The organism is Sinobaca sp. TMA16-18, from assembly GCF_059510535.1.
Window position 1 is genome coordinate 1 of sequence record NZ_JCAKFM010000013.1, and the last position, 56,342, is coordinate 56,342.

The 56,342-nt window shown below is 44.5% G+C and carries 71 protein-coding genes, 1 rRNA gene and 2 other annotated features (1 of these 74 running past the window's edge); all 72 genes read right to left on the reverse strand.

From position 1 onward, the window contains the following. Positions 1-112, reverse strand: a 16S ribosomal RNA gene (locus AC5W14_RS16030); the annotation flags it as partial. A gap of 523 nt (positions 113-635) precedes the next feature. Beyond that, positions 636-1,265, reverse strand: coding sequence for a KinB-signaling pathway activation protein (locus AC5W14_RS16035; protein WP_496194996.1), 630 nt, complete (start codon positions 1,263-1,265; stop codon positions 636-638). 152 nt (positions 1,266-1,417) lie between these two features. Next, on the reverse strand, positions 1,418-2,464 hold the full coding sequence (locus AC5W14_RS16040; RefSeq protein ID WP_496195002.1) for an Mrp/NBP35 family ATP-binding protein: 1,047 nt from the start codon (positions 2,462-2,464) through the stop codon (positions 1,418-1,420). Between the two features lie 101 nt (positions 2,465-2,565). After that, positions 2,566-2,955, reverse strand: coding sequence for a PilZ domain-containing protein (locus tag AC5W14_RS16045; protein ID WP_496060574.1), 390 nt, complete (start codon positions 2,953-2,955; stop codon positions 2,566-2,568). Between the two features lie 201 nt (positions 2,956-3,156). After that, positions 3,157-3,471, reverse strand: a complete 315-nt coding sequence (locus AC5W14_RS16050) for a hypothetical protein (RefSeq protein ID WP_496194997.1) — start codon at positions 3,469-3,471, stop codon at positions 3,157-3,159. Between the two features lie 124 nt (positions 3,472-3,595). Further along, a complete protein-coding gene (rpsI, locus tag AC5W14_RS16055; RefSeq protein WP_120194620.1) occupies positions 3,596-3,988 on the reverse strand; it encodes a 30S ribosomal protein S9 in 393 nt (130 codons plus the stop codon). A gap of 23 nt (positions 3,989-4,011) precedes the next feature. After that, entirely contained in the window at positions 4,012-4,449 is a 438-nt protein-coding gene (gene rplM / locus AC5W14_RS16060; RefSeq protein WP_496060576.1) for a 50S ribosomal protein L13, read from the reverse strand. A 197-nt stretch (positions 4,450-4,646) separates the two neighbouring features. Then, positions 4,647-5,402, reverse strand: a complete 756-nt coding sequence (gene truA / locus AC5W14_RS16065; RefSeq protein ID WP_496060577.1) for a tRNA pseudouridine(38-40) synthase TruA — start codon at positions 5,400-5,402, stop codon at positions 4,647-4,649. A 7-nt stretch (positions 5,403-5,409) separates the two neighbouring features. Beyond that, positions 5,410-6,207: an energy-coupling factor transporter transmembrane component T family protein gene (locus AC5W14_RS16070; protein ID WP_496060578.1), complete on the reverse strand. Its 798-nt coding sequence runs from the start codon at positions 6,205-6,207 to the stop codon at positions 5,410-5,412. After that, entirely contained in the window at positions 6,200-7,078 is an 879-nt protein-coding gene (locus tag AC5W14_RS16075; RefSeq protein WP_496060579.1) for an energy-coupling factor transporter ATPase, read from the reverse strand. Before AC5W14_RS16075 ends, AC5W14_RS16070 begins: the two co-directional genes overlap by 8 nt. Further along, the gene (locus AC5W14_RS16080) at positions 7,075-7,887 is read right to left on the reverse strand and encodes an energy-coupling factor transporter ATPase (protein WP_496060580.1); all 813 of its coding nucleotides are present in this window, start codon (positions 7,885-7,887) and stop codon (positions 7,075-7,077) included. The genes AC5W14_RS16075 and AC5W14_RS16080 overlap by 4 nt, the downstream gene beginning before the upstream one ends. Positions 7,888-8,116: 229 nt before the next feature. Beyond that, positions 8,117-8,482, reverse strand: coding sequence for a 50S ribosomal protein L17 (gene rplQ / locus AC5W14_RS16085; protein ID WP_496060581.1), 366 nt, complete (start codon positions 8,480-8,482; stop codon positions 8,117-8,119). Between the two features lie 36 nt (positions 8,483-8,518). After that, the gene (locus tag AC5W14_RS16090; protein WP_496060582.1) at positions 8,519-9,463 is read right to left on the reverse strand and encodes a DNA-directed RNA polymerase subunit alpha; all 945 of its coding nucleotides are present in this window, start codon (positions 9,461-9,463) and stop codon (positions 8,519-8,521) included. A 185-nt stretch (positions 9,464-9,648) separates the two neighbouring features. Then, the gene (rpsK, locus tag AC5W14_RS16095) at positions 9,649-10,041 is read right to left on the reverse strand and encodes a 30S ribosomal protein S11 (protein ID WP_120194612.1); all 393 of its coding nucleotides are present in this window, start codon (positions 10,039-10,041) and stop codon (positions 9,649-9,651) included. 28 nt (positions 10,042-10,069) lie between these two features. Next, positions 10,070-10,435, reverse strand: coding sequence for a 30S ribosomal protein S13 (gene rpsM, locus AC5W14_RS16100; protein ID WP_496060583.1), 366 nt, complete (start codon positions 10,433-10,435; stop codon positions 10,070-10,072). A gap of 19 nt (positions 10,436-10,454) precedes the next feature. Then, positions 10,455-10,568, reverse strand: coding sequence for a 50S ribosomal protein L36 (gene rpmJ, locus AC5W14_RS16105; protein ID WP_120194610.1), 114 nt, complete (start codon positions 10,566-10,568; stop codon positions 10,455-10,457). Between the two features lie 70 nt (positions 10,569-10,638). Then, positions 10,639-10,857 carry a translation initiation factor IF-1 gene (gene infA / locus AC5W14_RS16110; protein ID WP_091663629.1) on the reverse strand — a complete coding sequence of 73 codons (219 nt, stop codon included), beginning with the start codon at positions 10,855-10,857 and terminating at the stop codon, positions 10,639-10,641. Beyond that, positions 10,844-11,173, reverse strand: a complete 330-nt coding sequence (locus tag AC5W14_RS16115) for a KOW domain-containing RNA-binding protein (RefSeq protein WP_496060584.1) — start codon at positions 11,171-11,173, stop codon at positions 10,844-10,846. The genes infA and AC5W14_RS16115 overlap by 14 nt, the downstream gene beginning before the upstream one ends. Before the next feature lie 22 nt (positions 11,174-11,195). Then, positions 11,196-11,942: a type I methionyl aminopeptidase gene (gene map / locus AC5W14_RS16120; protein WP_496060585.1), complete on the reverse strand. Its 747-nt coding sequence runs from the start codon at positions 11,940-11,942 to the stop codon at positions 11,196-11,198. After that, positions 11,939-12,592, reverse strand: a complete 654-nt coding sequence (locus AC5W14_RS16125) for an adenylate kinase (protein WP_496060586.1) — start codon at positions 12,590-12,592, stop codon at positions 11,939-11,941. Before AC5W14_RS16125 ends, map begins: the two co-directional genes overlap by 4 nt. Before the next feature lie 74 nt (positions 12,593-12,666). Beyond that, a complete protein-coding gene (gene secY, locus AC5W14_RS16130; protein WP_496060587.1) occupies positions 12,667-13,959 on the reverse strand; it encodes a preprotein translocase subunit SecY in 1,293 nt (430 codons plus the stop codon). Next, positions 13,959-14,399 carry a 50S ribosomal protein L15 gene (gene rplO, locus AC5W14_RS16135; RefSeq protein WP_496060588.1) on the reverse strand — a complete coding sequence of 147 codons (441 nt, stop codon included), beginning with the start codon at positions 14,397-14,399 and terminating at the stop codon, positions 13,959-13,961. The genes secY and rplO overlap by 1 nt, the downstream gene beginning before the upstream one ends. A 31-nt stretch (positions 14,400-14,430) precedes the next feature. Then, complete coding sequence (gene rpmD, locus AC5W14_RS16140; protein WP_496060589.1) at positions 14,431-14,619, reverse strand: 50S ribosomal protein L30; 189 nt, start codon at positions 14,617-14,619, stop codon at positions 14,431-14,433. A gap of 13 nt (positions 14,620-14,632) precedes the next feature. After that, a complete protein-coding gene (rpsE, locus tag AC5W14_RS16145) occupies positions 14,633-15,130 on the reverse strand; it encodes a 30S ribosomal protein S5 (RefSeq protein WP_120194603.1) in 498 nt (165 codons plus the stop codon). 18 nt (positions 15,131-15,148) lie between these two features. After that, positions 15,149-15,511, reverse strand: a complete 363-nt coding sequence (gene rplR, locus AC5W14_RS16150; RefSeq protein ID WP_496060590.1) for a 50S ribosomal protein L18 — start codon at positions 15,509-15,511, stop codon at positions 15,149-15,151. A 35-nt stretch (positions 15,512-15,546) separates the two neighbouring features. After that, positions 15,547-16,083 carry a 50S ribosomal protein L6 gene (gene rplF / locus AC5W14_RS16155; protein ID WP_496060591.1) on the reverse strand — a complete coding sequence of 179 codons (537 nt, stop codon included), beginning with the start codon at positions 16,081-16,083 and terminating at the stop codon, positions 15,547-15,549. Between the two features lie 31 nt (positions 16,084-16,114). Then, a complete protein-coding gene (gene rpsH, locus AC5W14_RS16160) occupies positions 16,115-16,513 on the reverse strand; it encodes a 30S ribosomal protein S8 (RefSeq protein ID WP_120194600.1) in 399 nt (132 codons plus the stop codon). Between the two features lie 30 nt (positions 16,514-16,543). Then, positions 16,544-16,729 (reverse strand): type Z 30S ribosomal protein S14, encoded by a 186-nt coding sequence (locus AC5W14_RS16165; RefSeq protein WP_120194599.1) that lies wholly within the window; start codon positions 16,727-16,729, stop codon positions 16,544-16,546. Positions 16,730-16,762: 33 nt separating this feature from the next. Beyond that, positions 16,763-17,302 carry a 50S ribosomal protein L5 gene (gene rplE / locus AC5W14_RS16170; protein WP_496060592.1) on the reverse strand — a complete coding sequence of 180 codons (540 nt, stop codon included), beginning with the start codon at positions 17,300-17,302 and terminating at the stop codon, positions 16,763-16,765. A 27-nt stretch (positions 17,303-17,329) separates the two neighbouring features. Continuing rightward, positions 17,330-17,656, reverse strand: coding sequence for a 50S ribosomal protein L24 (rplX, locus tag AC5W14_RS16175; RefSeq protein WP_496060593.1), 327 nt, complete (start codon positions 17,654-17,656; stop codon positions 17,330-17,332). A 43-nt stretch (positions 17,657-17,699) separates the two neighbouring features. After that, positions 17,700-18,068, reverse strand: a complete 369-nt coding sequence (rplN, locus tag AC5W14_RS16180; RefSeq protein WP_496060594.1) for a 50S ribosomal protein L14 — start codon at positions 18,066-18,068, stop codon at positions 17,700-17,702. A gap of 33 nt (positions 18,069-18,101) precedes the next feature. Beyond that, complete coding sequence (rpsQ, locus tag AC5W14_RS16185) at positions 18,102-18,365, reverse strand: 30S ribosomal protein S17 (protein ID WP_496060595.1); 264 nt, start codon at positions 18,363-18,365, stop codon at positions 18,102-18,104. A gap of 26 nt (positions 18,366-18,391) precedes the next feature. Beyond that, positions 18,392-18,595, reverse strand: a complete 204-nt coding sequence (gene rpmC / locus AC5W14_RS16190) for a 50S ribosomal protein L29 (RefSeq protein WP_120194594.1) — start codon at positions 18,593-18,595, stop codon at positions 18,392-18,394. After that, a complete protein-coding gene (rplP, locus tag AC5W14_RS16195) occupies positions 18,585-19,019 on the reverse strand; it encodes a 50S ribosomal protein L16 (RefSeq protein WP_496060596.1) in 435 nt (144 codons plus the stop codon). The genes rpmC and rplP overlap by 11 nt, the downstream gene beginning before the upstream one ends. Positions 19,020-19,021: 2 nt before the next feature. Next, positions 19,022-19,681 (reverse strand): 30S ribosomal protein S3, encoded by a 660-nt coding sequence (gene rpsC, locus AC5W14_RS16200; protein WP_120194592.1) that lies wholly within the window; start codon positions 19,679-19,681, stop codon positions 19,022-19,024. Positions 19,682-19,684: 3 nt separating this feature from the next. Next, positions 19,685-20,026, reverse strand: a complete 342-nt coding sequence (gene rplV, locus AC5W14_RS16205; RefSeq protein ID WP_496060597.1) for a 50S ribosomal protein L22 — start codon at positions 20,024-20,026, stop codon at positions 19,685-19,687. Positions 20,027-20,046: 20 nt separating this feature from the next. Beyond that, positions 20,047-20,325, reverse strand: a complete 279-nt coding sequence (rpsS, locus tag AC5W14_RS16210) for a 30S ribosomal protein S19 (RefSeq protein WP_496060598.1) — start codon at positions 20,323-20,325, stop codon at positions 20,047-20,049. Between the two features lie 57 nt (positions 20,326-20,382). After that, positions 20,383-21,219 carry a 50S ribosomal protein L2 gene (rplB, locus tag AC5W14_RS16215; RefSeq protein ID WP_496060599.1) on the reverse strand — a complete coding sequence of 279 codons (837 nt, stop codon included), beginning with the start codon at positions 21,217-21,219 and terminating at the stop codon, positions 20,383-20,385. 26 nt (positions 21,220-21,245) lie between these two features. Continuing rightward, positions 21,246-21,536 (reverse strand): 50S ribosomal protein L23, encoded by a 291-nt coding sequence (gene rplW / locus AC5W14_RS16220; RefSeq protein WP_496060632.1) that lies wholly within the window; start codon positions 21,534-21,536, stop codon positions 21,246-21,248. Beyond that, positions 21,533-22,156, reverse strand: coding sequence for a 50S ribosomal protein L4 (rplD, locus tag AC5W14_RS16225; RefSeq protein ID WP_496060600.1), 624 nt, complete (start codon positions 22,154-22,156; stop codon positions 21,533-21,535). Before rplD ends, rplW begins: the two co-directional genes overlap by 4 nt. A 26-nt stretch (positions 22,157-22,182) precedes the next feature. Then, positions 22,183-22,815 (reverse strand): 50S ribosomal protein L3, encoded by a 633-nt coding sequence (gene rplC, locus AC5W14_RS16230; protein WP_496060601.1) that lies wholly within the window; start codon positions 22,813-22,815, stop codon positions 22,183-22,185. A 40-nt stretch (positions 22,816-22,855) separates the two neighbouring features. Next, positions 22,856-23,164, reverse strand: coding sequence for a 30S ribosomal protein S10 (rpsJ, locus tag AC5W14_RS16235; protein WP_120194585.1), 309 nt, complete (start codon positions 23,162-23,164; stop codon positions 22,856-22,858). A gap of 609 nt (positions 23,165-23,773) precedes the next feature. Further along, complete coding sequence (gene tuf, locus AC5W14_RS16240) at positions 23,774-24,964, reverse strand: elongation factor Tu (RefSeq protein ID WP_496060602.1); 1,191 nt, start codon at positions 24,962-24,964, stop codon at positions 23,774-23,776. 120 nt (positions 24,965-25,084) lie between these two features. Next, on the reverse strand, positions 25,085-27,160 hold the full coding sequence (gene fusA, locus AC5W14_RS16245; protein WP_496060603.1) for an elongation factor G: 2,076 nt from the start codon (positions 27,158-27,160) through the stop codon (positions 25,085-25,087). A 98-nt stretch (positions 27,161-27,258) separates the two neighbouring features. Then, positions 27,259-27,729, reverse strand: a complete 471-nt coding sequence (gene rpsG / locus AC5W14_RS16250; protein WP_120194581.1) for a 30S ribosomal protein S7 — start codon at positions 27,727-27,729, stop codon at positions 27,259-27,261. A 42-nt stretch (positions 27,730-27,771) separates the two neighbouring features. Continuing rightward, a complete protein-coding gene (gene rpsL / locus AC5W14_RS16255) occupies positions 27,772-28,182 on the reverse strand; it encodes a 30S ribosomal protein S12 (RefSeq protein ID WP_120194580.1) in 411 nt (136 codons plus the stop codon). Positions 28,183-28,291: 109 nt separating this feature from the next. Then, positions 28,292-28,540: a 50S ribosomal protein L7ae-like protein gene (locus tag AC5W14_RS16260; protein ID WP_496060604.1), complete on the reverse strand. Its 249-nt coding sequence runs from the start codon at positions 28,538-28,540 to the stop codon at positions 28,292-28,294. 74 nt (positions 28,541-28,614) lie between these two features. Then, entirely contained in the window at positions 28,615-32,229 is a 3,615-nt protein-coding gene (gene rpoC, locus AC5W14_RS16265) for a DNA-directed RNA polymerase subunit beta' (protein WP_496060605.1), read from the reverse strand. 108 nt (positions 32,230-32,337) lie between these two features. Further along, entirely contained in the window at positions 32,338-35,877 is a 3,540-nt protein-coding gene (gene rpoB / locus AC5W14_RS16270) for a DNA-directed RNA polymerase subunit beta (RefSeq protein WP_496060606.1), read from the reverse strand. Positions 35,878-36,257: 380 nt separating this feature from the next. Continuing rightward, on the reverse strand, positions 36,258-36,857 hold the full coding sequence (locus AC5W14_RS16275) for a class I SAM-dependent methyltransferase (RefSeq protein ID WP_496060607.1): 600 nt from the start codon (positions 36,855-36,857) through the stop codon (positions 36,258-36,260). Between the two features lie 168 nt (positions 36,858-37,025). After that, on the reverse strand, positions 37,026-37,385 hold the full coding sequence (gene rplL / locus AC5W14_RS16280; RefSeq protein WP_496060608.1) for a 50S ribosomal protein L7/L12: 360 nt from the start codon (positions 37,383-37,385) through the stop codon (positions 37,026-37,028). A gap of 53 nt (positions 37,386-37,438) precedes the next feature. After that, positions 37,439-37,939 (reverse strand): 50S ribosomal protein L10, encoded by a 501-nt coding sequence (rplJ, locus tag AC5W14_RS16285; protein ID WP_496060609.1) that lies wholly within the window; start codon positions 37,937-37,939, stop codon positions 37,439-37,441. A gap of 60 nt (positions 37,940-37,999) precedes the next feature. Continuing rightward, positions 38,000-38,152: a sequence feature (ribosomal protein L10 leader region), on the reverse strand. 43 nt (positions 38,153-38,195) lie between these two features. Further along, positions 38,196-38,897 carry a 50S ribosomal protein L1 gene (rplA, locus tag AC5W14_RS16290; RefSeq protein ID WP_496060610.1) on the reverse strand — a complete coding sequence of 234 codons (702 nt, stop codon included), beginning with the start codon at positions 38,895-38,897 and terminating at the stop codon, positions 38,196-38,198. A gap of 120 nt (positions 38,898-39,017) precedes the next feature. Next, complete coding sequence (gene rplK / locus AC5W14_RS16295) at positions 39,018-39,443, reverse strand: 50S ribosomal protein L11 (RefSeq protein ID WP_147419369.1); 426 nt, start codon at positions 39,441-39,443, stop codon at positions 39,018-39,020. 153 nt (positions 39,444-39,596) lie between these two features. Further along, positions 39,597-40,130, reverse strand: coding sequence for a transcription termination/antitermination protein NusG (gene nusG, locus AC5W14_RS16300; protein WP_120194571.1), 534 nt, complete (start codon positions 40,128-40,130; stop codon positions 39,597-39,599). A gap of 56 nt (positions 40,131-40,186) precedes the next feature. Beyond that, on the reverse strand, positions 40,187-40,378 hold the full coding sequence (secE, locus tag AC5W14_RS16305; RefSeq protein WP_496194998.1) for a preprotein translocase subunit SecE: 192 nt from the start codon (positions 40,376-40,378) through the stop codon (positions 40,187-40,189). A 111-nt stretch (positions 40,379-40,489) separates the two neighbouring features. Next, positions 40,490-40,639, reverse strand: coding sequence for a 50S ribosomal protein L33 (gene rpmG, locus AC5W14_RS16310; RefSeq protein ID WP_120194569.1), 150 nt, complete (start codon positions 40,637-40,639; stop codon positions 40,490-40,492). 171 nt (positions 40,640-40,810) lie between these two features. Continuing rightward, complete coding sequence (glpK, locus tag AC5W14_RS16315; protein ID WP_496060612.1) at positions 40,811-42,307, reverse strand: glycerol kinase GlpK; 1,497 nt, start codon at positions 42,305-42,307, stop codon at positions 40,811-40,813. Positions 42,308-42,325: 18 nt separating this feature from the next. Further along, positions 42,326-43,153 carry an MIP/aquaporin family protein gene (locus AC5W14_RS16320; protein ID WP_496060613.1) on the reverse strand — a complete coding sequence of 276 codons (828 nt, stop codon included), beginning with the start codon at positions 43,151-43,153 and terminating at the stop codon, positions 42,326-42,328. Positions 43,154-43,353: 200 nt separating this feature from the next. Then, positions 43,354-44,025 (reverse strand): RNA polymerase sporulation sigma factor SigH, encoded by a 672-nt coding sequence (sigH, locus tag AC5W14_RS16325; RefSeq protein WP_496060614.1) that lies wholly within the window; start codon positions 44,023-44,025, stop codon positions 43,354-43,356. Between the two features lie 225 nt (positions 44,026-44,250). Continuing rightward, positions 44,251-44,763: an NYN domain-containing protein gene (locus AC5W14_RS16330; protein ID WP_496060615.1), complete on the reverse strand. Its 513-nt coding sequence runs from the start codon at positions 44,761-44,763 to the stop codon at positions 44,251-44,253. Then, the gene (gene rlmB, locus AC5W14_RS16335) at positions 44,760-45,512 is read right to left on the reverse strand and encodes a 23S rRNA (guanosine(2251)-2'-O)-methyltransferase RlmB (RefSeq protein WP_496194999.1); all 753 of its coding nucleotides are present in this window, start codon (positions 45,510-45,512) and stop codon (positions 44,760-44,762) included. Before rlmB ends, AC5W14_RS16330 begins: the two co-directional genes overlap by 4 nt. After that, complete coding sequence (locus AC5W14_RS16340) at positions 45,512-45,937, reverse strand: Mini-ribonuclease 3 (RefSeq protein WP_496060617.1); 426 nt, start codon at positions 45,935-45,937, stop codon at positions 45,512-45,514. Before AC5W14_RS16340 ends, rlmB begins: the two co-directional genes overlap by 1 nt. A 4-nt stretch (positions 45,938-45,941) precedes the next feature. Continuing rightward, positions 45,942-47,339 (reverse strand): cysteine--tRNA ligase, encoded by a 1,398-nt coding sequence (gene cysS, locus AC5W14_RS16345; protein ID WP_496060618.1) that lies wholly within the window; start codon positions 47,337-47,339, stop codon positions 45,942-45,944. Further along, a complete protein-coding gene (cysE, locus tag AC5W14_RS16350) occupies positions 47,339-48,013 on the reverse strand; it encodes a serine O-acetyltransferase (protein WP_496060619.1) in 675 nt (224 codons plus the stop codon). The genes cysS and cysE overlap by 1 nt, the downstream gene beginning before the upstream one ends. A gap of 65 nt (positions 48,014-48,078) precedes the next feature. Further along, positions 48,079-48,296 (reverse strand) — a binding site (T-box leader). A gap of 7 nt (positions 48,297-48,303) precedes the next feature. Then, complete coding sequence (gltX, locus tag AC5W14_RS16355) at positions 48,304-49,767, reverse strand: glutamate--tRNA ligase (protein ID WP_496060620.1); 1,464 nt, start codon at positions 49,765-49,767, stop codon at positions 48,304-48,306. 19 nt (positions 49,768-49,786) lie between these two features. Then, positions 49,787-50,263, reverse strand: a complete 477-nt coding sequence (gene ispF, locus AC5W14_RS16360) for a 2-C-methyl-D-erythritol 2,4-cyclodiphosphate synthase (RefSeq protein WP_496060621.1) — start codon at positions 50,261-50,263, stop codon at positions 49,787-49,789. A 3-nt stretch (positions 50,264-50,266) separates the two neighbouring features. Further along, on the reverse strand, positions 50,267-50,953 hold the full coding sequence (gene ispD / locus AC5W14_RS16365) for a 2-C-methyl-D-erythritol 4-phosphate cytidylyltransferase (protein WP_496060622.1): 687 nt from the start codon (positions 50,951-50,953) through the stop codon (positions 50,267-50,269). Positions 50,954-51,144: 191 nt separating this feature from the next. After that, a complete protein-coding gene (locus AC5W14_RS16370; RefSeq protein WP_496060623.1) occupies positions 51,145-52,239 on the reverse strand; it encodes a PIN/TRAM domain-containing protein in 1,095 nt (364 codons plus the stop codon). A 58-nt stretch (positions 52,240-52,297) separates the two neighbouring features. Next, positions 52,298-53,383 carry a DNA integrity scanning diadenylate cyclase DisA gene (gene disA, locus AC5W14_RS16375; protein WP_496060624.1) on the reverse strand — a complete coding sequence of 362 codons (1,086 nt, stop codon included), beginning with the start codon at positions 53,381-53,383 and terminating at the stop codon, positions 52,298-52,300. A 27-nt stretch (positions 53,384-53,410) separates the two neighbouring features. Further along, on the reverse strand, positions 53,411-54,784 hold the full coding sequence (gene radA, locus AC5W14_RS16380) for a DNA repair protein RadA (RefSeq protein ID WP_496060625.1): 1,374 nt from the start codon (positions 54,782-54,784) through the stop codon (positions 53,411-53,413). A 118-nt stretch (positions 54,785-54,902) separates the two neighbouring features. Continuing rightward, positions 54,903-56,342, reverse strand: partial view of an ATP-dependent protease ATP-binding subunit ClpC gene (gene clpC / locus AC5W14_RS16385; RefSeq protein WP_496060626.1) — the 3' portion only. The gene runs 1,011 nt beyond the window's last position; 1,440 of the gene's 2,451 nt are visible here — the last part of the coding sequence; its start codon lies beyond the right edge, outside the window; the stop codon is at positions 54,903-54,905.

The following is a 56,342-nucleotide window of genomic DNA, read 5'->3' on the forward strand; positions in this document are numbered from 1 at the left end:
CTCACTCCCCCGGTTTCGCTCCGAAGAGGTCCGCCGGGTTCGTGCGCTCGACTTGCATGTATTAGGCACGCCGCCAGCGTTCGTCCTGAGCCAAGATCAAACTCTCCATGAAAGTTGATGCTTAGATCGTGCTGGTCTTACATTGCGCAGCAGGCCTTGCCTGCCGCGACTTGATATTTCGCGCGTTGTTTTCATTCCATTTTCAAAGGACACGTGGTGTTGCTGCTTCGCCTCAATTTAGCGACTTTATTAGTATANCTCTCCATGAAAGTTGATGCTTAGATCGTGCTGGTCTTACATTGCGCAGCAGGCCTTGCCTGCCGCGACTTGATATTTCGCGCGTTGTTTTCATTCCATTTTCAAAGGACACGTGGTGTTGCTGCTTCGCCTCAATTTAGCGACTTTATTAGTATATCAAGTTGGTCAAAGTAAGTCAATACTTTATTTTTGTTTTTTTGTTTTCCAACTTTTCTTTACTGTTTCGCTTTTTGTGGCGCAAGAAGTAATGTACCACGGTCAATTAATAAACGTCAACATGTTATGCGTTATTTTTTCATATTCTCCCAAAATCATTGTATTCAGTATTTTTCTTTTTTTCTGTTTCTCTCTTGTTTAAAAGAAAAGAAGCCTCTTCTTTAGGATCGAAGAGGCTTCCCTTTGACTGTCGAACCGCTGGCTTTCGTCAGTCGGTGAAGAAGAAGAAGCTGCCAGGCGTTGGAGACAAACAGCGGGGTAATATAAATCCAAAGCCATTTGGAGTCGTTTACCGTTCCTACTGTAAGAGCCGGAAGCCATTCTATCGTCGTGACTACAAACATAAAGAAGAAAGCAGGAATGAAGGCCTGACTGTTCGTTTCTAATTTCTTTCGATAAGCAACCGCTCCTGCAAGGACCAAAAAGACAATCGGCATCACCATATAGTCGAGAATCGTTTCGTTTCCTTCTGCAAAAGCAATATAACGAAAGTAAACGAGATCAAAAAACACAAAAGCAATCAGCACCATCTGCACCCGGTTCCAAAGCTTTGTCGTTTTAAACAGGCTCAGCGCAAAACGATGAAGAGTTAAATACGCAAAGTACCCCATCTGGGCCACCAGGCTGATCGCTGCGCTGATTCCTAGAATCCAGATCAATCCAAACAGGAAATTTAAAAACCCGCCGTTGAAATATGTAGAGGGGTCTATTACTATCCCTACCACTGCTCCGCTAAGCGCCCCTATAAGCAGTGTAGAAAAAAACAAATAAACTACTTTCCTCGCATTCACTATTGCTGCACCCCTTATGTCTTCACATGTGGCTTCTTGTAAATTCTATCAAGCAGGCATTAAAAAAGCTACCTGGTATTTGAAACCGCTTCATTCAAATAGAAAAAAACACTTCCTTTCTTTATGTAAAAGAAAAGAAGTGCTTTGTTGTATTATTTGCCGATTTTCTCCACTACCCGCTGGGCCATATCTTTATAGATAGATCCAATTTGATGCTCTTCTTCATATACGGAAGGAGCAAAGATGTCTTTATTTTCTGTCGGCTGGCCGAGTGGGATACGGCCGAGTATTTCTGTTTTCAGCTCATCCTTCAGGCGTTCCCCGCCGCCTTCACCAAACACGTACTCTTTCTCACCGGTAACCTTGCTTTCAAAGTAGGCCATGTTTTCAACAATACCCAGAATTTCATGGTGGGTACGAATAGCCATTGCACCTGCACGCGCTGCGACAAATGCTGCTGTTGCGTGAGGGGTGGTTACAACGATTTCTTTACATTCCGGAAGCATCGTGTGGATATCAAGAGCCACATCCCCGGTACCCGGCGGAAGATCCAGCACGATGTAGTCCAACTCGCCCCACTCTACTTCGTTAAAGAAGTTATTTAACATTTTTCCAAGCATCGGACCTCTCCAGATAACTGGAGCATTGTCTTCTACGAAAAAGCCCATCGACATTACTTTCACACCGAATCGCTCTACTGGGAAGATACGGTCGTTTTCTACCTTTGGACGCGTATCGATGCCCATCATGTCCGGCACACTGAAGCCATATATGTCTGCATCAATAATACCAACTTTTTTCCCTGCTCTGGCCAGCGCCACTGCAAGGTTAACAGAAACGGTTGATTTCCCTACGCCGCCTTTACCACTTGTTACTGCGATAAACTCAGTTTTATTGTCTTTGGATAATAGAGACGCAGAAGCAGGAGACCCGCCGCCGTGCTTTTCTATTTCCTCTTCCTCTAATGCTTCAAAACGAAGACCAACGGACTCCGCTCCGGCATCTTTTAACAATTTAACTACGTCCTGCTGTACTTTCATTTGTTCAGGCGTACCTGTGCGGGCAAGGGCAATCTTAACGCTTACATTGCCATTTTTAATTCGAACGCTTCTTACTCCACCTGTTTCCGTAACGCTTTTATTTAAATCGGGATCCTCTATGCTTTTTAAGGCCTCGAGGACCTGCTCTTCTGTGATCAAAACGGACACCATCCTTTTAGCAGCAATTTGTTCTGCTCCTAGCATACATTGTTTTCTAGGTTCTTTTCAAACGTTTGCTATACAAACAGGCAAAATAAATCCTATCTGCCTTTAATCAGCCGCTCTCTCTTTCTTCTGTTAATAGCAAGCCGGTTAACAATCTGAATGATTTTCAGACGCATCTGCCGGTCACTGTGTACAAGCTTCACCCCGTAGTAATAGCGGCTTCCCTCTTTTTCTTTACGCTCGATTGTGCCATACAGTTTAAAAGGCGTCTGCAGCACCTGAAAAGTAAAACAGTACATTACTTCCTCTGCTAAGGGAATATCCAGCCTGGTGGAAAACCGCAGACCGCCGGCTGATAAATCCTGAAGATACATACGGGCCGGTTTGCTTTCGATAATCTTTTCCTGCATTTTATATATAGAAAACATTCCTTCAATAGGGTGAGATTCAAAATTAAAACGGACATCCCGCCTTTGGTTGCTCATATTTTTCCTCCTGCTCATATGGCAGCTGCATAACGTCCAGTAAACACCGCCCTGCAACGCACTATATTACGATCAATTATTTACATATTAAGTATATATTATGATTACTTAGTATTACAACTAAAGTATGTGTATTAATATAAAAGATTAAGACTCTCTTACAAACAGTCGTAAAAAAGACACCTTACCGGTGCCTGGCTTTTAATCAACCTGATAGCGGTCAATAAAAATTTCTTCCTGAATCAGCTTAATTTCGTTTAAAATTTCTTCGGCGAGCTCCTTATTATCTTCCAATGGATGTTCTTGAAAAAAAGAAGCTTTATTTAAAATATCTTCTATCTTTTTCTTAGAAGCTTCACTGCCTACTCTGTAATAATGAGCCAGTGCGATCGAAGCCGCTGTGAAAACGCCTCCTCTGCCTTCTATAAACGAAGCCGTCACATTTCCCCCGTACGTACTGCCTTCATTACAGTGCAGAGCTTTTCGTACACACTTTTCTAACTGTCCGCTGATCATGGCGTTTCCCTCCTAGTAGGTTATGTTCGTAATTTATCCCGAACTCTCCAGAAAGTCAACTACATTGTCTGACCGCAAAAAAACCTTCCAGCCAATAGGGCCGAAAGGTTTTGCATTGAAATGATTAACGCTTCGAGAACTGAGGAGCGCGACGGGCTGATTTAAGACCGGGCTTCTTACGTTCTTTCATACGTGGGTCACGAGTAAGGAATCCGGCAGCCTTAAGAGACTTACGGAAATCAGGGTCAACGTCTAAAAGCGCACGGGCTACACCGTGGCGGATAGCACCGGCCTGTCCTGTGAATCCACCGCCGTTTACGTTCACTTTAAGGTCATACTGACCTTCAGTTCCCGTTTCTACGAGTGGTTGGTTTACAATAAGCTTAAGTGTTTCAAAGTTGAAGTATTCATCAATGTCGCGGTTGTTTATCGTCACACGGCCATCGCCTGGTACGACAAAAACACGAGCAACAGAATTTTTACGACGTCCGGTACCGTAGTATTGCACTTGTGCCATAATATAATTTCCCTCCTTCTAATTTAGCCGCGAAGTTCGTACTTCTCTGGCTGTTGTGCTTGATGATTGTGTTCAGAACCTGCGAATACGTGAAGTTTTCTAGATTGTACGCGTCCAAGAGATGTCTTTGGAAGCATGCCTTTGATAGCAAGCTCAAGCATTCTCTCCGGCTTGTTTGCACGCATGTCTCCGGCAGTTGTTTCTTTCAGGCCGCCTGGATGTCCGCTGTGCTTGTAGTAAATCTTATCACGGAGCTTCTTTCCTGTAAGGTGAATCTTGCTTGCATTAATAATAATAACGTGGTCTCCCATATCAACGTGAGGAGTAAACTGAGGCTTGTTCTTGCCGCGAAGGATGGATGCTACTTCGCTGGAAAGACGTCCAAGAGTTTGTCCGTCAGCATCTACAACGTGCCATTTTTGTTCAATTTCTTTTGGCTTTGCCATGTATGTTGTACGCATTATTTTTTCCCTCCTAATTAGTTCTTTTTTTATTGGTTTTTGTCAGTTGTCATCGTCCATTATCATTCCGTATCCCGGGGCTGTGGGACTTTGAAATGCCAACAACTATCATATAACATGCCTTCCTTAATGTCAATGCAATGTACACCAGGAATCGTTGTTTTTTAAAAGATTTTTCACTATCCGCTTAATCACTGTTAGAACGGGCCTTCCTCGTATACTACACGTTCCAGATAAAGACCATGCCCCGGTGCGGTTTGTCCTGCTTTGGACCGGTCTTCTGCTTCCAGAATAGACTTGATTTTTCCTGGTTCGATACGGCCATTGCCGACTAACAGAAACGTACCTACTAAGATACGTACCATATTATACAAAAAGCCGCTGCCCTTAAAAACAAAATGCAGTTCATCCCCATGTGTTTCAATACGTGCCTCATAAATGGTCCGCACCATGCTTGTTACGCCCGTCCCGGTAGAACAGAAAGAGGAAAAGTTATGCGTTCCTTCGATAAAAGGCAGCGCCTCTCTCATTTTCTCCACTTCCACCGGCTTGGGATAAAAATACGTATAATGGCGTCGGAACACATCTCTTGTTCTTCCCGTGAGCACCCGGTAGCGGTACTCTTTACCAAGGGCGTCGTAACGGGCATGAAAAGAAGGATCCACGTATTCTGCCGACAGTATTTGGATATCAGATGGAAATAAGCCGGAGGAGGTAATCGGCCACCGCTCTTCCGGAACATAATAGTCGGTGTCGAAATGAATGGTCTGTCCATTGGCATGAACACCGGCATCGGTCCGTCCGGAAGCAAAAATCGTTACTTTTCTGCCCCGGTGCATTTTAGTCAGACCTTTTTCTATGACTTCTTGAAGGGTTTTGCTGTTTTGCTGCATCTGCCAGCCGGAATAATTCGTTCCATCATAAGCGATCACCGCTTTTACTCTGTACTTCATCCTTTTGTTACTCCCTTAATAAAAATAATGCTGCCACCAGCACCACGACCAGCACGCAGGCAGCCGTATCTCTTGTTTTCCAAATCAGCTGACGAAGCTTTGTACGCTCCGCTCCGCTGTTATAGCCTCTTGCTTCCATTGCATACGCTAAATCCTCCGCTCGTTTAAAAGAGCGTACAAATAACGGCACCAGCAGGGCAACGAACGCCTGGGCCCTGTCTTTTAGAGACCCTTTGTTAAAATCAGCGCCGCGTGCAGTCTGTGCTTTGATAATTTTTTCGGTTTCCTGCATCAGTGTTGGAATAAATCGGATTGCAATAGACATCATCATTGCTACGTCGTGGGCCGGGAAGCGAAAACGACGCAGGGGCGATAAAAACTGCTCCATCGCATCTGTTAACTCAATCGGACTCGTCGTCAAGGTCAACAGCGAGGTCAGAAACACCAGCAGCAGCAGTCGAAGAGCAATAAACAATCCTTGGATCACTCCATCTTCATAAAACTGAAAAGCTCCGAGTGAAAAGAGCACCTCTCCTTCCCTCGTAAACAGGGCATGAATAAAAAAGGTGAACAGCACCAGCAGAAAAATAGGAGCCATCCCTTTTCGTATATAACGAAACGGCACGCCGGACGAAAGATATATTGCTGCAGCTGTGCCGCCTAATACGGCATAGCCGCTCCAGGAATTAGTCAGGAAAATTGCCGCGATCAATAGAAAGATAGAAGCCAGCTTCGCTCTCGCATCCATTCGGTGAAGAATGGAGCGGCCCGGGAGATACTGGCCTATAATCACGTGTTCAAACATGGGTATCGCCTTTTTTCTGTTGAAGTTTCTCTTCCAATTCCCGGGCTGCTTCTTCCGGTCTCAAGTGGTAGCTGGAAAATGCTACTCCCATTTCCTGCTCGATCTGCTTTAATACTTTGACCTGTTCCGGCACATCTAAATGAAGAGCCTTCAGTTCGGCCTGTTTTTCATAAATGACAGAAGGAGCCCCTTCCATCGTAATCCGCCCTTCGCTCATAACAATAATCCGGTCTGCCAGACGCGCAGCTTCTTCCATTTGATGCGTGATCATAATAGTCGTTGTCTGATACTGCTCCTGCCAGGTTTTGAACAAGGAAAGGATTTCCTCCTGTCCCTGCGGATCCAGGCCGGCAGTCGGCTCATCCAGAATGAGCACTTGCGGCTCCACGGCCAGCACCCCCGCTATTGCCACACGCCGCATCTGTCCCCCGCTCAGCTCAAAAGGAGACCGGCCCAGAAAGCTTTTATCCAATCCAACCAGCTCCAGCAGTTCCGGAAGTCTTTTTTTCGTCCGGGCTTCTTCTTTGCCCGCATTACGGGGACCAAACAATAAATCCTTTTCTACTGTTTCTTCAAACAGCTGATGCTCCGGGTATTGAAACACCATGCCCGTATGCTCGCGCAGTGCTTTAATCTGTCTGCGCCTGGATTTGGCATCAATTGTCCGGCTTCCTACCGTTACCTGTCCGCTGTGGGGTTTTAAAAGACCGTTTATGTGCTGGACAAGGGTGGATTTTCCTGAACCGGTATGCCCGATGATAGCAGTAAAAGACCCCTTTTCGAAATCAACATTAACGTTCGCTAATGCCTGTTTTTCAAACGGCGTCTTTTTCATATAAGTGTGCTCTATGTTTTTTAATGATACCTTCATCTGCTTTTTTCCCTCCAAAGAAATGCTTCTAATGACCGGGAGGAAATCCCTTTGTGTGCTAGAGACTGATACAAGGATGCAGCATAAGGCAATGGGATGTTCTTCTCTTGCAGCCAATCTAAATTGTTCAGCAGCTCTTCTGCTGTAACATCATGAATAATGCGTCCGTTTTCCATATACCATACGCGGTCCGCCATGAGGGCTTCATGCAGCTGGTGCGTAACGGATAAGATCGTCACATCACTTGAGGCATGCAGAGAACGAATAGTATGTAAGACTTCTTGTTTTCCATTTGGATCCAGCATAGAGGTTGCTTCATCCAATACCATGATGGATGGATAAAGAGCTAATACCCCAGCGATAGCAACACGCTGTTTCTGTCCACCGGATAACCGATGTGGTTCTTTATCTAAAATATCTTCTACTCCCGTCTGACGGGCTACTGTTTCAATACGTTGAAGCATGTCTTCTCTAGGTACACCGGCATTTTCCATTCCAAATGCGATATCATCCCTAACAGTAGGTGCTACAAATTGATGATCCGGATTTTGAAAGACCATTCCCACTTCTCTTCGAATAACAGGCAGGTCTTCATCGGAAAAAATGGATTTTCCATTAATATGAATATCTCCTGACTGGGGAAGAAGCAATCCGTTAAATAATCGTGACAACGTAGATTTCCCTGAACCATTCGGGCCAATAACAGCAATCCATTCTCCATGTTGAACAGAGGCACTTACGTCAGATAGTACGACGGGGCCGTCTTCTTCATATTGAAAATGAACATTTTTTAACGTTACTGCCTTCATTGATTAGTCCTCTTTTCTCAAACATGCATCGTCCTTTTCACCATACAGCACATTTGCATCCAGGTTTTAAAGGAGCCTGCTTTTTTAGAAAAAAAGAGAGGCTCCAGGCCTTTCTGAAAGAAAGAACCTGGTCTCTTGATTAAATGTCTTTTCGGTTTTTAAAAAAGGGCGTAGACGCAATCCTCTAAAGATCCGTCCAGCCCTTTTTTATCAGCCCGTGAAAAATTACTTATACGAACTCGATAATAGCAAGTTCAGCTGCGTCTCCGCGGCGGGGACCTGCTTTAAGCACGCGAGTGTATCCGCCTTGGCGGTCTTCAAAACGAGGAGCAATCTCATCGAATAACTTTTGAATAGCATCCTGTCCTGTTTCTTCGTTAGCTACCTCTTTACGAATATAAGCAGCAACCTGACGGCGTGCGTGAAGATCTCCGCGCTTGCCAAGGGTTACCATCTTCTCGATAATAGGGCGCAATACTTTTGCTTTAGATACAGTTGTCTCAATTCTTTCATTGATGATCAAGTCTGTAGCCAAGTCACGAAATAGTGCTTTTCTTGCTGAACTGTCACGTCCAAGCTTTGCATATGCAGTCATTTAATTCCCTCCTTCATAAATATTGCGTGGCTTGTTCTATTCTTCTTTACGAAGACCTAAACCAAGTTCCGCTAGTTTTTCTTGAACTTCCTCTAATGATTTACGTCCAAGGTTACGAACTTTCATCATATCATCTTCGGATTTCTGGGTAAGCTCCTGCACGGTGTTAATGCCGGCACGCTTCAGGCAGTTATAAGAACGAACAGATAGATCAAGCTCTTCGATAGTCATCTCAAGCACTTTTTCTTTCTGATCTTCTTCTTTTTCCACCATAATTTCTGCGTTTTGAGCCTGGTCTGTTAATCCGATGAAGATATTTAAATGTTCGTTAAGAATCTTCGCTCCAAGCGAAACAGCTTCTTCAGGGCGAATACTACCGTCTGTCCATACATCCATAGTGAGCTTATCATAGTTAGTGATCTGCCCGACACGTGTGTTTTCTACCTGGTAGTTCACACGTGATACCGGAGTGTAGATGGAATCGATAGGAAGAACACCAATTGGAAGGTCATCCGCATTGTTTCCTTCAGCTGGAACATACCCTCTTCCGCGTTTAGCAGTTAAACGCATGTGAAGATTGGCTCCTTCTGTAAGAGTAGCGATATGAAGATCCGGGTTTAAAATGTCTACGTCACTATCATGGGTAATATCTTTCGCCTTGATAATGCCGTCGCCCGTTTGTTCAATTTCCAATACTTTTTCTTCATCTGAATAAATCTTCAGAGCCAGCTTTTTTAGGTTTAATATGATGGTTGTAACATCCTCTACCACACCTTCAATAGTGGAGAACTCATGCAGGACGCTGTCAATCTGTACTGTTGTGACAGCTGAACCTGGAAGAGAGGATAAAAGGATGCGGCGTAAGGAGTTTCCAAGTGTTGTTCCATACCCACGCTCTAGTGGTTCTACAACAAACTTGCCATATTTGGCATCCTCGCTTACTTCAACCGTTTCGATATTAGGCTTCTCGATTTCGATCATTTAACAATATACCCTCCTTCAAAACGTAGAATTTCCTGTCATCGGCTTACATAGGTAAGCGATTCGGGCATTTTCATTTAGTCAGCTTCCGATTAAGCGACGAACCTGTTTCTTTATAATGCATAAGCTTTTACAAGGAAATCTGTATCCATCATAAAGCTAGGCGTTGCACCAACTTCTGAAAATTATACTCTACGGCGTTTTGGCGGACGGCATCCGTTATGAGGAACTGGGGTTACATCACGAATCATGTTTACCTCAAGTCCAGTTGCCTGTAAAGAACGAATAGCAGCTTCGCGTCCGGAACCTGGTCCTTTAACAGCTACTTCTACGCTTTTAAGACCGTGCTCCATTGCAGCTTTAGTAGCTGTTTCAGCAGCCATCTGTGCAGCGAAAGGAGTAGATTTACGTGAGCCTCTAAAACCTAATGCTCCAGCACTTGCCCAGGATAAAGCATTTCCCTGTGTGTCTGTAATCGTCACGATCGTGTTGTTGAATGTTGAACGGATGTGCGCGATTCCAGTCTCTATATTCTTACGTTGACGGCGTTTACGGTTGTTTGTTTTTGGCTTAGCCATAGTAAGTTAACCTCCTTTTCGTAAATGATTATTTTTTCTTGTTTGCTACTGTACGACGTGCACCTTTACGGCCACGGGCGTTGTTCTTCGTGTTCTGTCCTCTTACAGGAAGACCACGGCGATGACGAATGCCACGATAGCTTCCGATTTCAATAAGACGCTTAATGTTTAGTGACTTTTCACGACGAAGGTCACCTTCCACTGTAAAGTTTTCAACTACAGTACGAATGTTAGCAAGTTCATCTTCTGTAAGATCGCGAGTACGCGTGCTTTCATCAATGTTAGCTTCTTTAAGAATCTTTTGTGCCGCGGATTTACCGATACCATAAACATACGTTAAAGAAATTACAATACGCTTATCGCGTGGAACATCTATACCTGCAATACGTGCCATTTGAGCACCTCCTTTTTATTTAGCCTTGTTTTTGCTTGTGCTTTGGATTGGAGCAAATAACCATAACCGTACCTTTACGGCGGATTACTTTACATTTTTCACACATTGGTTTGACTGACGGTCTCACCTTCATGTTTATTTACCTCCTTAACCGCTTGGAGTACATGCGAGAGTAAACGTGCTACGACTCATCCTGCCGGTTTTTATTTATAGCGGTACGTAATACGTCCGCGTGACAAATCATATGGGGAAATTTCAACGGTTACTTTGTCTCCTGGGAGTATGCGGATAAAGTGCATCCGGATCTTACCAGAAACGTGCGCTAGAATTTTATGCCCATTCTCAAGCTCTACGCGAAACATTGCGTTTGGAAGAGGTTCAAGAACAGTGCCTTCCATTTCAATAACATCATCTTTGGCCATGCATGTATTCTCCTTCCTTCAGTAACTCTGTGCTATGCTTTGTTTTATAGATTATCAGAGCATATCTCAACTTAGCATTGGTCACACGTCCGGTTTCCATTAAACTTCGCTTTACCTCTTCAGAAATGTGCGGCAGAAACTCTACGTGGTTTTTGTTTTTCTTTTTCCCACGGTCGGATTTCCGCTTTTCTCCATCTGCTACTAAAATAAAACGATCATCTACTAAACCAATGACTACGGCAAAATTACCGGCTTCCCGCCCTTTGCGAATCCGGACAATCTGGCCGATCCCGGGCAGCGACTCTGATTCTGTCATTCATCATCACCTTTATTGTTAATCAGGCTTTTGTTAGTATCTCATATCCTTCATTGGTAATGGCAATAGTATGCTCAAAGTGAGCACAGTTTTTCCCGTCAGTCGTTACGACTGTCCAGTTGTCAGAAAGAGTATGAACATAACGTTCTCCCGCATTGATCATTGGTTCAACGGCAAGTACCATGCCAGGCTTTAAGCGCGGCCCTTTTCCTGGAGGACCATAATGAGGGATCTGCGGGTCTTCATGCAGATTCTGCCCAACCCCATGACCCACGTATTCACGCACAACTGAAAAGCCGTGCTTCTCTGCATATGCTTGAATCGCGTGGGACATGTTAGTAAGGCGCTCTCCCGGCTTCGCTTCCTTCAGCCCTTCGTATAACGCTTGTTCCGTTACATCAAGCAGCTGCTGATCAGCGTCCGTAATCGTTCCTACCGCATAAGTCCAGGCAGAATCACCATGATAGCCCTTATATTCGGCTCCGATATCTATAGAAATGATGTCGCCATCTTTTAATACTTTTTTACCCGGTATGCCATGCACCAATTCTTCATTGACTGATACACAGATACTTCCGGAGAATCCATTATACCCTTTAAAGGATGGAATCGCGTCATGCTGACGTATTTTTTTATCGGCAATGCCATCAAGTTCCCGGGTAGTAACCCCGGGCTTAATGTGCTTTTGCAGCTCTTGATGCGTCAACGCAACGATTTTGCCAGCCTCGCGCATAATATCAAGCTCTCGTTCTGTTTTACAAATGATCATTCATGAATTCCTTTCAACAAAGCATCTATTTCATCAAATACTACATTAATATCCTGGTCGCCCCTGACATTACGGATGTAGCCTTTGTCTGTATAGAAATCAATAAGAGGCTGCTGTTGTTCGATATTCACTTCAAGGCGTTTTCTGACCGTTTCCGGCTTATCATCATCGCGCTGCACAAGCTCACTTCCATCAACATCACAAATGCCTTCCTGTTTAGGAGGATTATAAGTTACATGGTACGTTTTGCCTGAAGTCGGCGATACACGGCGTCCCGTCAGGCGCTCTTCCAGCTTTTCCTTAGGAACGTCAACGTTAAGAACATAATCAAGATTTTTGCCTAAAGAGCTTAGTATATCTTCCAAGGCCTCTGCTTGAGCCACAGTACGGGGGAAACCATCGAGAAGAAAGCCGCTTTCGCAGTCGCTTTTACTTAGCCGCTCCCGCACAATGCCGATCGTTACCTCATCTGGGACAAGGTTCCCTGCATCCATATAAGACTTTGCTTCTTTACCAAGTTCGGTACCGTCTTTAATGGCTGCACGAAACATGTCACCTGTTGAAATATGAGGAATGTTGTACTTTGCTACAATCTTTTCGGCTTGTGTACCTTTACCGGCACCTGGAAGCCCCATTAATATCAAATTCACGATATCTCCTCCATCTTTACGATTTCGTGAGGGGCAAGGCGGCTTTCTTCCTCATCCCCTAATGCGCGGCTTATCTATTTGATAAACCCTTTATAACTTCTCTTAATAAGCTGGCTCTCGATCTGTTTCATTGTATCTAATGCCACACCAACAACGATGAGAAGGCCAGTACCGCCAATTTGAATCGTCTGTGGAAGTCCCATCTGTGCTGTGAAAAACACAGGAATAAGAGATACCGCCGTAAGGAACAAAGCCCCTACAAACGTTAAACGATACAAAATACGACGGATATACGTTTCAGTGGTTTTGCCCGGGCGGATTCCCGGCACGTAACCGCCTTGTTTTTTCAGGTTCTCTGCCATCTGCTCAGGATTAACCTGGACAAATGTATAGAAGTACGTGAACCCGATAATTAAAGCTGCATATATAATCATGCCAAATGGCTGCGTATAATCAAAGTTTTGCACAATCCAGTTTGCCACTGCGTTGTCTTCTCCAATTAACCCGGCTACCGTTGGTGGGAAAATAAAGAGAGATAACGCAAAAATAACGGGAATAACACCGGCAGAGTTAACTTTCAACGGAATATGCGTTGATTGGCCGCCTACCTGGCTGCGTCCTGTTAAACGTTTAGCATACTGAATCGCCACTTTGCGAATTGCCTGCTGCACGAAAATAACACCCACGATAATAATGAGTACCGCTAATGCCAAAAGCGCAAGCGTAACAATTCCCATAAACAACTGCTGGCCGGCATCTTCGATTTGTGTGGCATAGATCTGGTTTAACCCGCCGGGGATCCCGGCCGCGATTCCAGCAAAAATAAGGATGGATATACCATTCCCTACTCCTTTTGCCGTAATCTGCTCACCCAGCCACATCAAAAATGCTGTTCCAGTGGTCATAATTAGTGCTATAAAAATGTATTGGGGAACACTTGGATTCGGAATAAGTCCTGGAAATAAGTTATTAAATCCAATAGACATTCCAAGCCCTTGGATAAAGGCAAGAATAACGGTAAAGTAGCGCGTAAACTGCGCCAGCTTCCTTCTTCCTGCTTCCCCTTCTTTCGCCCACTCTGTAAACTTTGGCACAACATCCATTCTTAAAAGCTGAACTACAATAGATGCAGTAATGTAGGGCATAACGCCCATAGCAAAGATAGAGTAATTCGAAAGGGCTCCACCACCAAAAGTGTTAAGGAACCCGAAAGCATTTGCTTGGTCCTGGAAATTCAAGACATCTTGATTAGATCCAGGAACTGGTATAAAGCTTCCTATTCGAAATACTACTAGCATGAGAAGAGTAAAGAAAATCTTATTTCTTAAATCACTCACACGAAAAATGTTAGAGAGCGCGCGAAACATTAGATCACCTCTGTTTTTCCACCAGCCGCTTCAATTGCACTTTTAGCAGAAGCTGAGAACTTGTTCGCTTTCACCGTTAGATCTTTAATGACGTTTCCATCCCCAAGGATTTTCACACCATTTTTAGTTTTGCTTACGACACCTTCTTTAATAAGAAGCTCCGGTGTAACTTCTGTACCGGAATCAAAACGGTTTAATGTTTCGATGTTAACGATTGCGTACTCTTTTCTTGTATAGTTAGTGAATCCACGTTTTGGAAGGCGTTTGAAAATTGGGTTTTGACCACCCTCAAATCCAAGACGTACACCGCCGCCAGAACGAGAATTCTGCCCTTTTTGACCGCGACCGGAAGTTTTTCCATTTCCGGTTGCGACTCCACGTCCAACGCGATTGCGTGTTTTCGTAGATCCTTTTGCAGGCTTCAACTCATGAAGTTTCATGTTGACACCTCCCTGTCCTTTAGAAATCGTATTATGCGTCTAGTTCTTTTACAGTTAATAGATGAGATACTTTGTTAATCATTCCACGAATAGCAGCGTTGTCTTCGTGCACCACAGTGTGGTGCATTTGACGAAGACCCAGAGTATTAACCGTCACACGCTGATCCTTGGGACGACCAATTAAACTACGGCTGAGGGTAATTTCCACTTTTTTGGCCATGTTGTTTCCCTCCTTATCCTAACAATTCTTGCACGCTTTTTCCACGTAATTTGGCAACTTCTTCAGCTGTTTTCAGCTCAGTTAGCCCTTGGATGGTTGCGCGAACCATGTTAATTGGGTTATTAGAACCCAGTGATTTAGAGAGAATATCCTGAACGCCGGAAAGCTCAAGTACAGCACGTACAGGTCCGCCCGCGATAACTCCAGTACCTTCAGAAGCAGGCTTCAATAGTACGTTACCAGCTCCGAAATGTCCTACGATTACGTGAGGAATAGTTGTTCTTACGATTGGCACTTCCACAAGGTTTTTCTTGGCAGCTTCTACCGCTTTGCGGATAGCTTCAGGAACTTCAAGTGCTTTCCCCATGCCAAAACCTACGTGTCCGTTACGATCCCCAACGACTACAAGCGCTGCAAAACGGAAACGACGTCCACCTTTAACAACCTTGGCAACGCGGTTGATTGTAACTACTCTTTCTTCTAGTTCAAGCTTGCTAGCATCAATTTGCATACTGTCCCCTCCTTACTCTTAAAATTTCAGTCCATTTTCACGTGCCGCGTCAGCTAATGCCTGTACACGTCCGTGATAGATAAATCCGCCGCGGTCAAATACTACACTTTCGTAGCCTTTGTCTTTCGCGCGTTTTGCTACAAGTTCACCGATCGTTTTTGCAGCTTCCACATTTCCACCGTTCTCGATATTTAATTCTTTCTCAGTTGTAGAGGCAGCCACTAGTGTAGCTCCTTTTACATCGTCGATAAGCTGTACATAAATATGCTTGGAAGAACGGAATACGTTCAGACGCGGACGTTCAGAAGTGCCTTTGATTTTTCTGCGAATGCTCATATGGCGCTTCTTACGCTTGGCGTATTTCGTAGATTTAGTAATCATGAAACGCTCCTCCTCTCTTAACCTTACATTAAGCGTTATTTACCAGTTTTACCTTCTTTACGTCTAACAAATTCGCCTTCATAACGAACGCCTTTGCCTTTGTAAGGTTCTGGTTTTCTAGTGGCACGGATGTTTGAAGCAACAGCTCCAACGCGCTCTTTATCGATTCCTTTTACAATTACCTTTGTGTTTGATGGAACATCAATCTCGATACCATCTTCTGGTACCATTTCTATAGGGTGGGAATAACCAACGTTAAGGATAAGTTTTGTACCTTGTTTGCTGGCACGATAACCAACACCAACAAGCTCCAAGCCTTTCTCATAACCTTTTGTTACACCTTCCACCATGTTGTTTACAACACTTCTGGTTGTTCCATGCAAAGAGCGGTGCTCTTTGTGGTCAGAAGGGCGCTCGAAGGTAACTTCTGCATCACCAACATTAACTTTAATATCCGGATGAAGCTCACGGCTTAATTCACCCTTAGGGCCTTTTACCGTTACGTGTCGACCGTTCAAGCTGACTGTAACTCCTTCAGGAATTTCTATAGGCTTTAGACCAATACGAGACATATGTTTCCACCTCCGTTCTTATTTATTATTCTTACCAAACGTAAGCGAGTACTTCGCCGCCGATTTCCATTTTACGTGCCTGCTTATCGCTCATCACACCGTGTGATGTAGAGATAACTGCGATTCCAAGACCGCCAAGTACACGAGGAACTTCATCAGACTTAGCGTATACACGAAGTCCAGGCTTACTGATTCTCTTCAATCCAGTGATAACGCGTTGGTTCTCTGCACCGTACTTAAGGAAGATACGGATAAGACCTTGCTTTTTATCATCAACAAATTCTACGTCGCGAACAAAACCTTCGTTCTTTAGAATTTCAGCTATTTCTTTTTTAATGTTAGATGCAGGCATCTCCAGCTTTTCGTGACGAACGATGTTCGAGTTACGAATGCGAGTCAGCATATCTGCAATTGGATCTGTCATGACCATAATGTTTTACCTCCTTCCCTTATCTCGGGCTTACCAGCTTGCTTTTCTAACGCCTGGAATTTGTCCTTTATACGCGAGTTCGCGGAAACAAATTCTGCACAACTTAAATTTACGGATTACGGAATGAGGACGTCCGCAACGTTCACATCTTGTATATGCTTGCACATTGTACTTGGGAGTACGCTGCTGTTTGGCTATCATCGATTTCTTTGCCAAGGTCGATGCCTCCTCTTCAAATTATTATTTGTACTACTTTTTGAAAGGCATTCCCATCTGTGTTAGCAGCTCTCTGGATTCCTCGTCGGAATTAGCTGTTGTAACGATGACAATATCCATTCCACGAACTTTGTCTACTTTATCATAATCAACTTCCGGGAAAATAAGCTGCTCTCTTACTCCAAGAGTGTAGTTTCCACGGCCGTCAAAAGACTTACTTGATACACCACGGAAGTCACGTACACGTGGAAGAGATACATTGATTAGCTTCTCAAGGAAGTCATACATGCGGTCTCCTCTAAGAGTAACTTTTGTACCGATTGGCATACCTTCACGAAGTTTGAAACCAGCAATGGATTTTTTAGCTTTTGTTACAAGAGGCTTTTGACCACTGATGGCACCAAGCTCTTCTACTGCTTTATCCAATGCTTTTGGGTTTTGAACTGCTTCGCCGACACCCATGTTAATAACAATTTTATCTAGCTTAGGAACTCCCATTACAGAAGAATAAGCGAACTTTTCATGCATGTGAGGAACAATCGTTCCTTTGTATTTCTCTTTCAAGGCGTTCATACTGTTAGCCTCCTTTCGTCAGATGACTTATTTATCAAGTGCTTCGCCGGATTTTTTAGCGATGCGTACTTTTTTGCCGTCCACCACTTTGGATCCTACACGGGTAGGTTCTCCAGTTTTCGGGTCAAGAGGCATTACATTGGACACGTGAATAGCAGCTTCCTGAGTTAGGATTCCACCTTGTGGGTTATCCTGGGAAGGCTTAGCATGCTTTTTTACAATATTAATCCCCTCAACAAGAACACGTTCTTTTTTAGGGAAAGCTTGTAAAATAACACCCTCTTTACCTTTATCTTTGCCGGTAATTACTTTCACTTTGTCGCCTTTTTTTACATTAAGACTTTTCTGAGACATAATCGCACCTCCTTAACAAGGCCTATCTATTCGTTTTCTAGTATTAAAGTACTTCTGGAGCAAGCGATACAATTTTCATGTACTGCTCTTCACGTAGTTCTCTTGCAACTGGTCCAAAAATACGAGTTCCTCTTGGGCTTTTATCTGGACGAACAATTACTGCTGCATTTTCGTCAAAGCTGATATAAGAACCATCTTTGCGACGAGCTCCGCTTTTTGAACGAACGATTACTGCTCTTACTACTTCACCTTTTTTGACAACGCCACCTGGTGTTGCTTGTTTAACAGAACAAACGATCATATCACCGATATTAGCTGTCTTACGTCCGGATCCGCCTAGAACTTTAATGCACTGTACTTGACGTGCACCTGAATTATCAGCAACTTTTAATCTACTCTCTTGTTGTATCATAGGTTACGTAACCTCCCTTCCTCAGAAAAGATGTTAGATAATTACGGATTCCTCTACTACTTCCAACAGACGGAATCTCTTGTCTTTAGAAAGTGGACGAGTTTCCATAATACTAACAACATCGCCTTTTTTGGCTTGATTATTTTCATCATGTGCTTTTAATTTTTTGGAATATCTTACGCGCTTGCCGTATAGAGAATCTGTTTTGTACGTTTCAACAACAACTGTAATGGTTTTATCCATTTTGTCAGAAACGACACGTCCAGTATATACTTTGCGCTGATTGCGTTCAGCCATGTAAATGGGCCTCCTCTCGATCGTTATTAACCTTTATTTATACCGAGTTCACGTTCACGTAAAACGGTTTTGGCACGAGCGATGTCTTTACGAACATTGCGAATGCGACCTGGATTTTCAAGCTGACCAGTCGCCAGTTGGAAACGAAGATTAAACAACTCTTCTTTTAACGAAACAGTCTGTGCTTCCACTTCTGCTGTGGTTAAGTTTCTGAATTCATTAACTTTCATTTGCCTCACCACCCAATTCTTCGCGCTTAACAAACTTCGTTTTGATTGGAAGTTTATGAGACGCAAGTCTAAGTGCTTCACGAGCTACCTCTTCAGAAACACCTGCGATTTCAAACATAATTTTTCCTGGTTTTACAACTGCTACCCATCCTTCAGGAGCACCTTTACCGGAACCCATCCGAACTTCTAGAGGCTTAGCTGTGTAAGGTTTATCTGGAAAGATTTTAATCCAAACCTTACCGCCACGCTTCATGTGACGAGTCATTGCAATACGAGCTGATTCAATTTGGCGGTTTGTGATCCAGGAAGCTTCGATAGCCTGAAGACCGTATTCACCAAATGTTACTTCTGTGCCGCCTTTTGCACGGCCTCTCATTTTGCCGCGGTGTTCGCGACGATATTTAACACGTTTTGGTAACAACATTATTAATTGCCCCCTTCCTGTTTTTTCGTACCTTTCGTTGGAAGGACTTCTCCACGGTAGATCCAGATCTTAACTCCGAGCTTGCCGTAGGTTGTATCTGCTTCCGCTGTACCGTAATCAATGTCGGCACGTAGTGTGTGAAGAGGAACCGTTCCTTCGTTATAGCTTTCATCACGAGCGATATCAGCGCCGCCAAGACGTCCGGATACCTGTGTTTTGATCCCTTTCGCGCCTGCGCGCATTGTGCGTTGAATTGTCTGCTTCATTGCACGACGGAAAGAAACACGGTTTTCCAATTGACGAGCGATGTTCTCTGCTACAAGACGAGCGTCCATATCTGCCTGCTTAATTTCAGCGATGTTGATATGAACTCTTTTACCAGTTAGATTGTTAAGGTTTTTACGAAGGGATTCCACTTCAGAACCACCCTTACCAATAACCATACCTGGCTTAGCAGTGTGAATCGTAATGTTTACACGCTTTGCTGCGCGTTCAATTTCAATTTTAGAAACAGAAGCTTCTTTTAGTCTATTTTCAATGTACTCACGCACTTTAATGTCTTCGTGTAAAAGGGTTGCATATTCTTTTTCGGCGTACCATTTAGAATCCCAGTCACGAATGACACCAACGCGTAGTCCTATAGGATTAACTTTTTGACCCACGTGTTATCCCTCCTTCTTTTCTGCTACCACGATTGTGATGTGGCTTGTTCTTTTGTTGATTCTAGTTGCACGGCCTTGTGCGCGTGGACGAAATCTTTTCAGCGTTACGCCTTCATCAACGAATGCTTCCGTGATGTAAAGATCTTCCGGCTCCAGCTCGTAGTTGTGTTCTGCGTTTGCGATGGCAGAATTTAGTACTTTTTCGACAATTGGCGAAGCGCCTTTAGTAGTATTTTTAAGGATACCAATGGCCTCTCCAGCCTTTTTGCCCCGAATGAGGTCAATGACTAACCGTGCCTTACGAGGGGCAATGCGAATTTGTTTAGCAACTGCTTTAGCTTGCATTTAAAGAACCTCCCCTCTTATTAGCGTCTTGTCTTCTTGTCATCTTGTCTGTGACCTTTAAATGTTCTTGTTGGCGCGAACTCACCAAGCTTATGACCGACCATATCTTCCTGAACGTAAACCGGAACGTGCTTGCGTCCGTCATAGACTGCAATAGTATGGCCTACGAAATTTGGAAAGATAGTAGAACGTCTGGACCAGGTTCTGATTACCTTTTTATCATCTGTTTCATTAAGTGCTTCGACTTTTTTCATCAAATGATCATCAATGAAAGGTCCTTTTTTCAAACTTCTGCTCATGAGAGTACCTCCCTTCGCAATTGCGCTGCGATTCCAACGAACCGCAGAACAACACGATTATTTTTTGTTGCGACGACGACGAACGATATATTTATCAGTGTCTTTGTTTTTCTTGCGTGTTTTGTAACCAAGTGCCGGTGTACCCCATGGAGATACTGGTGCAACACGTCCGATTGGAGCGCGGCCTTCACCACCACCGTGTGGGTGATCACTTGGGTTCATTGCGGAACCACGTACAGTTGGACGTCTGTTCAACCAACGGGAGCGTCCGGCTTTACCAATGCTGATAAGCTCGTGCTCAACGTTTCCTACTTGTCCTATCGTTGCACGGCAGGTAGCAAGGATAAGGCGTGTTTCGCCTGATCTAAGACGAACAAGAACGTACTTGCCTTCTTTACCAAGAATCTGTGCTTCTGCTCCAGCAGAACGGACAAGCTGTCCTCCGCGTCCTGGCTTCAGCTCAATGTTGTGAATGATTGTACCAACTGGAATGTTTACCAATGGAAGTGCGTTCCCAACTTTGATATCAGCTTCAGAACCAGATTCGATCATCTGTCCTACTTTGATTCCTTTAGGTGCAAGGATATAACGCTTTTCTCCATCTACGTAATGGATGAGGGCGATGTTTGCGGAACGGTTTGGATCGTACTCTACAGTAGCGACTTTACCTGGAACTCCGTCCTTTTCACGCTTGAAATCAATAATGCGGTATTGGCGCTTGTGTCCGCCACCCTGGTGACGCATAGTAATGCGGCCGTGGTTGTTTCTACCAGCTTTCTTATAAAGTGGTGCAGTCAAAGATTTTTCCGGCTTGTCTGTTGTTATTTCACCGAAATCACTTACAGTCATGTGACGAATACCGTTAGTAATCGGCTTAAACTTTTTAATAGGCATGCTTATTTCCCTCCTTTACTTAGCAATTATGCTCCTTCGAAAAACTCAATTTCCTGGCTGTCTTCAGTTAACGTGATTATCGCCTTTTTACGGTTAGGCTTAAATCCTGTATAACGGCCAAAACGACGGAATTTTCCTTTATAGTTCATTGTATTAACTCTAGATACTTTTACTCCAAAAATTTCTTCGATAGCTTTTTTGATCTGTATCTTGTTAGCTTTTACATTCACTTCAAAAGTATACTGTCTTAATTCCATTAATTCAGCAGTACGTTCAGTGATTACGGGGTTTTTAATAATGTCGCGTGCTTCCATTATGCGAGCACCTCCTCTACCTTTTCTACCGCTTCTTTCGTGATTACGAGCTTGTCGTGCTTAAGCACTTCAAGTACGTTCACGTCTTTAACAGTTGCAAAGGTGATTCCAGGAATGTTTCCAATGGATAATGCTACTTGCTCATTATAATCAGCTGTTACTACTAACGCTTTCCGATCAACAGAAAGGCTTGATAGTACAGTCATCATTTCTTTTGTCTTTGGTGCTTCTAAAGAAAGGTTATCAAGAACAACGATGTCCCCGTCCTTTGCTCTAGTGGAAAGAGCAGATTTAATAGCAAGTCTGCGTACTTTCTTTGGAAGCTTATAAGCATAACTTCTAGGTGTTGGTCCAAAAACGACACCGCCGCCTACCCATTGTGGTGCACGGATAGTACCTTGACGCGCGCGTCCTGTTCCTTTTTGACGCCACGGCTTACGACCGCCGCCTCGTCTGTCAGAGCGGTTCTTTACAGCATGTGTTCCCTGACGCATAGATGCTTGCTGCATCACGACTGCTTCATGAAGAACATGCTGGTTTGGTTCAATGCCGAAAATCCCTTCGGCTAGTTCTACATCTCCGACTTTCGATCCGGATTGATTCAATACGTCTACTTTAGGCATAGTAGGGCCTCCTTCCTTGGTGACTTTTATTTCGCTGCTTTAACAGCAGATTTGATGGTAACAAGATTTTTATTTGGTCCAGGCACATTGCCCTTCACGAGGATTAAGTTGCGTTCTGCATCCACTTTTACGATTTCAAGGTTTTGAACTGTTACTTTTTTGCCACCCATACGTCCTGGAAGCTTTTTACCCTTCAATACGTGGTTCGGGTCAGTTGGACCCATTGAACCTGGACGACGGTGATAACGAGAACCGTGGGACATAGGTCCGCGGGATTGGTTATGGCGCTTGATAGCACCCTGGAATCCTTTACCTTTTGAAGTTCCTGTCACGTCTACGATATCTCCGTCAGCGAACGAGTCAACTTTGACTTCCTGACCAACAGTGTAATCCTCTAATGTAACATCAAGGATCTCTTTAACGTAGCGCTTGGGCTTTGTATCAGCTTTAGCGGCATTCCCTTTTTCCGGTTTGTTAGAGCGTGATTCTTTTTTGTCAAAAAAGCCCAGCTGAACTGCTTCATAACCATCCGATTCAGATGTTTTTGTTTGAAGCACTACGTTCGGCGCTGCTTCGATAACTGTGACCGGTACAAGTTCTCCATTTTCACTGAACAATTGAGTCATTCCTACTTTTCTTCCCAAGATTCCTTTGGCCATCAGTCACACCTCCTATATTAGTTTATATTTTTATTTTTGATTATAATTTGATTTCAATGTCGACACCGGATGGTAAATCAAGACGCATAAGCGCATCTACCGTCTGTGGTGTTGGACTTACAATATCAATTAAACGCTTATGTGTGCGCATTTCAAACTGCTCACGTGCATCCTTATACTTGTGCGTTGCACGAAGTACTGTGTAGATAGATTTTTCAGTAGGAAGCGGGATAGGTCCGGAAATTCCTGCACCTGATCTTTTCGCTGTATCAACGATCTTTTCTGCTGATTGATCTAAAACACGGTGGTCATAAGCCTTTAAACGAATACGAATCTTTTCTTTTGCCATGCTGAGCCCTCCTTTTCGCCCGAATTTGTACAGACATACTCCATGAAAATTTTCCAACACCCAGCCATGGCAAAGGGGCCTGGCGTGTCGGTAACCTTTCACATCATCGCCTTAACCGCCGCATAAGAATACTTATCGTACTCTCTACAGGCCGCGGTCACACTTTATCTATTATAAGGACTTGTTCTACTTATTGCAAGGGTTTTTTGATAAAAAATTATTTGCTGTACTGCAGCTATACAATAGAAGAAACAAGAAAACCGGCGAATCAAAAAAACAGCAGAAAGCTTACGCCTTCTGCTGTTGCTCTATTATTCAGCTCGTCTTTTTATACACAGAAGCATACTGACAGGCAGCTTTCATCGCCCCCACTGCTTGAGAAGGCTTGAGTGAAGCCGGGAACGGGCTAAAACGAAATCAGGCCGCCATTCTAGTATAGTAGTTCCATCATGAACAGCACAGGTTAAAGGCCAGGCTGCCGGACAGCGATTTTGCTATATACTTTAATTTTTCTTTATCTCCCCTTCTTTTTCGCCTTCTCCAAAAATATGCTGAGAGATGAAAAACAAAAAACTCCCCAGCTGAGACAGCCGGGGAGTTCATAAGTTATTACTTCTGGATAGTTGCTACAACACCGGCACCAACAGTACGTCCACCCTCGCGGATAGAGAACTTTGTACCTTCTTCGATAGCGATAGGAGAAATAAGCTCTACAGTCATTTCAACGTTATCGCCAGGCATAACCATTTCTACGCCTTCTGGAAGATGGCAGATACCAGTAACGTCCGTAGTACGGAAATAGAACTGTGGACGATAGTTAGTGAAGAATGGAGTGTGACGTCCACCCTCCTCTTTTGATAGAACATAAACTTCAGCTTTGAAGTTTGTGTGTGGAGTAATTGTACCGGGCTTAGCAAGTACTTGTCCACGCTTGATGTCGTCGCGGCTTACACCACGAAGAAGTGCGCCAATGTTGTCGCCTGCTTCTGCATAGTCAAGAAGCTTACGGAACATTTCAACACCAGTTACAGTTGTTTTTCTAGCTGTCTCATCGATACCGATGATTTCAACTTCATCCCCTACGTTAAGAACTCCACGCTCAACACGGCCAGTTGCTACTGTTCCGCGTCCAGTGATAGAGAATACATCCTCAACAGGCATCATGAATGGCTTGTCTTTGTCGCGCTCTGGAGTTGGGATATAATCATCTACAGCTTGCATAAGCTCGATGATTTTCTCTTCGTACTCTTCTACTCCTTCAAGTGCTTTAAGAGCAGAACCGCTGATGATAGGAATATCATCACCTGGGAAGTCATACTCTGTAAGAAGGTCGCGGACTTCCATCTCTACAAGCTCAAGAAGCTCCTCGTCGTCTACCATATCTACTTTGTTTAAGAAAACAACCATAGTTGGTACACCTACTTGACGGGAAAGAAGGATGTGCTCACGAGTCTGTGGCATTGGGCCATCAGCTGCGGATACAACCAGGATAGCTCCATCCATCTGTGCAGCACCTGTGATCATGTTTTTAACATAGTCGGCGTGTCCTGGGCAATCCACGTGTGCGTAGTGACGAGTTTCAGTTTCGTACTCTACGTGTGCCGTGGAAATTGTGATACCGCGCTCGCGCTCTTCAGGAGCACCATCGATAGCATCATAAGCCATGGCTGTACCTTTACCGGATTTCTTGTGAAGAACTGTTGTGATTGCTGCAGTTAATGTTGTTTTACCGTGGTCGACATGCCCGATAGTTCCGATATTGGCATGCGCTTTTGAACGGTCGAATTTTTCTTTTCCCATTATGAAATTCCTCCTTAAATCAGGTCATTTAATTTATTATAAAAGGCAATGTGCATCGTGCTGTCATCACCTTTTAGCTTACAGTAAAATATTCTACCAAACAATCATCAGAAAAGCATTTTAGCCAACGTTTTTCTTGATGATTTCTTCGGAAACACTCTTAGGAACTTCTTCGTAATGATCGAAGAACATGCTGTAGTTTCCACGTCCCTGAGTGTTTGAACGAAGGTTTGTGGCATAGCCGAACATCTCAGCAAGCGGTACATAAGCTCTAATAGCTTGTGTATTAGCGCGTGCTTCCATGCCGTCTACACGTCCACGGCGGGAAGTGATGTCACCCATTACGTCGCCCATATACTCTTCTGGAACAACGACTTCAACCTTCATTAGAGGCTCAAGCAGTACTGGTGAACATTTTTCCTTTGCTTTCTTAAATGCCATAGATGCAGCTACCTTAAATGCCATCTCGTTAGAGTCAACATCGTGGTAAGAACCATCATACAGCTTTGCTTTTACATCAATAACAGGATAACCTGCTACAAGTCCGTTTTGAAGAGATTCTTTGATCCCCTGCTCAACGGAAGCGATGTATTCGCGGGGAACAGATCCACCAACGACAGCATTTGTAAATTCAAATCCGGCACCTTCTTCGTTTGGACCAAACTCGACCCATACGTGGCCGTACTGACCGCGTCCACCGGACTGACGTACGAATTTACCTTCACATTTAGCATCGGTACGGATTGTTTCACGATAAGATACCTGCGGCGCACCAACAGTGGCCTCTACCTTAAATTCGCGCTTCATCCGGTCCACGATGATATCAAGGTGAAGTTCACCCATACCTTTGATAATTGTCTGTCCCGTTTCTTCGTCTGTTTCTGTCTGGAATGTTGGATCTTCTTCAGCAAGCTTGGCAAGAGCAATACCCATTTTATCATGGTCTGCTTTTGACTTAGGCTCTACAGAAAGAGAGATAACCGGCTCAGGGAAGTCCATGGATTCAAGAATAACGCGACTCTTGTCATCACAAAGCGTATCCCCTGTTGAAGTATCTTTTAAACCAACACCCGCAGCAATGTCTCCTGCATATACGGTTGCAATCTCTTCTCTGGAGTTAGCGTGCATTTGAAGGATACGTCCAACGCGCTCACGCTTTTCTTTCGTTGTGTTACGAACATAAGAACCAGAATCAAGTGTACCGGAATATACGCGGAAGAAAGTAAGCTTACCAACATAAGGGTCTGTTGCTACTTTAAATGCAAGTGCAGCAAACGGGCCATTATCGTCAGCTGGACGTTCTACTTCTTCTTCAGTATCCGGAAGGATACCTTTGATAGCAGGCACGTCAAGCGGGGACGGAAGGTAGTCTATGACTGAATCAATCATAAGCTGTACACCTTTGTTTTTAAAAGCAGATCCGCAAAGAACCGGATAGAATTCAACGTTAAGCGTACCCTTACGGATACCCTCTTTTAGTTCAGCTGGAGTTAATGCTTCCCCTTCAAGGTACTTCATTGTTAGGTCTTCATCAAGCTCTGATACAGCTTCAACTAATTTTTCGTGGTATTCTTCAGCCTGTGCTTTGTACTCTTCAGGAATTTCTCTTGCTTCTGTACGAGTACCAAGGTCATCTAGATAAAAGAAAGCTTCCATATTGATTAGATCAATAATGCCTTCAAAATCATCTTCTGCACCAATTGGAAGTTGAACAGCATGGGCGTTAGCACCAAGGCGATCTTTCAACGTTCCCAAGGAGTAAATAAAGTCAGCACCGATTTTATCCATTTTGTTAATGAAAACGATACGCGGTACATGATAAGTTGTAGCCTGGCGCCAAACAGTTTCTGTCTGCGGCTCCACACCTGACTGTGCGTCAAGTACAGCTACTGCTCCATCAAGTACACGAAGGGACCGTTCCACTTCCACGGTAAAATCCACGTGACCTGGTGTATCAATAATATTAATTCTATGGTCTTTCCACTGGGCAGTTGTTGCAGCAGAGGTGATTGTAATTCCACGCTCCTGCTCTTGTGCCATCCAGTCCATTTGCGATGCACCTTCGTGCGTTTCGCCAATTTTATGAATACGTCCGGTATAGTAAAGAATACGTTCTGTTGCCGTAGTCTTACCAGCGTCAATGTGAGCCATGATACCGATATTACGAGTTTTATCTAAGGAGAACTCTCTTGGCATGGACTCTCTTTCTCCTTTCTTCTTTCCTTATTTATAAAAGGGTTTGTCATTCTATGGTAATCCATAACTGCCTGTTTTCACAGGCAGGGATAACCATTCTACCAGCGATAGTGAGCGAAAGCTTTGTTCGCTTCAGCCATGCGGTGTACATCTTCACGCTTCTTCACTGCTGATCCAGTGTTGTTTGAAGCATCAAGAATTTCATTAGCAAGGCGCTCTTCCATTGTCTTTTCTCCGCGGAGTCTAGCGTAGCTTACGACCCAACGTAGAGCAAGAGTAGTACGGCGCTCAGGCTTTACTTCGATCGGCACCTGATAGTTTGCTCCCCCAACGCGGCGGGCTTTAACTTCCAATACCGGCATAACGTTTTTCATTGCTTGATCAAATACTTCCATTGGATCCTGTCCAGAACGCTCACGGATAAGGTCAAAAGCATTATACAAAATGTTTTGAGCTTTTCCTTTTTTACCTTCAAGCATAATGCGGTTTATAAGACGCGTGATTAGCTTGGATTTGTAAATTGGGTCTGGCAGTACATCCCTGCGTGGGACTGGTCCTTTACGAGGCATGTGAATTCCTCCTTTCAAAAAGAAATCATATTTTTGTTTGTATTACTTCGAACGCTTCGTACCGTATTTAGAACGGCTTTGCTTTCTGTTTTGAACTCCTGCTGTATCAAGCGCTCCACGAACAATGTGATAACGCACACCCGGAAGGTCTTTTACACGGCCTCCGCGAATAAGAACCACACTGTGCTCCTGCAGGTTGTGCCCGATACCAGGAATGTAGGCTGTTACCTCAATCTGGTTGGTCAAGCGCACACGAGCATATTTACGAAGTGCTGAGTTCGGCTTCTTTGGTGTCATTGTTCCTACACGAGTACAAACTCCACGTTTCTGGGGAGAAGACTGGTCTGTCTGGAACTTTTTATAGCTGTTAAAGCCTTTGTTCAATGCAGGAGAGTCAGACTTTCTTCCTTTAACTTGACGTCCTTTACGTACTAATTGATTAATAGTAGGCAATGTTTTTCCTCCTTTCCATAGCTTTTTTAAGACCACCGTTCCAGGTGGTTCATTTTAAAGCAAAAGGAAAGTTTTTGCCGGAAGACCAAGCCTTCCAGCAAAAACCCTATTACTTTTTTAATGTTACTACGGCTGCTCCGACATCAATGCCGCAGGCTTTTCCAAGCTGCTTCATTGATTCTACTGTTTGAACCGATACCTCTTTGCTTTCAGCATGCTGCAAAATTCGGCTTTTGATCACCGGATCAGCATCTTCTGCTAAAACAATTTCCAAAGCAATGTTCGATTCAAGAGCTTTAAGCGTCTGTTTTGTTCCTATAAGAACATCTTCCGCCTGCTTTACTTTTTCATAAGACATTTTATCCTCCAAAGCACAGGTTGCCAAGCACACTTTGATAGCATATCACCGCTAAAATGAGATGTCAACACCTATTATTCTTTAGTTAAAACCTGTTCTTTCGGTGTTTCAGCGGGTGCTGAAGCACCGGGATAGACACTCTTTAAATTACGGTAACGATGCATTCCTGTACCTGCCGGAACAAGTTTACCTATAATAACATTTTCCTTCAGGCCGAGCAGTTCATCTCTTTTTCCTTTAATCGCTGCATCAGTCAGGACTCTTGTTGTTTCCTGGAACGAAGCTGCAGAAAGGAAAGATTCTGTTTCGAGAGATGCTTTAGTAATACCGAGAATAACCGGATTACCAACTGCAGGCATTTTGTTGTCTTCAAGCACCTGTTCATTTGCATGATCAAATGCGTGAATTTCTACAAGGCTTCCTGGAAGAACAGTTGTGTCACCGGAATCAACAACACGCACTTTACGAAGCATTTGGCGGACCATTACCTCTACGTGCTTGTCTCCAATTTCTACACCCTGCATACGGTATACTTTCTGTACTTCTTTTAGAAGGTATTCCTGTACTTCCTGCAGGCCTGTTACTTTTAGAAGTTCTTTAGGGTCAATAGAACCTTCAGTCAGCGGGAAGCCGGCTATTACTTTATCTCCCAGTCCCACTTTCAAACGGGCACCGTAAGCTGTTGTATAGGTTCTTGTTTCTTTTTCGCCTTTAATCGTAACTTCTTTTTTGTCCTGAAGGTCTTTAATGTCAACTACTTCTCCAATAAGTTCAGAGATAAGAGCCTGACCTTTAGGGTTTCTTGCTTCAAATAGTTCCTGGATACGCGGAAGACCCTGCGTGATATCGTCTCCGGCTACACCACCTGTGTGGAACGTACGCATTGTAAGCTGTGTACCCGGCTCACCGATGGATTGGGCAGCAATGATTCCTACTGCTTCTCCCACTTCTACGTCTGCACCAGTAGCAAGGTTTTTACCGTAGCACTTCTTACATACCCCGTGTCTAGTATCACACGTAAAGGCAGAGCGGATCGTTACTATTTCCACACCGGATTCATCGATTGCTTTAGTAAGCTCTTCATTAATCTGCTCACCTTTTTTCACAATAACATCCTGTGTTTCCGGATGACGGACTGTTTTAAAGGCTACACGTCCAAGTACTCTATCATGAAGGTTTTCAATCAATTCATTTCCTTCGCGAAGGGCAAATACTTCAAGACCTTTATCTGTGCCGCAGTCGTCCTCACGTACGATAACATCCTGAGCCACATCCACCAGACGGCGTGTAAGGTAACCAGAGTCGGCTGTTTTAAGAGCCGTATCGGCCAGACCTTTACGGGCACCGTGTGTGGAAATAAAGTACTCAAGCACTGTCAGGCCTTCACGGAAACTGGACTTGATTGGAAGTTCAATGATACGGCCGGACGGGTTAGCCATCAAGCCACGCATACCAGCAAGCTGCGTAAAGTTTGAGGCGTTACCACGGGCACCAGAGTCACTCATCATAAAGATAGGGTTGGAGCGGTCCAATGTACCCATAAGCTTATTCTGGATAATATCTTTTGCTTCACTCCATATAGCAATAACTTTTGCATAACGCTCTTCTTCGGTAATCAAACCACGGCGGAACTGCTGCATCACACGGTCCACTTTGCTGTCCGCTTCGTCCAGAATAACCTGCTTTTCCGGAAGAACAACGATATCAGAGATACCAACAGTGATACCTGCTTTTGTAGAATAAGCAAAACCGAGGTCTTTCATACGGTCGAGCATTTTGGATGTTTCAATAATCTGGAATCTCTTAAATACTTCTGCAATGATATCTCCAAGGAATCCTTTTTTAAATGGAAGAACTAAGTCGCGCTCTTCAAAGGCCTTTTTGATATCTGTTGTTTTTGAAACAATATATTTGTTCGGCGTAGCTACTTCAAGGTTAGAAGCAGTCGGCTCATTAATATACGGGAATGACAGAGGAAGAATTTCGTTAAAAATCAGCTTACCTACTGTCGTAAGAAGAAGCTTGCTTCTCTGTTCTTCAGCAAAATTGGTTTTTGTTAATGAAGAAACAGGAAGTGCCACTCTTGTATGAAGATGGACATATCCATTCTGATACGCGGTAATAGCTTCATCGGTATCGTTGAAAATCGTGCCCTCTCCAATAGCCCCTTTTCTTTCCAGCGTAAGGTAATAGTTACCTAATACCATATCCTGGGAAGGAGTAACAACGGGCTTTCCGTCTTTTGGATTCAGAATGTTCTGGGCGGCAAGCATAAGAATTCTTGCTTCTGCCTGCGCTTCTGCTGATAAAGGTACGTGTACAGCCATCTGGTCCCCGTCAAAGTCGGCATTATATGCTGTACATACAAGCGGGTGCAGTTTGATAGCGCGTCCTTCTACAAGGATCGGTTCAAAAGCCTGAATACCAAGACGGTGAAGCGTTGGAGCACGGTTTAACAATACAGGGTGCTCGCGGATTACTTCTTCAAGAACGTCCCATACTTCAGGATGCACTCTTTCCACTTTGCGCTTGGCACTCTTAATGTTGTGAGCAAGGCCGCGGCCTACTAGCTCTTTCATAACAAATGGCTTGAAAAGCTCCAATGCCATTTCTTTAGGAAGTCCGCACTGATACATCTTCAATGCAGGCCCTACCACAATAACAGAACGTCCGGAATAGTCGACACGCTTACCAAGAAGGTTCTGACGGAAGCGTCCCTGCTTTCCTTTCAGCATGTGGGAAAGGGACTTTAATGGACGGTTACCAGGACCGGTAACCGGACGTCCACGGCGCCCGTTATCGATAAGAGCATCTACTGCTTCCTGCAGCATTCTCTTTTCGTTTTGAACGATGATGTTTGGAGCTCCTAAATCAAGCAGGCGCTTCAAACGGTTATTTCTGTTGATAACCCGGCGGTACAAGTCATTTAAATCAGATGTTGCAAAACGTCCGCCGTCTAATTGAACCATTGGACGAAGTTCTGGAGGGATAACCGGAAGTACATCCAGGATCATCCAGAACGGATCGTTTCCGGAATGACGGAATGCTTCAAGCACTTCCAGGCGCTTGATTGCACGAGTACGACGCTGGCCCTGAGCTGTTTCCAGCTCTTCTTTCAGAAGCTTTACTTCTTTATCCATATCGATATCCATCAATAGTTTGCGGATCGCTTCTGCGCCCATTTGTGCAGAGAAGCCGCGGCCGTACTTATCGTAGTAGGCACGGTATTCTTTTTCAGAGAGAAGCTGCTTGTATTCAAGCGATGTTTCTCCAGGTTCTGTCACAATATAGGAAGCAAAATAAATGACTTCTTCAAGTGAACGCGGAGACATATCAAGCACAAGGCCCATACGGCTCGGAATACCTTTGAAGTACCAGATATGTGAAACAGGCGCTGCTAGTTCAATGTGGCCCATACGCTCGCGGCGAACTTTTGAACGTGTTACTTCCACTCCACAGCGATCACAGACAACACCTTTATAACGGACACGCTTATATTTTCCACAGTGGCATTCCCAGTCTTTTTGAGGACCAAAAATACGCTCACAGAATAAGCCGTCTTTTTCTGGTTTTAACGTTCTATAGTTAATTGTTTCCGGCTTTTTTACTTCGCCGCGGGACCAGGAGCGGATCTTATTCGGTGAGGCAAGACCAATTTTCATGTACTCGAAATTATTCACATCTATCAAGAGGTAGACCTCCCTTTCGAACTATGGGATGGCGGTGCAGGCAAAAAGGCAGGAAAAAGAGCCGGGACAGACCCTTGCTCTTTTCCGTTCTCTTGACTAAAACCGTCTTTAAGCATTTTCACTGGATTCCATTTTCAAGTTCAGCTTATCTCCAGATTGTTCATCTTCATCGTCAAGATCTCTCAATTCGATCTCTTCTTCATTGCTGGAAAGCATTTTGACATCCATTCCCAGACTTTGAAGTTCTTTTATTAATACTTTAAAGGACTCAGGTACGCCCGGTTCCGGTACGTTTTCCCCTTTAACGATAGCTTCATACGTTTTTACACGTCCCACTACGTCATCTGATTTAACAGTCAGAATCTCCTGAAGCGTGTAAGCTGCACCATATGCTTCAAGTGCCCATACTTCCATCTCACCAAAACGCTGGCCGCCGAACTGCGCTTTACCGCCCAGTGGCTGCTGCGTTACAAGTGAATACGGCCCTGTAGAACGAGCGTGAAGTTTGTCATCTACCATGTGGGCAAGCTTGATCATATAGCTGACACCAACGGAGACACGATTATCAAATGGTTCACCTGTTCTGCCGTCATAGAGAACTGTTTTTCCGTCTCTTGCCATACCGGCTTCTTCAATTGTTTCCCATACGTCATCCTCGTTGGCACCATCAAATACCGGTGTTGCCACGTGCATGTTTAAAGCACGGGCCGCCATTCCCAAGTGAAGTTCAAGTACCTGTCCAATGTTCATACGGGAAGGTACACCAAGCGGGTTAAGCATAATATCTATAGGCGTTCCATCTGGAAGATACGGCATATCTTCTTCTGGAAGTATACGGGAAATAACACCTTTATTTCCGTGACGCCCGGCCATTTTATCCCCTTCGTGAATTTTCCGCTTTTGTACAATATAAGCACGTACAAGCTGATTCACACCAGGTGGCAATTCGTCTCCGTCTTCACGGTTAAATATTTTTACATCCAGCACGATACCGTCTGCACCGTGTGGCACTCGAAGGGAAGTATCTCTCACTTCACGGGCTTTTTCCCCGAAGATAGCATGAAGAAGTCTTTCTTCTGCCGTAAGTTCTGTTACACCTTTAGGTGTTACCTTACCTACAAGAATATCTCCATCTTTCACTTCTGCACCAACACGGATAATACCGCGGTCATCAAGATTTTTAAGAGCATCTTCACTTACGTTAGGAATATCTCTGGTGATTTCTTCAGGTCCAAGCTTCGTATCCCGCGCTTCTGATTCGTACTCCTCGATGTGGACAGAAGTATAGACGTCATCTTTTACAAGGCGCTCACTCAAAATGATCGCATCCTCATAGTTGTAGCCGTCCCACGTCATAAATCCTACAAGTACGTTACGGCCAAGGGCCATTTCGCCTTTATCCATCGATGGGCCGTCAGCAAGCACTTCGCCTTTTTCAATCTCGTCGCCTTCGCTTACGATTGGGCGCTGGTTATAGCTTGTTCCCTGGTTGGAACGAATATATTTTGATAATTTATAGCGGTCAACGTCTGTTTTTACTTCTTTTCCATCTACCGTCTCTACTCTGCGCAGCTGTACTTCACGGGCAGTTACTCTTTCAACTACACCATTGGTACGGGCTACGATTGCAGCTCCGGAGTCACGGGCCGAAACATATTCCATGCCTGTTCCGACAATAGGGGCTTCCGGCTCAAGAAGCGGCACTGCCTGCCTCTGCATGTTTGCTCCCATAAGAGCACGGTTGGAGTCATCGTTTTCCAAGAAAGGAATACACGCGGTCGCAGCAGATACTACCTGCTTTGGTGAAACGTCCATGTAATCAATTTTGGCTTTAGGCACGATGGTGTTCTCTCCACGGAAGCGGGCAATAATATTATCATCAGCAAATTGTCCATCGTCGGCAAGCTTTGCATTTGCCTGTGCTACAACGTAGTTGTCTTCTTCATCCGCTGTCAGGTAATCACACTGTTCTGTCACAATGCCCGTCTCCGGATCTACGCGGCGGTAGGCCGTTTCAATAAATCCAAATTCGTTTACCCGGGCATAGCTGGATAAAGAGTTGATCAAGCCGATGTTTGGACCTTCCGGCGTTTCAATCGGACACATTCTTCCATAGTGAGAGTAATGTACGTCACGAACTTCAAAGCCGGCACGTTCCCTTGTCAGGCCGCCGGGTCCTAAGGCAGAGAGACGACGCTTATGCGTCAGTTCTGCAAGAGGGTTGGTCTGATCCATAAACTGGGAAAGCTGAGAACTTCCGAAGAACTCTTTAATGGATGCAATAACAGGACGAATGTTAATAAGGGCCTGCGGCGTAATCGCACTTGGGTCCTGAATAGACATACGTTCCCGTACTACTCTTTCCATACGGGATAAACCAATTCTGAATTGGTTTTGAAGAAGCTCCCCTACAGAACGCAGACGTCTGTTGCCTAAGTGGTCAATGTCATCTGTTCTTCCTACTCTGTGAAGCAGGTTAAAGAAGTGATTAATAGAAGCAACGATATCTTCAGGTGTAATATTTTTAATGCTTGTATCAATATTACCGTTGCTGATCACGTTAATTACCTGTTCCTGCTCCTGGTCGGTTGGAGAGTAAATTTTAATGGACTGCACATCCAGCTCTGAGTCCTCGATTACACCGCCGGCAACAGAAAATTTCTTGAAGCCGAGGCCATTATCAAGGTAAGGAAGAATGCGGTCAAGCGTACGACGATCAAGCAGAACACCTTCTTCGGCAATAATTTCGCCAGTTTCCGGATCTGCCAGCGTTTCCGCCAGGCGCTGGTTAAATAATCTATTTTGAATGTGAAGCTTTTTATTCATTTTATAACGGCCTACATTGGCGAGGTCATAACGCTTCGGATCGAAGAAACGAGTGTTAAGCAGGCTTTTTGCACTATCAACAGTAGGCGGCTCACCAGGACGAAGACGCTCGTAAATTTCCAAAAGCGCCTTATCAATGCCATCTGTGTTGTCTTTTTCAAGCGTGTTGCGCAGGTATTCGTCTTCTCCCAGAAGATCTATAATCTCCTGATCGGAGCCAAAACCAATCGCACGAAGAAGAACCGTGACTGGGATCTTTCTTGTACGGTCAATACGGACGTAGACAATATCTTTAGCGTCTGTTTCCAGTTCAAGCCATGCTCCGCGGTTAGGAATAACCGTTGCCGTATAGCCACGCTTTCCGTTTTTGTCTACTTTTTCGTTATAATATACGCTTGGGGAACGAACGAGCTGAGATACAATAACACGCTCTGCCCCGTTTATAATAAACGTACCAGTATCTGTCATGAGTGGGAAATCACCCATAAATACTTCTTGTTCTTTTACTTCGCCTGTTTCTTTATTCATTAAGCGAACCTTTACACGAAGCGGCGCGTTGTAAGTTACATCGCGTTCTTTCGACTCGTCTATTGAATATTTAGGTTCTCCTAAGCTGTAATCGATGAATTCTAGAATCAGATTTCCAGTGAAATCCTCAATTGGAGAGATATCCTGAAACATCTCTCTGATTCCTACATCAAGGAACCACTGATAGGAAGAAGTTTGAATCTCGATAAGGTTTGGAAGCTCCAGTACCTCATTGATTCTTGCATAGCTTCTTCTCTGGCGGTGACGTCCAAATTGAATTAATTGACCTGCCAACTGCTTCACCCCTCAAATCTCACATAATGTTCATCTGGTTGTCCAGATGATGGACCCATGTCGGTTAGCGATAAATATTATAGAAACATAGAAGACCCGTTCCCTATTCCAAGGCAAGAGGTCTTATATGGTATCACTCGTTTAAGTAATATTTGGTAGTGCACTGATGGATGGAAAGCGCCCGTGTCTATTTCCACGCATCAAAAAATAATGGTTTCTTTTGGAAAACCACTATATTAACTGGGAAACGAAGAATGCTTAACGTTTTTATTCTTTTAGGGCTCGTGTGGAAGTAAATTGAAGTTGATCTACGTTAGATCATTGTAGCATAGTATATAGATGTACGCATTAAATGATAATATCACAAATAGCAAGAGAGGTCAATATTTTTTTCCTTTGAGAACGTAATAGCCTTTAGTTTTTTTTATTAATTCTACTTCATCGTACACAGCTTCCATTTTTTCTTTTGCCGAAGGCGCCCCTTGCTTCTTTTGGATAACGACCCACATTTCACCGCCGGCCTTTAGGCGGCTGTAGCCCCCTTCGATAATCGCATGCACGATTTTCTTCCCGGCACGGATGGGAGGGTTACTTAAAATCGCAGCAAAAGTCTGAGTCTCCAGCTCTTGATACAAATCACTCTGCAGGACCTGCACATTATTTACTCTGTACTTATCCGCATTTTTGCGGGCAAGCTCCAGCGCACGCTCATTTACATCAGTCAGGTACACGTTTTGATCTGTTTCCCCGGCAAGCGTTATACCAACTACGCCGTAGCCGCATCCGATATCAAGCAGATTGCCTTCTGCTTCCGGCCATACAAAAGCATCAAGCATGGTTTTTGTGCCGAAGTCCACTTCTTTTCGGGAAAATACCCCTCGGTCGCTGATCCACTTTTTCTCTTCTCCCCGAAGGTAACTCGTAATAGTGATTTCTTCACTTTTTACCTGCGGCCGATCTTTAAAGTATTGATCACTCACTGCTGCACCCCATTTTTATCGTTTATTCTGGTTTATGACATAGCGTATAGTTTATCATAATCAATTACATGAATTTGGGCAACTAATTACCTGTTTCAGCAGAAAGTTAAAAAAGGAGCCTCCTCTGCGCTAAGCAGAGAAAACTCCTTTTATCTTTGTCTCTGGGTATTACTTAACTTCTACAGCTGCGCCAGCTTCTTCAAGCTGAGCTTTAACTGCTTCAGCGTCTTCTTTGCTTACGCCTTCTTTGATTGTTTCTGGAGCACCATCAACTAGTGCTTTAGCTTCTTTCAAGCCAAGACCAGTAAGTCCGCGGACTACTTTGATTACGTTGATTTTAGAAGCGCCTGGAGATTCAAGGATTACGTCGAATTCAGTCTGCTCTTCTTCAACTTCAGCTGCTCCGCCACCTGCTGCTACCGGTGCTGCTGCTGTTACACCAAACTCTTCTTCGATTGCTTTTACAAGGTCGTTTAGTTCTAGAACGGACATTCCTTTTACTTCTTCAATGATTGTTTCTTTACTCATTGTTAATCCTCCTTCAATATAATTTGTATTTTTGTTACGACACCTTTCGGTGATTACGATGCATTTTCTTCCTTTTGCTCTGCCACTGCTTTTGTTGCAAGAGCAAGGTTGCGGATTGGAGCCTGAAGTACGCTAAGAAGCATAGATACCATTCCATCGTAGGAAGGAAGAGAAGCCAATTGCGTAATTTCTTCAAGAGAAACAACACGGCCTTCGATAATTCCCGTTTTGATTTCCAGGGCATTATGATCTTTAGCGAAGTTGCTCAACACTTTAGCCGGTGCAATAACATCTTCTTTGCTTGTGGCAATGGCTGTAGGGCCAAGTAAATGCTCATCAAGGTCAGTAAGGTTTGTTTTTTCAGTCGCACGGCGCGTCATCGTGTTTTTGTAGACTTTGAAATCTACTCCAGCCTCACGAAGCTTTTGGCGAAGTTCAGTAACCTCCGTAACGTTTAACCCACGGTAATCGACAACGATAGTTGAAACACTGCTTTCAAGCTTTTCAGCGATTTCATTAACGACCGTTTCTTTCTTTTCAATCATTTTACTCATCTGCTACACCTCCTGCTTTTTCATCTTCGTACATGTATGACAGCCAGACTTCCTATGGAAATACCATAAGAAAAAGCCCCTTCGTCATAACACAGACTGGAGGGCTTTGTTCTCTATAATTCAATTTCGAATGAAATTGAAGAAAACACCTCGGCAGGATATTTTAAGCGAATGAATCGCTCCTGCTGTCTGCGGCATATACAGTTATATTTATAACGCTACTTAGCATAGCGGCAATAACGACGAATGTCAATCATTATCTGATGTTTTTCAATGTGCTCCTGCTGATTTTCACACCAGGTCCCATTGTAGAAGCAACAGCTACGTTCTTTACGTACGTGCCTTTAGATGCTGCCGGCTTTGCTTTGATCAACGTGTCAATAATCGTAGTCAGGTTCTCGACCAACTGCTCTGTACCAAATGATACTTTGCCGATTGGTGCGTGAATGTTACCGGATTTATCAACGCGATACTCCACTTTACCAGCTTTAATTTCTTCAATAGCTTTTGTTACGTCCATTGTTACAGTACCAGTTTTAGGGTTTGGCATAAGACCTTTTGGTCCAAGCGTACGTCCTAATTTACCAACCTGTGCCATCATGTCCGGAGTAGCAACAACTACGTCAAAATCAAACCATCCCTGCTGGATCTTAGTAACAAGATCATCTTCTCCAACGAAATCTGCTCCTGCTGCTTCAGCTTCCTGAGCTTTTTCGCCTTTTGCAAAAACAAGCACGCGCTGCGTCTTGCCCGTTCCGTGTGGAAGGACTACTGCTCCGCGGATCTGCTGATCGTTTTTACGAGGGTCTACACCAAGACGAGTAGCTAGTTCTACTGTCTCATCGAATTTTGCAATGGACGTCTTTTTCACAAGCTCGATTGCTTCCTCCGCGCTGTACTGCTGATCGCGGTCAACGAGCTTGATGGCGTCTTGATACTTTTTACCTTTTTTAGCCAATTTATTTTTCCTCCTCGATTGTGGTTTTAGCGGTTATACCTCCCACTATGAAAGGTTGCAACATTATCCGTCCCATACCGGCAACAGTGTCGCAACCTTCGCAAGGCCTATCGTCAGTTCTTAGTCTTCTACAGTAATACCCATGCTGCGAGCTGTACCCTCAATCATGAGCATCGCTGAATCTACGTCAGAAGCATTAAGATCGGGCATTTTCGTTTCTGCGATTTCACGTACTTGATCACGCTTAACCGTTGCTACTTTATTGCGATTCGGTTCACCAGAACCACTTTCGATTCCTGCTGCTTTTTTAAGCAAAATAGCAGCCGGCGGCGTTTTCGTAATAAATGTAAAGGAACGATCCTCATATACAGTGATTTCTACCGGAATAATCATTCCAGCTTCGTCCTGAGTACGAGCATTGAACTCTTTACAGAATCCCATAATATTCACACCTGCTTGACCCAATGCTGGACCTACCGGCGGAGCTGGATTTGCTTTACCAGCTGGAATTTGCAATTTAACTACTCTGTCGACTCTTTTAGCCACGCGACACACCTCCTTAGTCCGTGATGTGGTTCATCGGACATTTAAGTCCTCCCACTCATTTAAAAAACAGCTGTTTTACAGCCGATTTTAATTTAAATACTTACCAAACATTAAAATCTTACCACCTGTAGTCAATAACTGCAAGGGATGATTTTAAATCTTTTCCACTTGGTTAAACTCAAGCTCTACAGGAGTCTCTCTTCCAAACATGTTTACAAAGACTTTCACTTTGCGTTTCTCCATGTTAATGTCTTCGATGCTTCCTGTAAAGTCTGCAAACGGACCTTCTTTTACTTTTACCGTTTCTTTAAGCACAAGGTCGATTTCCGACTTCGGCTCAGCCACACCCATTTGTTTGAGAATGCGGTCTACTTCATCCGGTAAAAGCGGAGTTGGTTTTGAGCCCGCTCCGGAAGATCCGACAAATCCGGTAACGCCAGGCGTGTTTCGTACAACATACCAGGAATCGTCGGTCATAATCATCTCTACGATAACATAGCCGGGGAACACTTTTCTTGTGACAGACTTACTTTTTCCGTCTTTTATTTCTGTTTCTTCTTCAACTGGAACGAGCACTCTGAAGATTTTGTCTGTCATCTCCATTGATTCTACACGCTTTTCCAAATTGGTTTTTACTTTATTCTCGTATCCGGAATAAGTATGAACAACAAACCAGCTTTTTTCCATGTGGTCGCGGACGACCTCCTTTTCTAACAATTCATTTCACTCTTTGTAACAGGTGATTATAGGAAAATACGCACCAATTCAGACAGCCCAAGATCTATGATTGCAAAGAAGATAACAAAGAAAATAATAGTAATAATTACGACAATAGTGTACTTTGTCAGCTCTTTGCGGGTCGGCCATGTTACACGCTTCATCTCGCTGCCGACTTCTTTTAGAAATCTCACTGGGTTTTTCGTACTTTCTGCCATAGTGGCACCTCCCTGTATATTCAACCAGCATGTAAAGTATCCTGCTTGTATATGATAATTTCCATTACATTCATGTTTCCGTCTGTTTTTAGTCAATAAAAAAACAACCGCTTATTTCGTCTCTCGATGAAGAGTGTGCGCATTGCAGTGTTTGCAAAACTTCTTCATCTCAATGCGGTGTGTCTGCGTTTGTTTGTTCTTTTCTGTTATGTGGTTTCTAGATAAACAAGTCGTACACGCTAAGCCTACCTTCTCCCGCATTAAGTGCCTCCTTGAATCTCTTCACGTGGATTGCATACGCTCAGTTAATTTATCATATCAGGAGGCCATTGTCAATGCAGCCTGGTACCCCCCCTCTCTTTTCCTGACATAAAAAAAGAACCGGGTCGAAGTATTTCGCGCCGGTTCTTCTTATTTTAACCAGGAGAGTCATTAAGGCTTAAATACCTGGGCGGCTTCTACCGCTTTCTTCCATCCTTTATAGAGACTGTCTCTAGTTTCTGTTGTCATTGCAGGTTTAAAGAGTTTATCCTGATTCCACTGCTCTGCAATTTCGCTCTTATCTTTCCAGAACCCGATCGCAAGTCCAGCAAGGTACGCTGCACCAAGCGCCGTTGTTTCGTTCACGCCGGGACGTTCCACCGGCACATTAAGAATATCGCTTTGAAACTGCATTAAGAATTCATTTGTTACAGCGCCTCCATCCACACGGAGTGTCCTTACTTCAATATTGGAGTCTGCTTCCATTGCGGCAAGAACATCCTTCGTCTGGTAGGCAAGCGATTCAAGCGTAGCTCGTACAAAGTGTTCTTTTTCCGTGCCTCTTGTGATGCCAAATACTGCACCGCGCATTTCACTGTCCCAATACGGGGTACCCAGACCAACAAAAGCCGGTACAACATACACGCCTTCTGTGGAATCCACCCGCTCTGCATAGCGCTCACTGGCTGCAGCGTCACTGAACATACGAAGGCCATCGCGGAGCCATTGAATAGCGGAACCTGCTACGAAAATACTTCCTTCCAGGGCATATTCGACTTTTCCATCGATTCCCCAGGCAATCGTTGTCAGCAGGCCGTGATCAGAAGACACTGCCTTTTCCCCTGTATTCATCAACATAAAGCACCCGGTGCCGTACGTGTTCTTCGCCATTCCTTTCTCAAAGCAGGCCTGTCCAAATAATGCCGCCTGCTGATCCCCGGCTACGCCGGCTATTGGAATTTCCTGGCCGAAGAAATGATAGTCGATGGTTTTGCCATACACTTCTGAAGAAGGCTTTACTTCCGGCAGCATCTGCTTAGGAATGTCCAAAATCTTCAATAGTTCATCATCCCACTGCAGATCGTAAATGTTATAAATTAATGTTCTGGACGCGTTTGTATAGTCTGTTACGTGCTCTTTGCCGCCGGTCAGCTTCCAAATGAGCCAGGTGTCCATCGTACCAAAAAGAAGGTCGCCGTTTTCTGCTTTTTCTCTTGCTCCTTCTACATTATCCAAAATCCATTTGATTTTCGTACCGGAAAAATAAGCATCAATTAACAGGCCGGTTTTGTTGCGGAAGGTCTCGTTATGCCCCTGCTCTTTAAGCTCATTACATATGTCCATTGTCTGTCTGGACTGCCATACGATAGCGTGGTAAACAGGCTTGCCTGTATGCTTATCCCAGACAACGGTTGTTTCACGCTGGTTTGTAATACCAATACCGGCCACCTGCTCTGCAGAAATATCATTTTCCGAAAGGACCTGCGCCACGCAGGCAAGCACTGAGCTCCAGATTTCCTGAGCGTTATGTTCCACCCAGCCGGATTTTGGGAAATATTGTTTAAATTCACGCTGGGACGTTCCTACAATTAATCCTTTTTTATTAAATAAAATAGCCCTCGAACTCGTCGTCCCTTGATCAATTGCCATAATATACTTGTCTGCCATTTCTATGTCCCCCTCAGTTTAGTTTTGTGTTTTCGTATTGCCATGCTGAGAACGCTGAGCGCGCGCCCCAATAAAGTATACAGCTGCGAGAAAAATGATGGTGAAAATAGAATAACCTACAAACAAAGCCGTACCGGCCTCTGTAAATATTACCTGATATAAACAGGCTCCAAACATGCCTCCGGTTATTGGCCCGACAATCGGTATCCAGGCGTACTGCCAGTTCGAATCGCGCTTGCCTTCAATAGGGAGCAGAAAGTGAGCAATTCTCGGTCCAAGGTCACGCGCCGGATTAATAGCATATCCTGTCGGCCCGCCAAGTGAAATACCAATAGCTACGATCAGAAGTCCGACAATTAAAGGATTTAAACCCTCACTGAATTCATTGGCACCAATCGTTAGCAGCCCGACAATCAAGACAGCGGTTCCAATAAATTCACTAAGTACGTTGGAGAATGGGTGTGGAATAGCAGGGTCTGTAGCAAATACACCCAGTTTCACATTCGGATCATCCGTTGCTTTAAAATGCTGTAGAAAGTGAAAATAAACAACAACACCGCCTAAAAAGGCTCCTAGAAGCTGTCCGGCTACATAAGTAGCGACCATACTCCATGGAAATTCCCCAATCAGAGCGAAACTTAATGTTACGGCAGGATTTACGTGAGCATCTGTAAACTGCCCAACCGCGTACACAGCCAGCATAACCCCAAGACCCCAGCCGATAGCGACTACTATCCATCCGCCGTTCTGTGCTTTAGATTTGTTCAAGTTTACATTGGCTACTACACCACCTCCAAAAATAATTAAAATCATTGTGCCGAATGCTTCGGCGACGAATTCGAACATCGTTAGCCTCCTCGTTTATCGTACATCCATTTCCGCCTTATGTTTCTATAATTTGGAAATTGGATAGAGCAAAAAACCGCACACTCCTCTAAAGTAGGAAATGTACGGTTATCATGGACTCCATCCGCTGTTTAACTTGTAGGTTTATCTTAACAACGCAGGAAAGCGCTGTCAATGGAAATAATAATAACAGCCCATTTTCAACAAATGAGGCTTTTCATTTCAACATATTTTTCCATTTTCCGCTTCACCCGCTGAAGCGCATTGTCGATTGACTTTATATGACGGTTAAGCTCCATCGATATTTCCTGATAGGATTTTCCGTCCAGATAAAGAGCAAGCACACGTTGTTCAAAATCACTTAAAATTTCGTTAATCTTCTCTTCAATATCAGAAAATGCTTCCTGATTGATGAGTAATTCTTCAGGGTTGCTGAATTTGGACACACAAACGACGTCTAACAGCGTCCGTTCGGATTCTTCGTCGTATAATGGTTTATCAAGTGATATATACGAATTCAAAGGTCCGTGTTTCTGCCTGGTTGCTGTCTTGATGGCGGTAATAATCTGCCTTGTCACACAAAGCTCTGCAAATGCCCTGAATGAGGACAGCTTTTCACTATTGAAATCCCGGATTGCTTTGTATAAGCCAATCATGCCTTCCTGGACGATATCATCATGATCTCCACCGATAAGAAAGTAGGATTTCGACTTGGCCCGTACAAAACCTTTGTACTTATTAATAAGCAGTTCCTGGGATACAACGTCACCAATTTTTGCTTTCGCTACCAGCATCTCGTCTGCATTTGTCTCAAAATACCGATGTTTTAATTCCTTGAGGTCTGCACCCAATACAATCCCTCCGCCCTTCATAAATCAAATATGTGTAGAAAAAGCCGGCCTGCCGTACAGGACCTTTGTTTCCAATACTTGGTGTTTAGCGAAGTGATACAAAAGGAGCTTAAAAAAAGTAATTTTTTCCTTTTTTAAGCTTGTAACTTATGACATAAAAGACAATTGAAATTCTCTAAATAATTGCACTTATCAAAATTTAATATAAATCCAGTATATAGTAATGTTCACAAAAGCGTCAATACTTCATCTGTCTCCACGCCGCCATTTATCAAAAATTTTTGTCAATTCATCTGACAAAGGCAGTTCCGACCGCTTATTTTCTTCTCGTTGTTCCCGTACCCGTTTGGCAATTCCTTCTTTTACGACCTGCATTTCCAGGCGCAGTTCCCTGGATGACTTGCGGAGGGCTCCGCTTCCAAATATGTGGGACTGCTCGGCATAATCGGAAGTAGCCACATGTACTCTTGTTTCCACATTTTTTAGTTCGCTGACGAGACGTTCAATTCGTTCGTCAGCGGTTTCTTTTTCTTTTGTATAAATAATATCAAGAAGAAAGTCATGATATTTCTTTCCCAGTCCCGGTACCATATGCGCGTCAAAGATTACTTTAACCGTCCAGCCTTTAAATGCCTGATATTCCGCCATGTCCTGAATCAGCTTATCTCTGGCTCCTGCCAGATCATATTCTTTCAGTTCTTTGAGTTCCGGCCAATCTCCGATAACGTTATAGCCGTCCACTAACAGAATATCTTTCATCGGGCAGAGCTGCCTTTAGGATTGCGGCTTCGGTACACTTCATAAATAAGAAGACTGGCTGCCACGGAGGCATTCAAGGAGGTAACATGCCCTTTCATAGGGATTTCCACTAAGAAATCACACGTTTCTTTTACGAGCCTGCTGATCCCTTTTCCTTCACTGCCGATCACAAGAGCAAGCGGCATATCTGCCTGCATCTGCCGGTAATCTTCTTTTGCTGAAGCATCGGTCCCTGCTATCCATACACCTCTGTCTTTTAAGTCCTTCATCGTTCGAACCAGATTGGTTACTCTCGCTACGGGGATATGTTCAATCGCGCCGGTTGATGTTTTCGCTACCGTCTGAGTGAGGCTGACCGACCGTCTTTTTGGAATAATCACCCCGTGCACGCCGGCAGCATCCGCTGTCCTCAGAATAGACCCTAAGTTATGCGGGTCTTCGATCTCATCAAGGATAAGAAAAAACGGATCTTCTCCGGCTTTATCTGCTTTTGCAAACAAATCTTCCATTTCTGCATAGCTGTAGGCCGCTACGGAGGCCACTATTCCCTGATGCTTTTGATTTCCACTGAGATCATCCAGCTTTTTTCTTGGGGCACTTTGCACGAGCACGCCTTTTTCTTTTGCCGCTTCCTGTACAGCAAGGGTCTGGGCTTTTCCCGTCCCTTCGGCCAGCCATATTTTATTAATATCCCTGCCGGCTTTTAAAGCTTCCAGCACTGCATTTTTTCCGGAAATCCACTCTTCCATTATTTATCCGCCTCTCCACCTGCTGTTGACATTTCAATAGCAAATGCAATAATTTCTTCCATTCGTTCTGTTTGATTCTGAAAATACAAATAGCCGAGAAGCGCCTCAAATGCCGTACTCTTTTTGTAGATAGAGACGTCAACATTTTTAGGAACACTTCCCGATTTGGCGTTTCTCCCTCTTTTTGAAATCCGGTCTTCTTCCTCACTCAGCTGTTCGTTGTCCCACAGTTCCTGGATTACTTTTGCCTGGGAGTTGGCTGAGACGTAGGAAACTGCCTGAGAATGAAGACGGTGCGGCCGCACTTTCCCCTCGGCAATTAAATACTGACGAATGTACAAATCCAGAACAGCATCGCCCATATAAGCAAGAGCGAGGGCATTGAGCTGCTTTGCATCTATTTTTTTGCGTAACGTTTCCAGCATAGCCCTACTCCCTTTTCCAACGGATACCCTGAGGTGTGTCTTCCAGTATAATCCCCATGTTTTTCAACTGATCCCGTATCTCATCCGCTCTTGCGAAATCTTTGGATTTTCTGGCTGTTGTTCTTTCCTCTATTAATTGTTCAATGTCTTCATCCAACAGCTGCTCTTCAGCTTCCATCGGCACGCTCAGGATCTTTCCTAATTCAGTAATGGTGGAAATAAACGTTTCAAGAGCCAGCTTGGAAGAATGCGGTTCCTGCAGATACTGATTAGCCGCTTTCGCCAAGTCAAAAAGAACGCTCACTGCATTGGCTGTGTTAAAATCATCATCCATCTCTTTAAGAAAAGCCTGCTTCTTTTCTGCAGCCAGCGCAAGCCACGGCTTTGCTTCTCCCAGATCCGCGCTCTCTTTCATCCGGTGCTTTAAGTTGCGCACCGTAGTCTGAATCCGCTCCAATCCGCTTTTTGCACTTTCCAGCAGCGATTCACTGAAATTAAGCGGGCTCCGGTAATGAGACTGCAGAATAAAAAAGCGGATCACTTCCGGCTTGTGGTGCTTAACTAAGTCATGAACCAGAATGAAGTTGCCCAGGGACTTGGACATTTTTTCGTTGTCAATCTGAATATAGCCGTTGTGCATCCAGTAGTTGGCCATCTTTTTTTCATTCAATGCCTCCGACTGTGCCAGTTCATTTTCATGGTGGGGGAAAGAAAGATCCTGGCCTCCGGCATGAATATCAATCGTATCCCCGAGGTATTTCTTTACCATGGCAGAACACTCAATATGCCAGCCGGGACGTCCTTCTCCCCATGGGCTTTTCCAGGAAATCTCATCAGGCTTTGCCGCTTTCCACAGCGCAAAATCCAGTGGATCTTTCTTTTTATCGCCTACTTCAATACGGGCTCCCGCCTGCAGGTCTTCAATCGACTGGGTCGAAAGCTGGCCGTAATTCTTAAAGGAACGTGTATGAAAGTATACATCTCCCTGCGATTCGTAGGCATAGCCTTTTTCAATCAGCAAGGCAATAAACGTAATGATTTCGGGCATTGTGTCCATCACTCTCGGATGAAGATCTGCCTTTTTCACCCCTAATGCTGCGGTATCTTCATGATACGCTTCAATAAATTTCTCTGCCAGCGCCGGAACCTCTTCTCCCAGCTCTTTAGCTGCCCGAATAATTTTGTCATCTACATCCGTAAAATTAGACATATACTGGACTTCGTAGCCGGAATACGTTAAATACTGACGGATCATATCAAACACAATAGCCGGCCGGGCATTGCCTATATGAATATAGTTGTATACAGTAGGGCCGCATACATACATTTTGACTGTGTTCCCCTCGAGCGGAACAAATTTTTCTTTTTTTCGTGACAGCGTATTATATAAATGGATTGCCATTATCTTTCTCTCCCCTGTGATGAACGGACCGTTTCCGTCTGCGTATATGCTTCTAGTTCTTTTTTCAGCTGTGTCAGTTCCTGTTCCAATTCTTTAAATCGGTCAGCCACCGGGTCCGGAAGGTTACTATGATCAAGTCCATCCTGCTCTACTTTAATTCCATTTTGTACGACGACCCGGCCGGGTATTCCTACTACGGTGGAATTGGCCGGCACTTCTTTTAAGACAACGGACCCTGCACCGATACGGGAATGCTGGCCAATGGTCATAGAACCGAGAATTTTTGCTCCAGTGGCGATTAACACATGATCTTCAATGGTGGGATGTCGTTTTCCTTTTTCTTTTCCCGTTCCACCGAGTGTCACTCCCTGATAAATTGTCACATTGTCCCCGATTTCGCATGTTTCACCTATCACTACACCCATTCCGTGGTCAATAAATAAACGCTGACCGATAACTGCCCCCGGATGGATTTCAATTCCTGTAATAAAACGGCTGAACTGGGAAAGCAGCCGGGCGAGAAAATACAGCTTGCGCTTCCACATCCAATGAGCGATTCGGTGAAACCAAATAGCATGGACGCCGGAATACGTCAGCACTACTTCAATTCTGCCTCTTGCAGCCGGGTCTTGATCGAACACAACATCAATATCATTTTTAAACGTTCTCCACATACTAATCTGTCTCCCTTCCTCTTGCGCTGCACCACTAATGAAAAAGAGCGTCTCTGTGCCCTCGGCACAGAGACGCTCTCGCGTGGTTCCACTCTGTTTTAAGAGCACTGTTTTCGGCTCTTCTTCATGATGTCATAACGGCATCGCTGCCGCTTCTGCCTACTTTATTCAACAGAAGGCTCCGGGAGGCATGTTCAGAAACTTTTTCCAAAACCACTCTCAGCCTGTGTGGTTTTCTCTGTATAGAAAAGCGTTTCATACTTTTTCCCATCTATGCTCTACTTATAAAATTACGATACGTGAACCGCCTGTTCCAAGCGTTTCTGCACGGTTTCTTTTCCGAGCAGTGCAATAGTATTCGGCAGATCCGGTCCGTGGGCCTGGCCTGTGACTGCTATGCGTATCGGCATAAATAAATTTTTACCTTTTTGGCCTGTTGCTTTCTGCGTTGCTTTGATAGCAGTTTTGATTTCCTGCGGCTCAAATGTGTCCAGCGCCTCAAGTTCTTCAGAGAACTGCTTCAGCACTTCCGGCACCGCTTCTCCACTAAGCACTGTCTGTGCTTCTTCATTATACGAAATTTCTTCTTTAAAAAACAAGTCCGTCAGCTCAACCAGTTCTGCTGCGTAATGCATCTGCTCCTGATATAAAGCAACGAGCTGCGTAATCCATTCGTATTCTTCTTTTGAAGGATTTTCCGATACCCGGCCCGCTTTTTGCAGATGAGGGAGGGCCAGAACAGTCAGCCGATCTACGTCGGCTTTCTTCACGTACTGATTGTTCATCCATGCCAGCTTATCTTTATCAAAAACGGCAGGCGCCTTGGAAACACGGTCGAGCGTGAACTGCTTCTCAAGTTCCTTCAGGTCAAACAATTCTTCTTCTCCTACCGGCGACCAGCCAAGAAGCGCGAGGAAGTTTACCAGTGCTTCCGGGAGGTATCCCAGATCTTTGTACTGCTCGACAAACTGAATGATTGATTCATCCCGCTTGCTCATTTTCTGGCGGTCCGGATTTAAGATTAAAGACGCGTGAGCAAACGTCGGCTTTTCCCAGCCGAAAGCTTCAAATAATAATGCCTGGCGCGGAGCATTGGATAAGTGCTCTTCTCCCCGGATCACATGGCTGATTTCCATTAAATAGTCATCAATGACTACAGCAAAGTTGTAGGTGGGAATTCTGTCCCGTCTGGCTATAACAAAATCACCGATACCATCCGTTTCAAATGTTACATTTCCCCGTACGGCATCTTCTACTACTACGTTTCGTCCCTGCGGTACTTTAAAACGGACAACCGGCTTTAAGCCCTGGTCCTCATAAGCTTTCTGCTGTTCCGGTGTCAAGTCGCGGTCGCGTCCGCTGTATTTAGGAGCTTCTCCTTTAGCCAGCTGGGCTTCTCTTTCTTTTTCCAGATCTGCTTCTGTCATATAGTCATAGTATGCTTTTCCTTCGTCAAGCAGCTGCTGAAGGTGCTTCTCATACGTATCCAAACGTTCCATGGAGCGGTAGGGCTCGTGCGGGCCGCCGATATCCATACTTTCATCCCACTCGATGCCGAGCCATTTCATGCTCTCCATTAACTTTTCCGTAGCATCTTCTACATTGCGGGCCTGGTCGGTATCTTCAATCCGAATAACAAACTTCCCGCCCTGGCTTTTTGCATATAGATAATTAAATAAAGCCGAACGTGCTCCGCCGATATGAAGATGTCCTGTAGGGCTTGGTGCAAATCTTACTCTTACTTCCCTGCTCATGCCATGATCCCCTCTCTTATTACGCTTGTTCTTTTAACAACACTACCGCATGGGCTGCAATGCCTTCTTCTCTGCCTGTAAATCCAAGCTTTTCCGTTGTAGTTGCTTTCACATTCACCTGGGACACGTCTGCTTTTGTAATTTGGGCAATCCGTTCCCGCATGCTTTGAATATGAGGAGCCATTTTAGGTTTTTCAGCTAATATCGTGCCATCTATGTTTCCAATCTGATACCCGCGCTCTGTGACGGTTTCCATCACTTTTTCAAGCAGTACGGCAGAATCAGCATCTTTAAACGCCTGATCGGTGTCGGGAAAGTGTTTACCAATATCTCCTTCTCCAATCGCGCCCAATATAGCATCCGTTACCGCATGAAGCAGCACGTCCGCGTCGGAGTGCCCGATCAGCCCTTTGCTGTGCGGAACGGTTACGCCCCCTATAATAAGTGGACGAGACGCATCCAGCTGGTGTACATCAAATCCGTGTCCAATTCTCATGTATTATTCCCCTCGTCTTTTCTGTAAAATGCCGATTGCCGTGATCATATCTTCTGGTGTCGTGAGCTTGATATTATCATAGCCCCCTTCCACGATATGAACCGGATGCCCCATTTTTTCTACGAGGCTGGTGTCGTCGGTGCCAACAATCTTCTGCTCCTCTGCTCTCCGGTAGGCTTCCAGTACGATAGGAAGGTGAAAAGCCTGTGGCGTCTGGACAGCCCAGAGGCTGCTGCGGTCAATCGTTTCAATGACCAGGCCGTTCGCTGCACGCTTGACCGTATCTTTCATGCGTACACCTAAAACGGCAGCACCGGTTTCCGAAGCTTTTTGGACAAGGTCTTTCAGGCGGGAAGCCTCAATGAACGGACGGGCCCCGTCATGGACGAGAACAATGCCTTCATCTTTTAACACTTTGAGTCCTTCGTAGACGCTGTCCTGTCTTTCTTTTCCCCCTGCAATCACATCGGTAACTTTTTTTATGTTCCATTTTTCAAATAACACGCGCATATCAGTAATTTCTGATGGATTAGCTACAACAATTATTCTGACACAGTTCGGATCCTTTTCAAAAACAGAAACCGTGTGAATAATAAGAGGTCGGTCCTCCAGCATCAAAAATTGCTTATTATGGCCTGCTCCCATTCGTTTTCCTTGTCCCGCTGCCGGAATTACTACCGCATACTTCATAAAACCTCTCCAATTACATGCTTTTATCATTACGTAAAGTCCCATATTATAATACACTTGTTAGCGGCAGGAAAGCAATGGTGTATCTTCTCCGTCCTCTATGCTCTCTGCCCGAACGGAGTGTATGTTTATCTGCCTGTATAAAAAAATCCTGCCCGGCGGCCGCAGCGGCTGCATGGCAGGAAAGGGCGTTATAACGCTTTTTCTATTAATTTAGGTTTTGCAAAAATCATCCGGCCGGCACTCGTTTGAAGCACGCTGGTTACGAGCACCTGCAGCGTTTTTCCAATATAGTCCCGCCCGCCTTCGACGACAATCATCGTTCCATCGTCTAAATAGGCCACGCCTTGATTATGTTCTTTTCCATCTTTAATCACCTGCACAGCTAATTCCTCGCCCGGCAGAAGCACCGGTTTTACAGCGTTGGCCAAATCATTAATATTGAGCACCGCCACGCCCTGCAGGTCGCAGACTTTATTTAAATTAAAATCATTTGTCACAACGATGCCTTCTCTTACTTTAGCCAGCTTCACGAGCTTGCTGTCGACTTCCTGTATGTCCTCGAAGTCTCCTTCGAAAATTTCCACTTCATTATCAAGCTCTTTTTGGATGCGGTTTAAAATATCAAGACCGCGTCTTCCGCGATTACGCTTTAACACGTCCGAAGAATCGGCAATATGCTGCAGCTCTTCGAGCACAAATTCCGGAATAACCATTTTCCCTTCAATAAATCCGGTCTGGCAGATATCAGCAATTCGTCCATCAATAATAACGCTTGTGTCGAGAATTTTGTCTTTGCTTCCCCAGCCAGCAGCAACTTCCGGTTTTTCTTTATCCTTCTCTGCGTTACGGGTGGAAGTAAAAAGACCCATCAGCTCATCTTTTTTCTTAAATCCAAGCTGAAAGCCGAAATACCCGAGAAAAAAGCTGATAAATCCAGGCAGTACCGAATTTACTACAGGAATCTGAAGGGTGTTCAGCTGAATCGTAACCAAAAACGCAATAAATAAGCCAAAAACCAGCCCAAGTGTTCCAAATAAAACATCTGTAATAGGCGCACGTAAGATAGCTTCTTCCAGCCGCTTCATCCATTTTACAATGTAGTCCGCAAGCCAAAAAGTAGCTCCAAAGAAAATAACCGCCCCTACTATACCACCAATATACGGGCTGGCCAGCCACGTAGGAATCGATGTAAGATTAAATAAAAATATAATATCAGGAATAAAAATAAATCCCAGCGTAGCCCCAGCCAAAATCAAAAAAAGCTGTACAATAAGTCGTAACACCGTGCCATCCACCTCCTTATTAGAATAAATACCCTAATTTCTTTGTTTTACTACTAGTTTATACATGTCTTTCTAAAAATAACTGTTCCTGGATCTGCTGCAGGCCCTCTTTAATCTTCTTCGCCCTGGCACTTCCAATTCCTTCAATTTCGTCCAGTTCCTCAATGGTTGATTCGGTAATCAGCGAGAGGCTTCCATATCCCTGCACGACATTTTCAATAATATATGGAGGAAGGCGCTTAATTTTATTTAAAATGCGATAGCCGCGCGGGGATATCGACTGATCTTGTATAGTAGCTGCCTCTGGGTGTCCTAGTACTCTCATTATTACGTTATCGTTGAGCAGTTCGTTTCGGTTCAATTTGGAAAGTCCTTTTAATACCGCTTCCGGACTGGTATGGGGATCTCTAACATAATCTTTGATAAGGTCATTTGTTTCCTGTTCCATACCGGCCAGCAGTTCATCAAGCTGCATTGTAATCAGACGACCTTCCGTACCTAGTTCGAGCACATAATTAAGAATTTCCTCTTTAATGCGCAACACAAGTTCTGCCCGGTGGAGCACCTGGGCGATATCCTGAAACGAAACAGTTTCTTCAAATTCCAGTGCCCCGAGATTAATGATGCTTTGATCCAAAGCCGATTTGTATTTATCAAGGGTTTGAATGCCCTGGTTGGCTTTTGTTAAAATCATTTCCATTTCGCGCAGGGAATAGCGGTGTTCCCCTTTATAAAGAGTAATAACCCTTCGTCTCTGCGATACGGAAACGACCAGGCTGCCGGTCTGCTTTGCCACACGCTGGGCTGTCCGGTGGCGGATACCGGTTTCACTCGAAGGGATATCATTATTGGGAACAAGCTGAGTATTGGCATATAAAATTTTAGCACCGTCCGCTGTTAAAATAATCGCGCCGTCCATTTTGGAAAGCTCATATAAATACGCAGGGGAAAACGCGCAGTTAATGTAAAAGCCGCCATCTACCATTTCTTTCAGCTGATCTGTATATCCTAAAACTATAAGCCCTCCTGTGTTGGCTCTAAGCACATTGTCTATACCACGCCTTAATTCAGTCCCTGGAGCAATATAGCGCAGCACCTCTCTCATAAATGTATGACGGCTTTCTTCCATTTCTATGACCTCCATGATCTGTTTCTTCCTTTTCTGCAGACATTACCTGGATATGGCTGTATCCAGTGCTTCTTCTAATGTCGTGACACCTATGACTTTTATTTTAGCAGGAGGCGTCCAGCCGTCCATATTTTTTTTGGGGATAATAGCTCTCGTGAAACCAAGCTTAGCGGCTTCCCGCACTCTTTCTTCAATTCTCGATACCCGACGAATTTCACCCGTTAAGCCAATTTCGCCGATAACAATATCTCCCGGATACGTAGCGTGATTTCGAAAACTCGACGCAATGCTGACCGCAATTCCGAGATCAACTGCGGGTTCGTCCAGCTTTACTCCGCCGGCAACATTTATATATGCATCCTGATTTTGAAGCAGCATGCCGAGGCGTTTTTCAAGCACCGCCATTAAGAGAGCAATACGATTCTGATCCACGCCTGTTGCGGTACGCCTTGGGTAAGCAAAACTCGACGGCGCGATCAAAGCCTGCATTTCCACTAGAATCGGCCGGGTGCCTTCCAACGAAGCAACAACGACAGATCCTGCCATCCCATTCGTGCGTTCTTCCAGGAAAATCTCCGACGGATTTTTCACTTCTTCCAGCCCGGCTTCTTTCATTTCAAAAATACCAATCTCATTTGTAGAGCCAAATCTATTTTTTACGGCCCGGAGAATCCGAAACGTATGATGCCGTTCTCCTTCAAAATACAACACTGAATCCACCATGTGTTCAAGCAGCTTTGGTCCGGCAATGGAACCTTGTTTTGTAACGTGTCCGACAATAAATATTGCAATATTACGGCTTTTGGCAATTCTCATAAAGGCAGAAGTTGATTCTCTGACCTGGGCCACACTCCCCGGCGCCGAGGTGACGGCCGGCTGATGAACCGTTTGAATGGAATCAATAATAACCAGATCCGGTTTGATATTATCTATCGCTTTTTCGATATAATCCATGTCGGTCTCCGCGTATACGTACAGCGTATCTGACGTCACGTGAAGCCTGTCAGCCCGGAGCTTTGTCTGTTTGATCGATTCTTCCCCTGAAATGTACAGTACTTTTTTCTGCCTGGCTGCCAAAATGGCAGAAACCTGCAGCAGCAGGGTCGATTTACCAATACCCGGATCTCCCCCTACCAGCACAAGCGAGCCTGGAACAATTCCGCCTCCAAGCACCCGGTTTAATTCTTCCATGGACGTTTTAATACGAGGCTCCTGATCTCCTGCTATTTTGGTAATGGATTGAGGCTGCTGGTTATTGTTTTCATTAAATGACCGACGCTCTCCCTTGCCGGCAGAAGGAGTCTCCATTTCTTCCACGAGCGTATTCCACTGATTGCAAGAAGGACAGCGTCCCATCCATTTGGTCGTTTCGTATCCACATTCCTGACAGACGAATTTTGTTTTTGTTTTGGCCATATATACTCTCCCGTTCTCTTAGGTGTACGTTTTTATAACCTTAAGCATGCTTTGTGATGAAAAAAACTGTCCGTAGTGCGAACACGCACTTCCGGACAGTTGTTCCAGGAAAACTGTTTTATGCTTTCGCTCCTGATTTTGTATCCACGATGAATTCTCCGTCTTGTACGTCAATAACAACGGTGCTTCCTTTTTCAATCGTTCCACGCAGAAGCTCCTCTGAGAGGCGGTCTTCAACGTTCTTTTGAAGCGAGCGGCGCAGTGGTCTTGCTCCGTACTCCGGATCGTACCCTTCGTCTGCAATTTTCTGCTGAGCGCTTTGAGTAAGATCAAAAACAATGCCTTGTTCAGCAACACGCTTTTTCAGTTCAGCAGCCATGAGGACAATAATTTTTTCAATGTGCTCTTTTTCCAGGCTGTGGAACACAATAATTTCATCAATACGGTTTAAGAATTCCGGGCGGAATGTATTTTTTAATTCTCCCATAACCTTATCACGCATATTATTATAATCTTTGTTTTCATCTGTGTGCGTAGTAAAACCAACGTACTTGTTCTTCTTCAGCATGCTCGCACCGACGTTTGATGTCATGATAATAGCCGTGTTTCTAAAATCGACTCTGCGGCCCTTGGAATCGGTAAGAAAACCATCTTCAAGCACCTGCAGCAGAATATTAAATACTTCAGGGTGGGCTTTCTCAATTTCATCCAGCAGGATAACAGAGTATGGATTGCGGCGTACTTTCTCTGTAAGCTGTCCGCCGTCTTCATATCCTACATAGCCTGGAGGAGAACCGACCAAACGTGAAGTGGAGTGGCGTTCCATGTACTCGGACATGTCTATCCGAATAACGGATTCCTCGTCGCCGAACAGTGTTTCAGAAACGGCACGGGCCAGTTCAGTTTTACCAACACCGGTAGGGCCAAGGAAAATAAAGGAACCAATTGGGCGTTTCGGATCTTTCAGTCCGGCTCTTGCTCTTCTGACCGCTTTGGAAACAGCTTTTACTGCTTCATCCTGGCCAATGACACGGCCGTGGAGGATTTCTTCCATTCTTAAGAGGCGGTCGGTTTCTTCTTCTGCCACTTTTGAAACAGGAATACCAGTCCAGCTTGCAACGATTTGTGCAATATCTTCTGTCGTTACTTCCGTGTTTTCCTGGCCCTGCTTTTCTTTCCATTTGTTTTTCATGTCTTCTACTTCTTCACGCAGGCGCTGTTCGCTGTCACGAAGAGATGCTGCCTTTTCGAACTCCTGGCTCTGGACAGCCGCATCTTTTTCTTTTCTTGTTTCTTCAAGGTTCTGCTCCAGCTCTTTAAGGTTTGGAGGAGCTGTATAGGAGCGAAGCCTCACTCTTGAAGCTGCTTCATCAATCAGGTCGATCGCTTTGTCCGGCAGGAAGCGATCCGGAATATAGCGGTCAGACAGCTTTACAGCTTCTGCAATCGCATCATCGGTGATTTTTACGCGGTGATGAGCTTCGTAACGGTCGCGCAGTCCGGCAAGGATCTGAACGGACTCGTCTGTAGTCGGCTCATTTACTTGAATAGGCTGGAA

Coding starts and splice junctions, on each gene's coding strand:
- rplB (WP_496060599.1), bottom strand. CDS start 21,219: ATGCCTATTAAAAAGTTTAAGCCGATTACTAACGGTATTCGTCACATG.
- rplL (WP_496060608.1), bottom strand. CDS start 37,385: ATGAGTAAAGAAACAATCATTGAAGAAGTAAAAGGAATGTCCGTTCTA.
- AC5W14_RS16330 (WP_496060615.1), bottom strand. CDS start 44,763: ATGAAAGATATTCTGTTAGTGGACGGCTATAACGTTATCGGAGATTGG.
- secE (WP_496194998.1), bottom strand. CDS start 40,378: ATGGCAGAAAGTACGAAAAACCCAGTGAGATTTCTAAAAGAAGTCGGC.
- AC5W14_RS16075 (WP_496060579.1), bottom strand. CDS start 7,078: ATGAAGGTATCATTAAAAAACATAGAGCACACTTATATGAAAAAGACG.
- rplJ (WP_496060609.1), bottom strand. CDS start 37,939: ATGAGTAAAATGATTGAAAAGAAAGAAACGGTCGTTAATGAAATCGCT.
- rplO (WP_496060588.1), bottom strand. CDS start 14,399: ATGAAACTTCATGAGTTGAAGCCTGCAAAAGGATCTACGAAAACACGC.
- cysS (WP_496060618.1), bottom strand. CDS start 47,339: ATGGCAATCCATTTATATAATACGCTGTCACGAAAAAAAGAAAAATTT.
- cysE (WP_496060619.1), bottom strand. CDS start 48,013: ATGTGGAGAACGTTTAAAAATGATATTGATGTTGTGTTCGATCAAGAC.
- rpmC (WP_120194594.1), bottom strand. CDS start 18,595: ATGAAAGTTAATGAATTCAGAAACTTAACCACAGCAGAAGTGGAAGCA.
- rpmG (WP_120194569.1), bottom strand. CDS start 40,639: ATGCGGGAGAAGGTAGGCTTAGCGTGTACGACTTGTTTATCTAGAAAC.
- secY (WP_496060587.1), bottom strand. CDS start 13,959: ATGTTTCGCGCGCTCTCTAACATTTTTCGTGTGAGTGATTTAAGAAAT.
- rpsE (WP_120194603.1), bottom strand. CDS start 15,130: ATGCAAATTGATGCTAGCAAGCTTGAACTAGAAGAAAGAGTAGTTACA.
- rplV (WP_496060597.1), bottom strand. CDS start 20,026: ATGCAAGCTAAAGCAGTTGCTAAACAAATTCGCATTGCCCCTCGTAAG.
- AC5W14_RS16260 (WP_496060604.1), bottom strand. CDS start 28,540: ATGTCTTATGAAAAAGTAAAGCAGGCGGAAGATGTTCTTATAGGAACA.
- rplD (WP_496060600.1), bottom strand. CDS start 22,156: ATGCCTAAAGTAGACGTATTGAATCAATCCGGATCGAAAGTCGGAGAT.
- disA (WP_496060624.1), bottom strand. CDS start 53,383: ATGGAGGTCATAGAAATGGAAGAAAGCCGTCATACATTTATGAGAGAG.
- radA (WP_496060625.1), bottom strand. CDS start 54,784: ATGGCCAAAACAAAAACAAAATTCGTCTGTCAGGAATGTGGATACGAA.
- rplX (WP_496060593.1), bottom strand. CDS start 17,656: ATGTCTCAGAAAAGTCTTAATGTAAAAAAAGGCGACAAAGTGAAAGTA.
- AC5W14_RS16050 (WP_496194997.1), bottom strand. CDS start 3,471: ATGATCAGCGGACAGTTAGAAAAGTGTGTACGAAAAGCTCTGCACTGT.
- fusA (WP_496060603.1), bottom strand. CDS start 27,160: ATGCCAAGAGAGTTCTCCTTAGATAAAACTCGTAATATCGGTATCATG.
- AC5W14_RS16070 (WP_496060578.1), bottom strand. CDS start 6,207: ATGTTTGAACACGTGATTATAGGCCAGTATCTCCCGGGCCGCTCCATT.
- nusG (WP_120194571.1), bottom strand. CDS start 40,130: ATGGAAAAAAGCTGGTTTGTTGTTCATACTTATTCCGGATACGAGAAT.
- ispF (WP_496060621.1), bottom strand. CDS start 50,263: ATGAGAATTGGACACGGATTTGATGTACACCAGCTGGATGCGTCTCGT.
- rplF (WP_496060591.1), bottom strand. CDS start 16,083: ATGTCTCGTATTGGTCTAAAGCCTATAGAAATTCCTGAAGGAGTTACA.
- infA (WP_091663629.1), bottom strand. CDS start 10,857: ATGGCCAAAGATGATGTTATTGAAATGGAAGGCACTGTTCTTGAACCT.
- rplM (WP_496060576.1), bottom strand. CDS start 4,449: ATGCGTACAACATACATGGCAAAGCCAAAAGAAATTGAACAAAAATGG.
- gltX (WP_496060620.1), bottom strand. CDS start 49,767: ATGAGCAGGGAAGTAAGAGTAAGATTTGCACCAAGCCCTACAGGACAT.
- rplR (WP_496060590.1), bottom strand. CDS start 15,511: ATGATTACTAAATCTACGAAATACGCCAAGCGTAAGAAGCGCCATATG.
- AC5W14_RS16090 (WP_496060582.1), bottom strand. CDS start 9,463: ATGATCGAAATCGAGAAGCCTAATATCGAAACGGTTGAAGTAAGCGAG.
- sigH (WP_496060614.1), bottom strand. CDS start 44,025: ATGAAGGGCGGAGGGATTGTATTGGGTGCAGACCTCAAGGAATTAAAA.
- rpsM (WP_496060583.1), bottom strand. CDS start 10,435: ATGGCACGTATTGCAGGTATAGATGTTCCACGCGATAAGCGTATTGTA.
- rpsS (WP_496060598.1), bottom strand. CDS start 20,325: ATGAGCAGAAGTTTGAAAAAAGGACCTTTCATTGATGATCATTTGATG.
- AC5W14_RS16340 (WP_496060617.1), bottom strand. CDS start 45,937: ATGCTGGAAACGTTACGCAAAAAAATAGATGCAAAGCAGCTCAATGCC.
- AC5W14_RS16045 (WP_496060574.1), bottom strand. CDS start 2,955: ATGAGCAACCAAAGGCGGGATGTCCGTTTTAATTTTGAATCTCACCCT.
- map (WP_496060585.1), bottom strand. CDS start 11,942: ATGATCATTTGTAAAACAGAACGAGAGCTTGATATTATGCGCGAGGCT.
- rplE (WP_496060592.1), bottom strand. CDS start 17,302: ATGAACGCCTTGAAAGAGAAATACAAAGGAACGATTGTTCCTCACATG.
- AC5W14_RS16080 (WP_496060580.1), bottom strand. CDS start 7,887: ATGAAGGCAGTAACGTTAAAAAATGTTCATTTTCAATATGAAGAAGAC.
- rplP (WP_496060596.1), bottom strand. CDS start 19,019: ATGTTGTTACCAAAACGTGTTAAATATCGTCGCGAACACCGCGGCAAA.
- glpK (WP_496060612.1), bottom strand. CDS start 42,307: ATGGCAGACAAGTATATTATGGCAATTGATCAAGGGACGACGAGTTCG.
- AC5W14_RS16115 (WP_496060584.1), bottom strand. CDS start 11,173: ATGACAGAATCAGAGTCGCTGCCCGGGATCGGCCAGATTGTCCGGATT.
- rpsK (WP_120194612.1), bottom strand. CDS start 10,041: ATGGCTAAGCCAAAAACAAACAACCGTAAACGCCGTCAACGTAAGAAT.
- rplQ (WP_496060581.1), bottom strand. CDS start 8,482: ATGACTGCATATGCAAAGCTTGGACGTGACAGTTCAGCAAGAAAAGCA.
- rpsQ (WP_496060595.1), bottom strand. CDS start 18,365: ATGGCTGAACGCAATCAGCGCAAAGTATATACTGGACGTGTCGTTTCT.
- truA (WP_496060577.1), bottom strand. CDS start 5,402: ATGAAGTACAGAGTAAAAGCGGTGATCGCTTATGATGGAACGAATTAT.
- ispD (WP_496060622.1), bottom strand. CDS start 50,953: ATGAAGTATGCGGTAGTAATTCCGGCAGCGGGACAAGGAAAACGAATG.
- rpsJ (WP_120194585.1), bottom strand. CDS start 23,164: ATGGCAAAAGAAAAGATTCGTATTCGTTTAAAGGCTTATGACCACCGT.
- rpmD (WP_496060589.1), bottom strand. CDS start 14,619: ATGGCCAAAAAAGTGGAAATTACCCTCAGCCGTAGTTTAATTGGTCGT.
- rlmB (WP_496194999.1), bottom strand. CDS start 45,512: ATGGAAGAGTGGATTTCCGGAAAAAATGCAGTGCTGGAAGCTTTAAAA.
- rpsI (WP_120194620.1), bottom strand. CDS start 3,988: ATGGCACAAGTGCAATACTACGGTACCGGACGTCGTAAAAATTCTGTT.
- rplN (WP_496060594.1), bottom strand. CDS start 18,068: ATGATACAACAAGAGAGTAGATTAAAAGTTGCTGATAATTCAGGTGCA.
- rpmJ (WP_120194610.1), bottom strand. CDS start 10,568: ATGAAGGTGAGACCGTCAGTCAAACCAATGTGTGAAAAATGTAAAGTA.
- rpsH (WP_120194600.1), bottom strand. CDS start 16,513: ATGGTCATGACAGATCCAATTGCAGATATGCTGACTCGCATTCGTAAC.
- rpsG (WP_120194581.1), bottom strand. CDS start 27,729: ATGCCTCGTAAAGGACCAGTCCCACGCAGGGATGTACTGCCAGACCCA.
- tuf (WP_496060602.1), bottom strand. CDS start 24,964: ATGGGAAAAGAAAAATTCGACCGTTCAAAAGCGCATGCCAATATCGGA.
- rplC (WP_496060601.1), bottom strand. CDS start 22,815: ATGGCCAAAGGAATCTTGGGAAGAAAAGTAGGAATGACTCAATTGTTC.
- AC5W14_RS16320 (WP_496060613.1), bottom strand. CDS start 43,153: ATGTTCGAATTCGTCGCCGAAGCATTCGGCACAATGATTTTAATTATT.